This window comes from Streptomyces sp. NPDC046335 (assembly GCF_055587985.1).
This window is the reverse complement of the sequence record NZ_JBVJFF010000004.1, coordinates 464537-519813: the sequence shown is the minus strand read 5'-3', so window position 1 is coordinate 519813 and position 55277 is coordinate 464537. Positions and strand designations below refer to the sequence as shown.

Sequence of the window (55277 nt, the reverse complement as noted above, 5' to 3'; positions counted from 1 at the left end):
GTTCGTGGCTGCGGTCCCTGCCGCCGCTGACACTCAGGTGCGCCTGGTGGGTCTGCTCGACGTGCGCGCCGCCTCGGCGCTGCTGCTCGGAGCCCTGCCGGTCATCGCGGTGCTGCGACGCCGCCCGCCGCCGATCCCCGACCGTGTCCACGCCCGCGCCTACGTCGGACTGCTCGCCTTGGTCGTGACGGCGATGCTGCTTTTGCCCTGAGGGCGTCGCGGTCCTGCTCTCAGGGTTTGGTCCGGCGCCCGTGGTGAACTCCGCCTCGCAGGCCAGCGGGTCGGGCGAGCGTCGCCAGTACCACATGTCCAGACCGTTGGAGTCACCCGACCCGATGTTCGGACAGCTCACGGCGCCTGAAGCTGCCGGACCGAAACACCGGAATCCGAAGCGGCCACGGCCGGTGCCGGAGTCCCGGAGAGCACCAGACCGCAGACTGGATCGGCGGACACCAGCCACGCCTTCTTGGACCTCCACCAGCGCGCGCCCCCACCCCTCCCGTCGACGCGTTAGGTTGCCGTCATGACCAAGGACTGGCGCGGGGACCGGATCGGAAGCGCGCTGCGCGGCGAGAACCCCACCGTATTGCGACGGTTGAGGGCCGGGTTCGCGGCGATCGGCGACGTTCAGTTCCTGCCGGGATACTCGGTCCTGCTCGTCGACGATCCGCTCGTGCAGCGTCTCTCCGAACTGCCGAAGGCCAAGAGGCTGTCGTTCCTGTCGGACATGGACGTACTCGGCGAAGCGGTCGAGCGTGCCTGTCGGCGGCTCGATCCGGCCTTCCGCAGAGTGAACCTGGAGATCCTCGGCAACACCGACGGGTTCCTGCACGCCCATGTGTGGCCACGGTTCGAGTGGGAGCCTCCGGAGCTGGTCCACTTGCCGGTCTGGCTCTACGCGCGCGAGCACTGGCAGGACGAGCGCCACGCCCTGGCCGCGCGGCACGACGCGTTGCGGAGCGCGATCGGGGAGGAACTGGACCGGCTGACCGCGGCCTGAGCCGGGGCTACGGGACTCGGGCGACGCCGACGTAGAAGCCGCTCAGCTCCTCGGTGGGTGCCGGTGTGTCCTTGTACCAGCGGGTCGCCGTGACCAGGCCCGGAGACAGGAGTTCCAGGCCTTCGAAGAAGGGCTCCACCTCGGCGCGCGTCCGCATGCGCAACGGGATCTCGCCCTCGCGGTAGGTCTTCGTCACCGACTTCACCAGGTGCGGGTGCTCATCCGTGGTGCCGTGGGAGAACATGAGGTAACTGCCGGACGGGAGCGCGTCGAGAAGCGTCCGCGTCAGACCGTAGGGGTCCTCCTCGTCGGTGACGAAGTGCATCAACGCGATCATGGACAGCGCGATGGGCCTCGTGAAGTCCAGGAACGTACGGGCGTGCCCGATGATGGCTTCGGGCCGCCGTACGTCGGCCTCGATGTAGTCGGTGGCTCCTTCGGGGCTGCTGACCAGCAGCGCCTCGGCGTGCCGCAGCACGATGGGGTCGTTGTCGGCGTACGCGACCCGCGCCGAGGGCACGATGCCCTGCGCGATCTGGTGCAGGTTCGGCTCGGTCGGAATGCCCGTACCGATGTCGAGGAACTGGTCGATGCCCGCGCCCGCGAGCCAGGCCGCCGCGCGGTGCATGAACGCCCGGTTGCGCAGGGCGTTGAGCCGCGCCTCCGGCGGCAGCTTCTCCGCCACGTCCTGGTCGACCGGATAGTTGTCCTTGCCGCCCAGCAGCCAGTCGTAGACACGCGCCGGGTGGGCCCTGCTCGTGTCGATGCGGCTTGCGGAGGACTGTGACGTCATGCGTTGCTCCAGCATGTGCGAAATCGCTGACCTGGCAGGTGGTGGGTGGTAGGTGATCCGGTGATTATGCCACCGGGCTTGCTGTCCCGCCGAGTTGTCAGTCCGAGGGGTCCTGCTTGGCCTGCAAGGCCTCCCCCATGTTCTCCTCGCGCCAGCGGCGCAGGAGGTCGTGGAAGGCGACGGCACCGTGCGGATACGCCGTGGGACCGTTGGGGCGGCCCCGGCCCTCGCGGTTGTAGTAGCCGGGGGTGCACTCGGCGTGGAACCAGGCGTGGTCGGGGGCGCCCTCCGCGCACACCGCGACCCAGGCGTCCTCGGCCTCGGGGGTGGGTTCCACGAGGGCGCCCTTGTCCTCCGCGGCGGCGACCAGGGCCGCGGCGTGCACGGCTTGCTCGTCCAGGATGTGGGTGTAGTTCACGCTGCTGGCGTTCTGCAGCGCGCCCATCCGGATCAGGTTCGGGAAGCCGTTGCTGGTGAAGCCGTGCAGGGTCCGCGGGCCCCGCCGCGCCAGTACGTCGAGGAGCCGGACGCCGTCGCGCCCGGTCACCGGGAGCTGGTCCGAGGTGATGCCGGAGACGCCCACGGAGAACCCGGTGGCGAACACCAGGCAGTCGACCTCGTACTCCACCCCGCCCACGACGACGCCACGCTCGGTCATGCGCTCAATGCCGTGGGTCTCGGCCGTGTCCACGAGGGTGACGTTGGAGCGGTTGAACGCGGGCAGGTACTTGTCGGAGAACGTGGGGCGCTTGCACGCGTACCGGTACCAGGGCTTGAGGGCCTCGGCGGTGGCGCGGTCGGTGACCTCGGCGGCCACGCGGGCGCGGATGGTGTTCATCGTGGCGTGGTCGGCGACCTCGTAGGCGGCCTCGAAGTCCGGTTCACCGTGACGGCGGAAGCTGGGCAAGAGCTTCTCCAGCAGGCCGGCCGACTCCGTCCAGCGATCGGCGACCATGTCCTGCTCGGCGGACTCTCCCGAGCAGATGCGCAGGAAGTTCTCGCGGCGCTCGGCGGCCCAGCCCGGCCGGTCGGCGCCGACCTGGCTCGGCGTCATGCGCCGCTGGCCCCGCACGTCCACGGCGGAGGGGGTGCGCTGGAAGACGTACAGGTGTCCGGCGTCCTCGGCCAGCATCGGGATGACCTGCACTCCGGTGGCGCCGGTGCCGACCACGCCGACCCGTCTGCCGGCCAGGCCGGTCATGCCGCCCTCCGGGCTGCCGCCGGTGTAGGCGTAGTCCCAGCGGGAGGTGTGGAAGGTGTGGCCGCGGTAGTCCTCGATGCCGGGGATGCCGGGCAGTTTGGGCTCCGAGAGCGTGCCGGTGGCGGTGATGACGTACGTGGCCCGGAACTCGTCGCCCCGGTCGGTCCGGACCACCCACTGCTGGGCCGTCTCGTCCCAGGTCAGAGAGGTGACGGCGGTGGAGAACAGGGCGTGCTCGTACAGCCGGAACTGTTCGGCGATGCGCACCGCGTGGCGGCGGATCTCCTCGCCCGGGGAGTACTTCCACTCGGGCACGAATCCGGTCTCGTCGAGGAGCGGCAGGTAGACGTGCGACTCGATGTCGCAGTGGATGCCCGGGTAGCGGTTCCAGTACCAGGTGCCGCCGAAGTCACCGCCCTTGTCGATGACACGGACCTTGGCGACACCCTGCCGGCGCAGACGCGCGCCCGCCAGGATGCCGCCGAACCCGCCACCGACGACGGCGACGTCCACCACGTCGCTCAGCGGCTCGCGCTCCGCCACCTCACCGGCGTACGGGTCCGTGGCGAAGTAGCCGAACTCGGCCTCCGTGGGGCGGTACTGGCGCGGGCCGTCGGGTCGTACGCGGCGTTCCCGCTCAAGGCGGTAGCGCTCGCGCAGGACCGCGATCTCCTGCGGGGTGGGCGGGGTGGCGCACTGCGGCAGAGGCACGGTGCGAAGTCCTCTCGTGGGGGAGGTCATCGGACTCCGCGCAGGCGTGAACCGTGCCCCTGGGCGGGGCGTCCCGCGCGGTCCCAGGTACCGTAACCCACCAACCGGACACTGTTGTCCGGTTGGGTGCGGCCGGCACCCCGGCTTCGCCTCCGTACCCCGACACGAAAGGCCTCCGATGTCGAACCTCACCCCCGGGTCCCCGCTGCGCGACTGGCTCAAGGAGCCCACCGCCGGGCAGGTCCTGCGCGGTCTGCTGGCCTCCCGGGGCGAGAGCGAGGAGGCGCTGGCCCCCGCCCTCGGCCTGCCGCTGGAGCAGCTCGTGACGATGTCCGGCGGGAAGTTCCCGCCGGAACTCGTGGCCGCGCTGGTCACCGCCGCCGAGACCGGGCAGCTCCCCGATGGCCTGCCGACCGCTCCCCCGGACGGTGCCGTCACGGCCGTGGAACCTTCCCTGGGCGTCGAGATCGGCACCCCCGAGCCGTGGGCCGAGCAGATCACGCCCGGCCGCTTCGGCGGCCAGACCGTCGTCGTCACGGGAGCCGCCTCCGGCATCGGCAAGGCCGTCGCCTCCCGCGTCGTGCGCGAGGGCGGCCGCGTGGTCGCCGTCGACGTCTCCGCCGACGGACTCGCGGCCCTGGCCGCCGAACTGGGGGCCGCGGTGGAGCCCGTCGCCGCGGACGTCACCGAGCCCGCGTCCGCCGACGCGGTCCTGGCCGCCGCGGGCGGCCGCGTGCACGCCCTGGCCAACGTCGCGGGCGTGATGGACGACGACGCCGCCGTGCACGAGGTCGACGACAGGACCTGGGAACGCGTCATGCGCGTCAACGTTGACGGCCCCATGCGGCTGATGCGCGCCGTGACGCCCGGCATGCTCGCAGCGGGCGGCGGCCGGATCGTCAACATCGTCTCCGAGGCGGCCCTGCGGGGCTCCGCGGCCGGCGCCGCCTACACGACCTCCAAGCACGCACTGGTCGGCCTGACGATGTCGTCGGCCTACCAGTACGCGGGCACGGGCGTACAGGTCAACGCCGTCGCCCCGGGCGCGGTGGCCACCGGTATCCCGAGGCCCGTCGCCGCCCCGTACGGCTCGGTCCGCACCGCGAAGATGCGCGTGGCGATCCCGGGCCTGGCCAGGGCGGAGGAACTGGCCGCCTCGATCACCTTCCTGCTCAGCGAGGACGCGGTGAACATCAACGGCGCGATCCTGCCCTCCGACGGCGGCTGGTCGACCGCCTGAGAGACGACGCGCCCCGGGACACCACCCACACCAACAACACGCCAGGGCCACGCCTGGCACCCCTGATCAGCCCACCGGGACCACCCCGTTAACGCTCACGCTCCCCGAGGCCACCCCCCTCGCCGCTCATCAGCAACTCCACGCCGCCGTCCGGACGCCCAGAACGGAGCACCCCCCATGCCCACGGACCGCACACACCACCCGTACCCCCGCGCCGCCCTCGCGGGGCTGGCCGTCGTCGGGCTGCTGGCCCTGATCGGATGCGGCACTCAGACCGCCGCCCCTGCTGCCCCCGCCGCCTCGCATTCCGTGTCGTCAGGTGAGGGCAGGACCATCCGGGCCAGCCAGGTCGCGCACGTGACCGAACCTCATGAGGCCACCGGCAGAACGCTGCTCGAGGGACCGGTCCTCGACGAGGACGGCGGCCTGTACGTCGTGGACGTCACCGCGCCCCCCGGTGAACCCAAGGTCATCTCCGTCGACCTGGCCACCGGTGAGCACAAGGGCGTCCACACCGACAAGACCGGCGCCTACACCTCCGCGCAGCGCAGCCCGTACGACGGCCGTCTCTATCTGACCGACTACAACGGGTCCGTCGTCAGCATCGAGCCGGACGGCTCCGACCCGCGCACGTTCTTCTCCGGTGACGTCGACGGCTCCCCCACCAACCTCGACGACATCGCCTTCGACGACGAGGGCAACCTGTACGCCAGCGATCTGCACGGCATGAAGCCGGGCGAGGCCACGGGCCGCATCATCCGCATCGACCGCGACGGCGGGAAGACCACCGTCCTGGCCGACGGACTCGCCCACCCCAACGGCGTCACGTTCGACCGCGGACTCCGCGGGCTGTGGATCAGTGAACTCGCCGAGAACACCGTCTCCTACCTGCTGCTCGACGCCGACAAGACCGCCGTGACCTCCCAGCACGAGGCCATCCACGTGAACGCCGGCGTGGCCCAGACCGACTCCATCGCCGTGGACGCCGACGGCAACCTCTACCAGGCGCTGCACGGCCGCCCGGCCATGGCCGTCTACAGCCCGGACGGGGAGCGTCTGGCCACCGTCGAGATCCCCGCCAAGGCCGCCAAGGGCCTGGAGTCGGCGACCAATGTCGCCATCTCGCCGGGCGGCAAGAAGGCGTACATGACCGTCAGCGGCCCCGCCGGCGGGTACGTCTTCACGTTCACCGCACTGGCCAACGGCATCCGGCAGTCCAACGGCGGCTGACGGTCACTCGTCGACGGCGGTCTCGACCGGCCGCAGCGGCCCCACCTCGACGCCGAGCAGGCTCCAGGCGGCCAGGGCGCGGCGTTCGCGTTCCGCCACGGTGGGGCCGGTGACGGCTCCCGAGACCATCGCGATGGCGAGCATGAGGTCATCGGCGGACAGGCGGTGGCCCGCGGACAGGCACCGGGAGAGAACGCCGCGGACGCGCCCGGCCAGCGCCTGGGGGAGCTCGTCGTCACCTCGTATCCGCAGCATGTCGCCCCGTATGCGCAACATGTCGACGAACGCCGTCGAGCGGGTCAGATGCCAGGTGATCACGCCGAGGACGCTCTCCAGACTCGCGGCGGGCTCGGCGGCGGCCTCCTCGATGTGCTGGACGTTCTCCTCCAGGACGGCGGAGGCCAGGGCGACGCGGTCGGCGAAGTGCCGGTAGAGACTGCCCTGCCCGACCCCGGCACGCCGGGCGACCGCCGACAGCGGGGCTTCCAGGCCCTGTTCGGCGAAGACCTCGCGGGCGGCGGCGATGAGGGCGGCGCGGTTACGGGCGGCGACCCGCCGCCCCTGATTGGCCGGACGCACGGGGGCCGAGCCCTGGTCGGCCGACTGCGGGCCCTGGGGCTCGGTGGGGTTGATCACGCCGCAAGGGTAGTACGTCCCCTCTGTCCGGTGCGGGAGCAACCGGGCCAGGGGGCCGGAGGCGGTGACCCGGGACCAGGAGTCACGCGTCGCCCGTGCCCGCGGTGGCGCTTCGGACGCAGTCGCGGAGCAGGGCGCGGCGCTGGTCGTGTACGGCATCGGGTTCCTGGCCGCTGGCCGCGTAGACGTTGCTGACCGGCGACCAGGCCATGGACATGGCGATGACCATGGCCATGATGTCGAAGGGGTCACCCGCGCGCACCCGCCCTGCGGCCTGGGCCTCGGCGATGGCCGTGAGCTTGCGGTCGTCGTAGTGCTGGTGGGTCTCGACGAGGTGCCCGGTGGGCCGGCGCTCCAGCCGTGTCCAGGTCGCCAGCCGGATGAGGTCGGGGCGGCGCAGATATTCGTCGTAGAGACGGACGGCCCACTCCGCGAGATCCTCGGCGTCGATGGGCACGACGTTGGTGATGCGCTCCAGCGAGCTGAGGAAGATCGCGTCGAAGAGCCGCTCCTTGTCGCCGAAGTAGGCGTAGAGCTGCGCTTTGTTGGTACGCGCCGCCGTCACGATGCGTTCGATGCGCGCCCCGGCGATGCCGTGCTGGGCGAACTCTTCGGTGGCGGCGTCCAGGATGCGCTGGTAGGTCGCGGCGCCTCGCGAGGTCTGGGGCTGTTCCGGCATGCTCGCATCCTACCAAACAGAATAGTTGGTTTACTTTGCCGCGCCGCCGTGCCTAAACTCGGCAGACCGAACAGTCTGTTTAAGGGGTAAGCATGCGAACGACCACCGGATGGCAGGCGGCCGCGGACGGCCCGACGGCGCTGCGGCGCACATCGCTGGAGCGCCGTGAACTGCGCCCGGACGACATCGCGGTGCGGGTCGACTACTGCGGGGTGTGCCACAGCGACCTGCACGCCCTGCACGCCTATGACCAGCACGCGAAAGCCCCCTTGGTGCCCGGCCACGAATTCACCGGCGTGGTGGCCGCGATCGGCCGGGAGGTCACCGCCTTCTCGGTCGGCGACGGTGTCGCGGTGGGCAACATCGTCGACTCCTGCGGCGCGTGCGCCATGTGCGAAGCCGGACAGGAGAACTTCTGCCACTCCTTCCCGACCCTGACCTACGGCGGCGCCGACCGGCAGGACGGGGCGACCACCCTGGGCGGCTACTCCCGCGAGTACGTCGTGCGCGACACCTTCGCCTACCCGCTGCCCTCCGGTCTCGACCCGGCCGCGGCCGCCCCGCTGATGTGCGCCGGCGTCACCGTCTGGGAACCCCTGCGCCACCTCGGCGTGGGACCCGGCAGTCGCGTCGCCGTGGCCGGGCTCGGCGGCCTCGGCCACCTCGCGGTCAAGATGGCCGTGGCACTCGGCGCCACCACGACCGTCGTCAGCCGCACCCAGGACAAGCGCGACGACGCCCGCGAGCTCGGCGCTCACGACCTCATCGACTCCACCGACACCCGGCAGATGGCCGCGGCGCGCGACACCTTCGACGTCGTCATCGACACCATCTCCGCCCCGCACGACCTCGCCCCTTATCTGAAGCTGGTGGCGATGGACGGCACCCTCAGCCTCCTCGGATACCTGGGCCCCGTCACCGTCGAGGCCATGGACCTGCTCATCGGCCGCAAGAAGCTCAGTTCCGCGGGCAGCGGAGGCCGCCGGGCGACAGCTGAGATGCTCCAGTTCTGCGCCGACAACGGCGTCGCCGCCGACGTCGAAGTACTGCCGTCGTCACAGGTGGACACGGCGCTCGACCGTCTCGGGCGAAACGACGTCCGCTACCGCTTCGTGCTCGACATGTCCGACCTGGACTGAGGCGAGAGGCACAGCCCGTACGCGCCGAAATGGTCCCGGCGATGCCGTCTCGTGTCAGTCGGACCGTCGCCCAGGCCGTCGCCCTACGACGATGACGACGACGGCGGCGGCGGCTCGGCGAAGGCGCCCGCGGCCGCGGCGAGAGCGGCGGTTCTGGCCGCGTGGCCCGGCAGATGCGGGTCGGGGGGCGTGTGCAGGAGCACGAGCTGGTGGTACAGCGGCGCGGTGGCGGCGATGAGCAGGCGGCGGGCGTCCGTGTGCGGCGGGAGTTCGCCGCGCCGGACGGCTCGGGCGACGGTGATCTCGCTGCGCGCGTACCGGTCCTCCCACAGCCGCCGCTGGGCGTCGGCGGCCTTCTCGGAGCGGAACGAGGCGGCGATCAGGGCCGCGACGATCGGCGGCTCCGCCAGCAGGGCGTCCTGGATCTCCTGGTTCAGCGCCGCCAGGTCGCCTTCCAGTGAGCCGGTGTCCCGCGGCTGCCAGTCATCGGCGCTCGCCGAGTCGAACACGTCGGCGAGCAGGCCGCCGACGTCCCCCCAGCGCCGGTACACCGTGGTGCGGTGGACGTCCGCGCGGGCGGCGACGGACTCCATGGTGAGCCCGTCGTAACCGCGCTCGCCGAGCTCCGCGAGAACCGCGTCGAGCACCTGCTTCCGGATACGGGCGGTACGCCCCCCAGGTCGGCGTCGAGTCGGTCCGGGCGTCGGCGTGGATGTCATCGCGGTAATCCGTTGCTCAGGGGGCGGCGGTGTGGCAACATCTTAATGCATCAGTTGTCGCACTAGTGGAGTGATCAATGTTCTTCCGAAGTGTTCGCCCGGCCCTGCGGCCCGTGACCGCCGCCTCGTCCTCGAATGCTTTGGAGTTCCCGTATGCCCACTCAGATCACCGCGCTCGCCGTCAGCAAGTCCTTCGACGGCAGGACCGTCCTTGACTCGGTGACGTGCTCGCTCGCCGCGGGCGAGCGCACCGGCATCATCGGTGAGAACGGCTCCGGCAAGACGACCCTGCTGCGTCTGCTCGCCGGCCGTGAGCGGCCCGACCAGGGCGAGGTCATCGTCCAGTCCACCGGCGGCGTCGGCTATCTCGCCCAGGACGAGCGACTGTCACCGGGGGCGACCGTCCAGCAGGTCATCGACCGGGCCCTGAGCGATCTGCGCGCCGTCGAGCACCGCATGCGCCGCCTGGAGGCCACCATGGCCGAGGGCGACGAGTCGGTCATGGCCGAGTACGGCGAACTGCTGACGGTCTTCGAACTGCGCGGTGGCTACGACGCCGACGCAAGGGTGGAACGCGCCCTGCACGGCCTCGGCCTGGGCCTGGTGAGCCGCGACCGTACCGTGGGCACGCTGTCCGGCGGAGAACAGGTCCGCCTGCGGCTGGCGGCCGTCCTGGCGGCGGCGCCGGAGGTGCTGCTGCTCGACGAGCCGACCAACCACCTCGACGACACCGCCCTGAACTGGCTGGAGGAACACCTGCGCACCCGGCGGGGCACCACGGTGACGGTCTCCCACGACCGCGTCTTCCTCGAACGGGTCGCCACCAGCCTGCTGGAGGTCGACGCCGACCGCCGCCAGGTCGTCCGCTACGGCAACGGCTACGCCGGCTACCTCGCCGAGAAGGCCGCCGCCAGGCAGCGCTGGGCCCAGGCGTACGACCAGTGGCGGACCGACGTCGACCGGGTCCGCGAGGCCGCCGCGACCACCGCACGCCAAGTGGCCCCCGGCCGGGCGATGAAGGACGGCAACAAGATGGCGTACGACCGGGCAGGCGGGCGGGTGCAGCAGTCACTGGCCGGCCGGGTGCGCAACGCCGAGGAGCGCCTGCGCCGCCTGCTCGCCGACCCGGTCCCACCGCCGCCGGAGCCGCTGCGCTTCACTCCCGTACTGCGCTCCGGTGGCCTGCGAGGCGTCGTGCTCGACGCCACGGACATCGCCGTCAACGACCGGCTCGACCGTACGAGCCTCACCGTCAAGGCGGGTGAACGCCTGCTGATCACGGGGCCGAACGGAGCGGGCAAGAGCACCCTGCTCGGCGTACTGGCCGCGCAAGTCGCCCCCGACAGCGGGAGCGTCATCCGCCGCGGCCGGATCGGCCACCTCCCGCAGGAGCCGCGCCCGGGGGAACCCCACGAGACCGTGCTGGCCGCCTTCGCCCGTGGCCGGGCGGGAGACGCCGACGGGCACGCGGAACGGCTGCTGTCACTCGGCCTGTTCGACCGCGACCAGTTCACGGTGCCGGTCGGCCGGCTGTCCACGGGGCAGTCGCAACGCCTCGCCCTGGCCCGACTGCTCAGCGAGCCGTCCGACGTCCTGCTGCTCGACGAACCCACCAACCACCTGTCACCCGCCCTCGTCGAGGAACTGGAAACCGCGCTGGCCGGCTACCACGGCACCCTCGTCATCGTCAGCCACGACCGCCGACTGCGCCGGCGCTGGCGGGGCACCCAACTGGCCCTGCGGCCGACGTCGATGTCGGTCGGCACGTACTGAGCCCCCGCGGACCCGCAAACACCCCCTGTCTCTGGCAACAACCCCTGAAAGGGCAGCACTTCGTCATGCCACCTGTCCCCGCCGACCCGACCGTGCTCCACCCCATGCCCGAGCAGCCGCGAGTGGTGCTGCTGAAACCACTGGTCACCTCGCCACTGATCGAGGTCGGGGAGTTCTCGTACTACGACGACCCGGACGACGCGACCGCGTTCGAGACACGCAACGTGCTGTACCACTACGGACCCGAGAAGCTGGTCATCGGCAAGTTCTGTGCGCTGGGCACGGGCGTGCGGTTCATCATGAACGGCGCCAACCACCGCATGGACGGCCCCTCGACCTTCCCCTTCCCCACCATGGGCGGCTCCTGGTCCGAACACTTCGACCTGCTCACCGGCCTGCCCAGCCGAGGCGACACCGTCGTCGGCAACGACGTCTGGTTCGGCCACGGCACGACCGTCATGCCGGGCGTACGGATCGGGCACGGCGCGATCATCGCCTCCGGCGCCGTGGTCACCGGTGACGTACCCGATTACGGCATCGTCGGCGGCAACCCCGCCCGCCTCATCCGTACGCGGTACGAGGCCGATGGCGTCGACCGGCTGCTGACGCTGGCCTGGTGGGACTGGCCCGCCGAGCACATCACCGAGCATGTGCGGACGATCATGTCGGGCAGCATCGCGGACCTTGAGGCCATCGCGCCGGACACGGAGGTGAGTTGACAGCGCGCGACGCCGTACGCTGGGCATGAGGAACGCAGCACTCTGCCGTGCCTTGCTCACCGCGGTTCCCCGGGCGGGGGGTTGGGCGAAAATATGTACGACTTCGGACCGTCCTTCGCCCACCCGTCATCACTCGTCAGCTTCCGCGGCGTGAACTTGACTCCGCTTCGGTGACACTCGGGCATGCGCTGACCAGCGTTCCGACGCCGGAGGCGCGGCGTGGCCTTCTTCCATTGCGCGACTCGTGGCCGCCGGTGGCAGATGATGATGGCCAGCGGATCCGGGCCCTCGGTGAAGCGGGAAGGGGCAGTTCATGGCAGAGGCACATGTGGCGGGCGAGCACGTGACGGCACGGGTGTGGACGGTCCGCCTGGACGCCGCGGGGCGCGGCGTGGCGGCGGTGAAGGTCGACTGCAGCCGAGCGGCTTGCACGCCGCAGCGCCTTGACTCGGCCGCTCAGGGGCGGGCTTTCGCCGCCGCGCACCTCAAGGCGCACCTGCGGGCGGCTGGCGGCCCACGACCTGACGCGGCGTGCGCGTGCCGCGCCGACGGGTGCCAGGGCCACGCCGAGAGTGCCGGCCGGGGCTCCGCGGGACCGGCCTGGAGGTGCGGGGGCGCGGTCGTGCTCGCCGTGATCACCGACCCCATGGGGCGCTGGTGGCGGGCCTGGGAGTGCTGCGCGCGCTGCGCGGCGGTCCATCCCGCCGCCCGCGTGGTGGCCACCGCCCCTGACGCGCCGCAGGCCGGCGTCGCCGACGAGGCTCCCGCGCCCGCCGGCGCCTCGGGGGCCGGGGTCCCGCTGTTCTCCGCGCCCTTGCCGAACACCACCTCCGGCACTGCTTCGGCCGGCGGCGACCTGCTGCCCGCGCCGCGCGCGGCCGTGGCGAAGCCCCGCAGGGCGAAGCGGTCGGGGAAGATCGCCCAACGCCACGTCCCCCATGATCTGCAACCGACGGTTCTACGGGATGAGCTCATCGAGCTCGGCGACGCCTTCCGGGCCTACCAGAAGGCCGCCGAGCCGGACCTGACTCAACTGGCGGGCCTGCACGAACGCAAGGCGCTCGCCTTCACCACCTGGGCCGACGTGACGGGTGACGAGAGCCTGCGGGCCGAGGCGCGGCGTGCCGAACAGGCCGCGGCCGCCGCCCGCGCCCAGCATGTGCAGCGCACCGGCGAGGACGTCGAGGGTGCCGTCGCGCGTCTGCTGACCGGGCCCAACCACTGGGAGCGCGCGCGTGCCGTCCTGTCCCACGTCCGGGATCACGCGCCGGTGCCGGGCCCGGAGGCGCGTCTGGTGGTGCTGATGCTGACTCTGCGTTCCGCGTGCGGCGGCACCGGCAACGTCACCGGCCTTGATCTGAAGAGCTGGCCGCTTGGCGACGCCGAGCAGGTCCTTCAGAGCCTCGTGGACGCGGACTGGCTGCGGTTGCCCGGAACCGTGACCGACCTGCTGGCCTCCGGCTCCGACAACCCCACCCAGGTCTCCGTGCCCTCACTCCTCGCCCCCGACGGCGTCAACGGAGTGCTCGGGCTGGGCAAGACGGCACGGGCCAAGCTGTCCGGGTGGGCGCAGAAGACCGTGGGCGAGCGCAAGCTGCGCAAGAAGAAGCTGCCCGCCGCCGCGCGACTGCTCGCGCTGGCCTGCGCCGCCCACAGCAGCTCCGAGGGCCGCCTCGGCGCCCGCGGTGAGGGCCTGGAGATCGAGGCCCTTGCCGCGCTGTGCGCCGTCGACGCGAGTGAACTCGGCGCTGTGGTCGAGCAGTTGACGTCCGTCGAGTGGCTCACGGACGTCTCAGTGACCGACACGCACGTCATGGGCAGCCTGGGTGAGCGGGTCCTTCCCCTCGGCTGCCCCATCCCGGCCGAGGCCGTGGCTGGGACCGAGGCCGGGACTGGGACCGGCACTGTGGCCGGGGCCGGTCCCGCCGGTGTGTGACGTGCCGGATCCGCTGCTCGACCGCGTAGACGCGCCGGCTCTCCGCCACCCCCGTGGGCGAAGAACCGGCGCGTCGGGTCGGTGCGGGCCTCGTCCGTGACCAATCTGCCGTACTCGTCCTGTGACGACCTTGCTATTTTCTTGCAAGGGCAGAATCCGCGGGCAGCAGCCCGAGCGGCGAAGCAGTGCAGCACGAAGGAGCCGCATGAGTATCCGGTTCGCGCTCCTGGGCGATGTGGTCATCCGTTCCGGCGGTTCCGACATCGTCCCCGGATCCCCTCGCCAGCGCTGTGTCCTCGCGCTGCTGATGATCGACGTCAACCGGCCGCTGTCCCTGGACACCTTGATCGACCGGGTGTGGGGCGCGGCGCCCCCGCCGCGGGCCCCGGCCACGCTCTACAGCCACATCTCCCGCCTACGGGCCCTGCGGGCCACCTCCGCCGGCCAGGAGGAATGGGACATCGTGCGTTCGTCCGCCGGGTACACACTGCGGGCCGACGCAGCCCTCGTAGATCTGGCTCGGTTCCGTACTCTGGCCGGTCAGGCGCGTGGCGCGACCGCCGGGGAGGCGAAGCGGCGGTACGAGGAGGCGCTCGCCCTGTGGCGGGGCCGGCCGTTCGCGGGGCTCACATCCGACTGGCTGGACGCGTACAGGGTCTCCCTGGAGGCCGAGCACCTGCGTGTGCGGCTCGAACACCATGAGCTCCTGCTCGACGAGGGCCGACATGCCGATCTCGTCCCCGCGCTGACGGCGCTCGCCGCCGAACAGCCCCTGGACGAGCGTGTGGCCCACCAGCACATCCTGGCCCTGTACCGCGGTGGGCAGCACGCCGCCGCCCTCGCCGCGTACGAGCGACTGCGCAGGGAGCTCGCCGACGCCCTGGGCGTCGACCCCGGCCCCCGGCTCCAGGAACTGCACCAGCGCATGCTGGTCTCGTCCGACGACCTGCTGCTCACCCCCGCCGAACCACCCTCCCGAGCGACACCCACCTCCACCCGGCCGCCCAACCGCACCCCGCGCCAACTGCCCGCGCGCCCCACGGGTTTCCTGGGACGCGACGACACGCTGGCGCTCCTCGACCGGCACACCGGCGCGAGCACCGGCCACGACGCACCCGCCGTCTCCGTCATCGGCGGCATGGGCGGGGTGGGCAAGACGTGGCTCGCCCTCCAGTGGTCCCACGCACATCTCGGGGACTTTCCCGACGGCCAGCTCTACGCTCAACTGCACGGATTCAGCCCTGGCACCCCGCCCACACCACCCGGCGACATCCTGCACGCGTTCCTCGTGGCACTGGGCGCCGTCGACCGCGAGATGCCGCCGGACACCGAGGGGCGCGCCGCCCTCTACCGCACCCTCATGGCCGAGCGCCGGATGCTCGTACTGCTCGACAACGCCAGGGACAGCGACCAGGTCATGCCGCTGCTGCCCGCGACTCCCGGCTGTCTGACGCTGGTCACCAGCAGGAACAGACTGAGCGCCCTGAAGGTGCGGTGGGGCGCCGGTTCGGTGGACCTTGCGGTGCTGCCCGACGCGGAGTCGGCGCGGCTCTTCGCGCGGCGCGTCGGCAGTGCTCGTACCGAGACGGAACCCGCGCTGCGCGACATCGTCCGCTCATGTGCCGGGCTTCCCCTCGCCCTCGACATCGCGGCCGCGCACGCGGTCGGCCTTCCGGCGCCCGCGCTGCGCCAGCTCGCCCAGGAGCTGCGGGACCCCCACACCCGCCTCGACGCTCTGGACGCCGGTGAGGTCTCCACCAACCTGCGCATACTGTTCGCCTCGTCCCACCAGGCGCTGGAACCCGAAGCCGCACAGGCCTTCCGCCTGCTGGGGCTGACACCGCACCTGGACCTGGACCTCCTGGCGCTCGCCCATCTCCTCGACCGCACGCCGGTCCAGGCGCGCCGGGTCCTGCGCGTCCTTGAGGAGGCCTGCCTCGTACGTCAGCACCGCCCCGGCCGGTACCACATGCACGACCTGGTCAGGCTGTACGCCGAGGAGCAGGCGGCGGCGCTGCCCGCCGAGTCCCGCGACCAACTGGCGCACCGCCTGGCCGACTTCTACGTCAGCAACGCCCACGCGGCACACCAGGCCCTCGACCCCCACCGCACCGCGGACGACCCCCTCCCGGCACACCGGCCGAGGACCGAACCCCTGGAATTCGACGACGCGGAGAGCGCCCTTGCCTGGTTCGAGGCGGAGTACGCGTGCCTGAGGGAGATCACCGCGCTCGCACGGCGCCGGCGATGGCACTCCGAGGTGTGCCGGCTGACATGGTCCCTGCACACGTTCCGCTGGCGGCGCGGGCTGTTCACGGAGAGCATCGAGGCCTGGTTCGCGGCGCTGGACGCGGCGGCGGCGCTTGACGATCCGCGCCTCGCGGCCCACACCAGCCTGCGTCTCGCGGTGGCACTGGCCCAGGCCGGCCGGTACGAGGACGCACTGCCGCACCTGGAAGGAGCCCTGTCGAGTTTCGCCGCCCAGGGTGACACCGCGGGCCTCACGCGCACCCACCACGCGCTCGCCGAGGTGCACGTCCGCATGGACGCCCACGAGAGCGCCCTCCCCCACTTCGCGGAGGCACTCGACGGCTACCGGCGCCTCGGCGACCAGGTCGGCGAGGCCAACACCCTCAACGGCACGGGCTGGGCGCTGGCCCGCCTGGGACGCTACGCGAGCGGCGAGGAGCACTGCCTCAAGGCGCTGCCGCTGCTCAAGCACCACCGGGACGGGGAGGGCCAGGCCGCCACCTGGGACACCCTGGCCCACATCATGTGGCGCACCGGCAGAACCCAACGCGCCCTGCACGCCTACGAACAGGCACTCGGGCACTTCCGCGCCATCGGCAACGCCAACCGCGAGGCCGACACCTGGGCGAAGCTCGGGGACGTCCGCGCCGCGCGCGAGGACCGGGACGGCGCCCGCGAGGCGTGGACGAACGCGCGCGACCTCTACCGTGAGCAACGGCGGGCGGCGGAGGAGCAGCGCGTGACGGCCCAACTGCGGGCCCCGGCCGGGCCCACCGACCCGTCGCACTGAGCCTGCCGCCCGGACGCCTGCGGCGTGGCCCGCGTCACGACAGGATCTCGACGTACCCGTCCGATCCGTGCACGCGGATCCGCTGCCCGTCCTGGATCCGGCGGGTGGCCTGCTCCACGCCCACCACGGCCGGCAGGCCGTACTCCCGGGCGATCACCGCGCCGTGGGTCATCAGGCCGCCCACCTCCGTCACCAGCCCCTTGATCGCCACGAACAGCGGCGACCAGCTCGGGTCCGTGAAGGCCGTGACCAGGATGTCGCCCGCCTCCAGATCGGCCTCCGCCATGTCATGGATGACACGGGCCCGCCCCTCGACGGTCCCCGCGGAGACCGCAAGACCGACCAGGGCGCCGTCCGGCACGTCCTCGCGCCGGTACGACCCCGAGATGGCCTCGCCGTCGGAGGTGAGCACCCGGGGCGGTGTCAGCGCCTCGTACGAGCGGAAGGCTTCCTTACGCTCCCGGATGAGCTGCTCATCCGCCTGTTTCGAGCGGACGACCTCGTGCAGTTCCGGGAAGGTGAGGTAGAAGATGTCCTCCCTCTCCGCGAGCACACCGGCCTCCACGAGGCGGTCGGCCTCCGCCAGCAGGGCCTGCTTGTAGACGAAGGAACGGCTGACGATGTTGTACTTCGGGTACTCCCGGTACCCGACGAAGGTGCGGACCCGGTCGATCATCCACTTGGTCTCGTCGGCCTTCCGCTCGCCGTCCGGCAGGGCCCGCAGGCGTGACAGCACCTCCTGTTCCTTCTTCTCTGCCTCCTGCCGCCCCTGCTCGAAGCGCCGTTCGGCTGCGCCCGGCTCGAAGTTCCTGACGTTGTCGAGGATCACGGGCACGAGCGCGGTGGGGCGCTCGCGCCACCGCGGCCTCGTGATGTCGATCTCGCCGACGCAGCGCATGCCGTACCGGTCGAGGTAGGCCTCGATGGCGTCGCGCGCCTCGGTCCCGCCCGGGAGCTTCGGCAGTTCGTCCAGGTAGTCCTCGCCCAAGTAGTCCTCGCCCTGGACGCCGTGCAGGAAGGCGACCACCTCCGGGTGCGGCCGGATCGCGTCGGCGACGTCGAGCAGTGCGAGGCCCATCTCCGAGGTGATGTTGTCGGGGGCGGACAGCGTGAGCGTGTCAGCCGCGTTCTTCTCCCCCAGCCACTCGAGGAGGTTGTCGTTGAGCCACCAGGTGGCCTCCATGCCCGCCATGATCGCCTGCATGCTCAGCGGATCGCCGAGGACCCGCTTGTGCTCGTCGAAGGCCTCCAGCAGGTAGTCGAACAGCGCGGGTCCGGTCTTCGTCCGGATGTCGCGCCGCAGGGCGGCCAGGGACGTCCGGCTGCGCTCGATCAGTGCGGTGACGACGGCGGGATCGTTCGCGATCGGGGCGGGCGCGTTGCCGGGGGGCGCGTGGCTGGCGGGCGCGTTGCCGGCCGGTGCCTCGCCGGGACTCGGGTCCGGAAGCGACGGGATGAAGTCGCCGCGGTCGAGGACGGTCTCCAGCGCGTCCCTGATCAGCGGATCACCCTTCTCCATGAGGTCGAGGAGACCGGGGCGGCTCGCGGGCGAGGCCAGGCGCGGGGTGACGTCGACGAACAGTCTTCCGCCCGCCGCGTGCATCGGCACCATCGCCGTCAACTGCCACAGGGAGAGCCCCAGGGGCTTCATGGGGTCGGTCATCATCTGCTGGTGGCCGACGGAGACGTAGACGTGGTTCTCCTCGTCGTCGGCTTCGGGGACGGGGAACAGCGTCGTGATCGGCCGGGCCTGCACGATCCGGAAACCGCCATCGCCATCGCCATCGGCATCGACACCGGCATCGGCCAGGCACCATTCGATGTCCTGCGGGCCGCCGAAGTGCGCCTCGATCCGCCGCCCGAGCCGCATGAGCTCGACGACCTGTTGGTCCGTCAGCGCCGGCTCCTCCTGCCGCCGCGTGTCGATGGCCACCTCCCGGGTGCCACCGGACGGCAGGGCGTACAGGGCACGCTGCTTGGCGGCGATCGTCTTGGAGACGATCTCGCCGTCCCGCACCTTGAAGACGTCCGGGTTCACCAGCCCGGAGACCAGGGCCTCGCCGAGGCCGAACCCGGCGTCCACGGTGGAGACCTTCCGGTCGCCCGTGACGGGGTCGGCCGTGAAGAGGATGCCGGCGGCGTGCGGGATCACCATCCGCTGCACGACCACGGCCATGTCGACCGTGCGGTGGTCGATGCCGTTGTGCCGGCGGTAGGTCACGGCCCGCTCGGTGAAGAGCGAGGCCCAGCACCGGCTGACGTGCCGGAGGATCGCCGTCGGCCCGATGACGTTCAGGTACGTGTCCTGCTGGCCGGCGAAGGACGCCGTCGGCAGGTCCTCCGCGGTCGCGCTGGACCGGACGGCGTAGGCCGCCCGTTCGCCGAGCCGCGCGAGCTCATCGGTGATCGCCGACGCGATATCACCCGGGATCGCGGTCTCTTCGATGACCCGGCGGATGTCCGCGCTGACCGCGCGGATCGCGTCCCGGTCGTCCGGGCTCAGGCGTGACAACTGCTCCAGCCGCTCGTCGAGCGACGGCGCGTCCGCCATGACGCGCCGGAAGGCGTCCGTGGTCACGCAGAAGCCGTCCGGCACACGGACACCCTCGATCCGCGACAGCTCTCCCAGGTGCGCACCCTTGCCGCCGACAACCGCGATCTGCGTATCGTCGATGTCCTGGAGACCCACCACGTACTGCTCGATCACTGCCACACTCCCGACGCGTCCGTGTTCCGTCTCGCTCGCACTGCCCTGTCCGATCGAATCACCGGCGCCTCCGGCTCTGTCGGCAACACTCACGTCGTGCCCTCATTTCCCCAGGTAGTGGCCTCGGCCGAGGATTCTGCGCCATACCGGGGGCCTTGCCGCAAGCCCCCCGGTGCGCTATAAATTAAGAACGGCAAGGAGAGCGAGTGATCTCCTTGCCTTTGTTTTTGCCCGTCTGTCCGCCCGGGCGCCCGGGCCTGACGCGGAAGTTCAGTCCGCGAACGCGGCCACGTACGACGCCACGCACGGCTCCGGAGTGGCCAGTGAAGTGACGACGTGGCCGTCGATGGTCGCCGGCGGGTCGAGCGGTATCTGGAGCAGCCGCTCGGAACGGGACCCGTCGAGCTGTTCGGCCGCCATCAGCGTCCAGCCATCGTTGTCCCGGCCCACCTCGAACAGCACGTTGAGCATGTCCCCTGCGGGCGGCCGCGGCGGGGCCACGGGCAGGGCGGCGAGGATCGCGTCATGCATCGGCGGGTCGGTGTCGCGGGCGGGCAGCCGCAGGCCGTGCGGATCGAGGTCGTGCAGGCTGACCGCGGGCTTGCGGGCGGCGGGGTGTTCACGCGCGAGCACCGCGTACAGCGGCTCGGACCAGGCGCGTGCCACCGTCACCGCCGCGGAGGTGAGCGCGCCCCGCACCAGCGCCAGGTCCAGCTCGCCGTCGCGGACGGCGTCGAGTCGCGCGGCCACCGGAAGGTCGACCAGTTTCGGCTCGGCGGGGCGCTCGCTGTCGCTCAGGCGGCCCACCGCCCGGTCGAGCCGTCGGGTGACGCAGGACGCCACCCCGATCCGTAGGACGGCCGCCGGTTCGCCGGCGACCACCCGCACCCGGGCCGCCGCGGCGAGGGTCTTGCGGGCCGCGGCGAGCACTCGTTCACCGGCCGGGGTGAGCCACACCCGGCGCGACGTGCGGTCGAGCAGGCGGACCCGGCCGAAGCGGCAAGCGCCGGTGGTCCGGTCATCGCGTCGGTGCCGCTGGCCGCCTACGAGCAACTGCCCCGGGCGGAACTCGCCGGCAAGACCGTGATCGACCCGATGAACTACGCGCCACATTCCGGCTTCGAAGTGCCGGAACTCGACAGCGACGAGCTGACCTCCAGCGAACTGGTGCAGCGCCACCTCGCCGATGCCCGGGTGGTGAAGGCGTTGCACAACATCGGCCCCAAGCAGTTGATGGAGCTGTTCCGCCCGGCCGGAGCCCCCGACCGCACCGCGCTGCCACTTTCCGGCGACGACCCGGACGCCAAGAACGAGGTGGCCGAGCTGCTGGACGTCCTCGGCTTCGACACGGTGGACCTCGGCACACTGGCCGAAAGTTGGCGCAGCGGGCCCAACACCCCATTGTACGCCCTCCCGTACGTGGGGCAGCCGCCGTCCGGCCTCACCGTCAAGGAGTTCGTGGCCTGGGTCCAGCAGGCGCCCGGTGTGCCCGTGCCCGTCGCCCGGGTCGGTGAACTCGCCGCCGCAGCGGTGCGAGGACCCGCGGGTTTCCGGATGGAGTAGCGGCGTCGTCACGCCCGCCCGGCCGGCCGACTCGCTGATCGGCGCACCCAGTCGTCGACGGTGATGACATCCGCCCACTGCGGGAACAGCCGCTGGACGAGGACCCGGTGCACCTCTGGATCGGTGTCCAGACAGGCGTCGGAGAGGACGGTGAGGCCGAAGTCCAGGTCGTTCGCCCGGCAGAGGGTGGACAGCACCACAGCGCTGGTGGCGATGCCGGTGAGTACGAGGCTGTCGACGCCGCGGGCCCGCAGCACCACGTCGAGGTCGCTGCCCGAGAACGCGCTCGCCCGCCTCTTGGTGACCACCACCTCGCCCGGCAGGGGCGCGACCTCGGGGTGGATCTCGGTGCCCGGGGCGCCCTCGACGTAGAGACCGGCCCGTGCGACGGCGGCCAGCGGCTTGTTGCGCGTGCCGACTTCGGGGAAGCCCGGCCGCAGCGCGATGACCACGTAGATCACGGGGATGCCGGCCGTCCGGGCCGCGTCGATCGCCCTGCGCAGGCGTGGCAGGTATTCGGAGCCGTCATCGGCGATGTCCAGGACGGTGTCCACGATGGCCCGCTGGACGTCCATCACGAGAAGTGCGCTGCTCACGCTCTGGAGCAACGATGCCGCTCCGGCGCCGTAACGGGCTGGGTGGTGCGCAGGGGCGAGACCAGGAAGTGGGCGCGGGATTCGGACCGGCCCGGTACGAGCCTGCCGTCGACCCCGAACACCTCCCGCACCAGGTCCTCGGTCAGTACCCGGTCGGGCTGTCCCGCGGCCTCCACCCTGCCATGGCGCAGCACGATGATGTGCCGGGCGTACTGCAAGGCGAGGTCCAGGGAGTGCAGAGCGGCGATGACGGTGTGGTCGCCGCTGGTCGCGAGGTCGAGGACGTCGAATTGGTGGGCGAGGTCGAGGTGGTTCGTCGGCTCGTCCAGGACGAGGATCTCGGGGTCGGCGACCAATGCCCGTGCCAGCAGGACCCGTTGGCGTTCACCGCCCGAAAGGGTGTGCACCATGCGTTCGGCCAGCGGCAGGGCACCGGAGCGGTGCAGAGCCCGGTCGACGGTGTCTCGTACCTCCTGGCGGGCGTCCAGGGCCCAGCGTCGGTGCCGGGTCGCGGTGAGGCCGAGCTCCACCAGCTCGGCGGCGGTGAGTTCCGGCGCGAGGTCGGCTTCCTGAGGGAGCACCCCGATACGGCGGGCACGGTCGCGCGGCCGCATGCGCAGGAGGTCGTCGTCGCCGATGCGGACCTGTCCGGTGCGCCGGGCGACGGCGCCGGTGAATGAGCCGAGCAGCGTGGACTTTCCGCTGCCGTTGGGGCCCACGAGCGCGGTGAGCCCGCCGGCGGGTATGTCGGCGTCGATTCCGTGCAGCACCGGGGTCCGGCCGAGGTGGACGGTGAGACCACGGACGGTGAGGGCGGTCAGGGCTGCCGGGGCGGTCGGGGCGGTCATCGGGTCCTCCCCGTACGGCGCACCACGAGGACGAACGCCGGTACGCCGATCACGGCAGTCAGGATGCCCACCGGCAGTTCGGTGGGAGAGAGCAGCATGCGGGCCCCGGTGTCCGCGAGCAGCATCAACAGGGCGCCCAGGAGCAGCGCGACGGGCAGGATTCTGCGGTGCAGTCCGCCGACCAGCATGCGGGCGAGGTTGGGTACGACGAGTCCGACGAAGCCGATGGTGCCGGAGATCGCGACGACGGTGCCCGTGAGGACGGCGGCCACCATGAAGACGCCGATACGGGTGCGGCCGGGGTGGATGCCGAGCGCCGCCGCCGTGGTGTCGCCGAGCGCGAGCAGGTCGAGGCGGCGTACGAGGAACGGCAGCAGCGCGAGAGTGGCGATGACGGGCACGGTGGCGATGCGCAGGAGTTCCCAGTTCGCGCCGGACAGGCTGCCGAGCAGCCAGTACATGACCTGCTGGGTGGCCTCACCGTCCCCGGTGCGCAGGATGAGGAAGGAGGTGATGCCGGAGAGCAGATGGCCGACCGCGATGCCCACCATCACGAGCCGGGAGGCGGAGAGGCCGGCCAGGGACGTGGCGCACAGGAACACCGCAGTGCCGGCCGCGGCGGCGCCCGTGAAGGCGCCGAGGGGCAGCGTCAGCCCGGCGGCGGTGCCGATGCCGAGCGTGGTGATGACGGTGACGGCGCCGAGCGACGCTCCCGAGGAGAGTCCCAGGGTGAACGGATCCGCGATCGGGTTGCCGACCAGCACTTGTACGAGTACTCCCGCCACCGCGAGGCCCGCGCCCACGAGCAGTGCCTCCAGGACCCGGGGCACGCGTAGCTGCCAGATGATGAAGTCGTTGCCGGTGGTGCCGGCGCCGTCAACACCTCGTCCGACCGCCGAGAGGACCTGGTCCGGTGGGATGACGACGGCTCCGACACCGACCGCGAGCACCGCGGCCACCGCGATCACTGCCAGCAGCGCGATGACCACCACGGCGGTCGGTACGGCTCCGAGCAGCCCGGAGGCCCGTCGGCGGGTCTCCGGCCGGCCGGGCGGTGCGAGCGGGCCGTTGCCGGGGACTTCAGCGGGGTGTTTCAGCAGGGCCGGTGGCTGGTCGGGTGCGCGTACACCTGCCTGTTGGGTCTGCCGCGTCATGAGGCGTCCTCGACGGCCTCGGCCACGGTCCGCACCGCTCGTATGCCGAGGACGCTCGGAGACAGAAGGATGCTCTGCGGAATGGCGATCACGTGGTCGTTCTTGACCGCGTCCGTGTCCGCGAGCAGCGGGCTGGATTTGATCGCCTCGACGAGTTGGCGGCCGGACTGCTGGGAGAACCCCGTCACGGCGAGGATGACCTTCGGGTTGCTCCTGGTCACCTCCTCCGCCGACAGCGTGGCGAAATCGCCGAGAGTCGATGCCGCGATGTTCCGCCCACCGGCCAGAGTGATGACGCCGTTCGCGTGACTCGACCCGCCGCTGGTGTTGATGCCCGCCCCGCCGGTCGGCGCCGCGGACAGGCTCAGCACCGGAGTTCCGTCCGTGCCGTTCCGCACCGACGCCGTCCTGGCCGCGACCTCGCGCTTCATCCCGGCGATGAGCGCCTTGCCCTTGGCCTGTACGTGGAACACCTCGGCGAGGTGGGTGATGTAGCGGTAGGTGGCGTCGATGTCCGTGGAGAGACCCTTGGCCGTGTCGCAGGCGACCATCGCCGCGATGCCGTTCTCCTTCAGCTGCTGCTGCGTGGGGGTGCCGTCGAAGGAGCCGAGTTCGTACCGGGAGATGCCGGTCACCAGATCCGGCTTCGCCGCGATCACCGACTCCTTGTTGGCCACCTTGCTGAGCACCGGGATGGCATCGAGCTTCTTCCGCGTCGCGCCGGAGAAGTCGTCCTTGAACTCGGGCCCGGCCGTTCCCACGATCCTGTCCTCAAGGCCGAGCGCGGTCAGGAACGCCGCGGCTCCCGCGTCCAGGGTGACGACTCTTTTCGGGGCTTCGGCGAGGTCGGCCGTGGCGGGGCAGGCCGCTGCGCTACCGCTGCCCGCGTTGTCGCTGCCCGCCTCGGTGCCCGGGCGGTCCGAGGCGGATGAGGCAGACGCGCCGGGCGAGGAGGAGCAGCCGGTCAGGCCGCCGATGAGGACGAGGAGGGCTGCGGGGAGCACGGCGGCAGCGGATCGGGGACGCACCGTTTCACGTACCTTTCGGGCGACGGAGGCTGACAGGCGGTGGCTTTGCGGAAGTGCCTGACAACGCAGTAGTCGTCCCGTGTGCGCGTCGAGTTCCGAGCACTTTCCGCGCCGTGCGCCGAGCGTGCGCCAGGCCGCGGTGGCTCACCGGGTGAGGGCTAGGCTGCGGCGCATGGACATCGTGATCCCGCTCTTCGACCACTTCGAGCCACTTGACGCAATCGGGCCGTACGAGATCCTCGCGTACGTACCCGGTGCGACCGTACGTTTCGTCACGGCCGAACCCGGCCTGGTACAGGACGTGTTGGGTTCCCTGCCGGTGCACGTCCCGACCGCGTACCGCGAGGTGGAACGCTGCGATGTCCTGCTGGTCCCGGGCGGGGGAAGTTTCCTGACCATGGTGGACGACGCCGACTTCCTCGACTGGGTACGCCGGATGCACGCGGGCTCGCGGTTCACCACCTCCGTCTGCACCGGCTCGCTGGTGCTCGGCGCGGCCGGCCTGCTGGACGGCCTGACCGCCACCACCCACTGGAACGCCGTGGCCCAGTTGGAGTCGTACGGCGCCGTCTACACCCCCGAGCGGGTGGTACGGAACCAGAGGGTGATCACCTCGGCCGGGGTCTCCTCAGGCATCGACATGGCCATCCAGTTGGCCGCCCTGCTCACCGACGAGGTGACCGCCCAGGCGATCCAGCTCTACACCGAGTACGACCCGCAACCCCCTTTCGACACCGGTTCGGTGGCCAAGGCCCCGGCCGAGGTACTGCGACGGGCCCGCACACTGGGCTGAACCGGGCCGAACGGCTGCCCTCACCGGGCATCCAAGGCGTGCGAGAGCGCGCTCACGCTGATGTCGACGACCGTGCGGAGCTGCTTCTGGGTCGCCCTGGTCCTGCTCATCACGGCCAGCGACTGGTTGACCGCCGCCAGGTGAACCGCGAAGTCGTCGGCATCGCCTTCGACCAACTCCGCGGCATGCAAGGCGGTCCGCAGTCGCGCACGCTGAAGGCCCAGAGCTTCGATCGCGCGTGCGCCGATGGCGGGGCTGAGCACCGGTGCCGCCATCGCGGTCTGGGCGATCAGGCATCCGTCCGGTACGTCAGGGTCGGCGATGCGCTTCAGGGTGACCTCGAAGAACGCCCGTACCGCCTGGAGCGGTTCCTCGGACGCCCGTGACAGCGCCTGGTCGTACCTGTCTCCGTACCGCGCGGCGTACCGGTCCAGACAGCGCAGGTAGAGCGAGTCCTTGTCGCCGAACGAGGAGTAGAGGGAACTGCGGTTCAACCCGGTCGCCCCGGAGAGGTCGTCGAGAGACGTGTCGGCGTATCCGGCCCGCCAGAACTGGACCATCGCCGCGTCGAGCGCGAAGCCCACGTCGAACTGCTTCTTCCCGGCCATCACGCATGCACCTCGTTCTTGGACCAGCCGTTGTGGCCCTGCCCATTCTATCTTGAACTGACCAGTACAAGATGCAGTAGGGTCAGGACATGATCGACGACGCCATCACCCAGAACCGCTCCTGCGACCAGAACCCTCTCCTCGGGTTGCCGCTGCACGGCCTCGCGGGTTTCACCCACCGCTGGGTCGACGCGGACGGAATCCGACTTCACGCGATGGAAGGCGGCCGGCCGGCCGGTCCAACCGTCGTCCTGCTCGCCGGATTTCCGCAGACATGGTGGGCCTGGCGAAAGGTGATGCCGGGCCTTGCCGAGCGATTCCGTGTGATCGCGATCGACCTGCCGGGGCAGGGCCACTCCGACCGCCCTCAAGGGGACTACGACACGCACACCGTCGCTTCGCGCGTCCAGGCCGCGCTGACCGCGCTCAACGTGCCGAAGTACTGGCTCGTCGCCCACGACATCGGGGCCTGGGTCGCCTTCTCGCTGGCCCTGAAGTACGAAGAGCGCCTGCATGGTGTCGCTCTGCTCGACGCCGGCATTCCCGGAATCACCCTCCCGGACTCCATCCCGATGGATCCCGAGCGGGCCTGGAAAACCTGGCACTTCGCCTTCCACCTGGTGCCCGAACTGCCCGAGACTCTGCTCACCGGCCGCGAACATGACTACGTCGGCTGGTTCTTGAAGGTCAAAGCCCTGTCCCCGGACACCTTCGACGACGTCGAGATCGACCATTACGCCGCCGCCATCGCGGCCGAGGGCGGCCTTTCGGCGTCTCTCGCCTACTACCGCGAGGCCGCGGAATCGGCGCGCAAAAACCATGACGCCCTCGAACAAGGGCACTTGACCGTCCCGGTCCTGGGAATCTCCAGCTCCCATGGCTCGATCCCCGACATGGCCGCCTCCCTCAGCCCGTGGGCGGAGAACGCGACCGGCGTCTGCATCCCGCAGGCCGGACACTTCATTCCCGAAGAGCAGCCCGACGCAACCGTGGACGCGTTGACCGCCTTCATCGATCGCGAGCGCGTCATGGGCGTTATGACCCCTTTCACGAAGTAAGCGACCGCCGCAGTATGTCCCGTTTCAGTACGAGGCGGGCAGGTTCGTCACACTCGCACTGAATAGGAAACCTGCCCGCATTACAGCGCGTTCGGGCCACGCTCAACGCCGTTCCTCATTCAGTGAAATGAGTCACGCCGACAATCTCGCCCGCCGGCCTCTCCGAACGCGCTTCCCGTTCTGCGCAAAGAAAGTTGGAATTATCGATCAAGAAAGACCCTGGTTTCTGATCATCAGAAACGGACCACGGGCTTTCGGTATGCGAATTCGAGACTTGTTCCGCCCGGGCTTTCTCGCCTAACGTCACCGTCAATCCGGGCGGAACGCCTAATCCTGCCGCTGCCCGGAAACCCATCCACCCACTGACGCACGGCAGGAGCGGGGGACCCAGGTAAGCCGCCGATCCGGATTCCGGAAAGGCTAGGGGTGAAGTCGTATTCACAGTGCGACCGGACATCTCCCGTCCGAACCCGACAGCTCACCTCGCAGGCGACGGAGAGGATTTCGTCATGCCCGCAAAGGGAAAGCACCGCCGCCCCAAGTCCAGCTCGCTCAACCGAGGCATCGCCGTCGCGGGAACGGGCGGGGCCGTGCTCATTCTCCCGGTGCTCGGTGCCACCGCTGCCAACGCGGCGCCGGCCGGCACGGTCGCCAAGCCCGCCGCGGCCTCGACGACCTACGTCGTCGTGTCGGGTGACTCCCTCTCCACGATCGCCGAGGAGCAGTCAGTGAGCGGCGGCTGGGAGAGCCTGTACAAGAACAACCGGGGCGTCCTCGGTGACGACCCCGGCCTGATCAAGCCCGGGCTCAAGCTCAACCTCGGCAAGGCGGGCACGGCCGAGCCCAGGCCGGCCGCCGACCGGGCGGACCGCTCCGAGCGCGACAACGCGTCCGCCGCCGAGCCCGCGGCCGCCACCCCGGCGAAGAAGACCTACACGAACAACCTCGACGGCTGGATCAAGGAGTCGCTCGACATACTGGCCCAGCACGGCATCCCCGGCACCTACGAGGGCATCCACCGCAACGTCATGCGTGAGTCCTCCGGCAACCCGCTGGCCATCAACAACTGGGACTCCAACGCTGCCGCCGGCACCCCGTCCAAGGGTCTGCTCCAGGTCATCGCGCCCACGTTCACCGCGTACCACGTGCCCGGCACGTCGCTGGACAGCTACGACCCGGTCGCCAACATCACCGCCGCCTGCAACTACGCGGCCGACCGGTACGGCTCGATCGACAACGTGAACGGCCCGTACTGATCCACACCCCCCATCTCGTCCCCTCTGAGCCCCGGCGCGCCATGTGTCCGGGGCTCAGCCCTGCCCCTCGACGGCGAAGGGGCCGTCCTCGCCGAACACGAGCCGCGCGAAGTTCTCTCCGATGCGGCGGTGCCCCGCGGCGTCGGGGTGGATCGCGTCGGGCAGCGGGAACTCGGCGTAGTCGCTCTCGCCGTAGAGGTCGCGGCCGCTGAGGTAGTGGAGGTGGGGGTCGTCGGCCGTCCGCTGTTCGACGATCCGGGCGAGTTCGTCGCGGATGACGTTGAGTGTCAGGCGCCCGGCGGCCCGCTCGGCCGGATCACCCGTGGCCTTGAACCGCAGGGTCCCGCCGTCGAAGTCGGGCATGAGGGGGCCGGGAGTGTCTTCCTGGACCGGGCACAGGATGGGTGACACGACCAGCAGTGGTGCCGTCGGATGCCCTTCGCGGATGGTGTCGAGGAAGCCGTGGACGGCAGGGCCGAAGGCGCGCAGGCGCATCACATCGGCGTTCACGACATTGATGCCGATCTTGAGGCTGATCAGGTCCGCCGGAGCGTCCCGCATGGCACGTGCGGTGAACGGGTCGAGCAGCGCGCTGCCGCCGAACCCCAGATTGACCAGCTCCACGTCACCCCTGGCCGCGGCCAGGGCCGGCCAGATGGCCGTCGGGTTGGCGGCGTTCGAACCATGGCTGATCGAGCTGCCGTGGTGCAGCCACACCCTGCGCCCCCTGTCCGGTGCCGCCTCGACCGGGGCGTCGGTGCGCAGGGCGATCAGCTCGGTGACCTCCGTGTGCGGGAGCCAGATCTCGATGTCCTTGTCACCCGTCGGCAGACCTGCGAACCGGGCGGTGCCGGGAGGCCCCTCGGTCAGTTCGGCGGACTGGGTGACCATGTCGGTGATCGTACGGAGGTTGCCGCCGGCCACCGTGGCCTGCGCGGTGAGACGGCCGTCCACCAGCAGGTCGTAGACGCCGTCCGCCGGGGGCGGGAATCCGCGGTAGGCCCGCTTGGTGGGCAGCGCGTCCAGTTCGATGGCCGTGGCCCGGGTGCGGAATGCCAGGCGTACGCCGGAGGGCTGCGCCTCGGCCACGGCCAGTTGTTCGTCGGGGATCTGGCGGCGCGCTCGCGCGGGGAGGCGGTGCGGGAGCAGGCCGTGCGCGGTCGCTTCCACGTCGAGGAATCCGCGCAGGAGGTCCGTGGTGACCGGTGTGGTGATCCAGTCGTGGTCAGTGTTCATCGCCCTGCCTTGCCTTGCGGTTGTGGAGCAGTGTGTCGAGGGAGTCCAGGACCCACGTCCACGATTCCTGGGAGTCGACGGCGGTGTGGCTGAAGCCGCCGGCCATCTCCAGGCTGACGTAGCCGTGGAAGACGGCGCCCAGCATCCGGACCGCGTGTGTCTGGTCCGGCTCCGTCAGGTCATAGCCGCGCAGGATCGCCCGCGTCATCTGGGCGTGTCGCACCCCGGCGCTTGCCGCGGCCGTCTCGGGGTCGAGTCTGAGGCGGGCCGCGTCATAGCGGCCGGGATGCTCCCGTGCGTAGTCGCGGTAGGCGTCCGCGAAGGCGGCCAGCGCGTCCTTGGCGGCACGCCCGGCCACGGCGGCGGCGACCCGGTCGGCCAGTTCCTCCAGCGCGAACAAGGCGATCCTGGTCCTGAGGTCCTGGGAGCTCTTCAGGTGCGAGTACAGACTCGCGACCTTGACGTCGAACCGCCGGGCGAGCGCCGAGACGGTCACCTGGTCGAAGCCGACCTCGTCGGCCAGCTCCGCCGCCGCCCGGGTCAGACGCTCCGGGGTCAGCCCCGCTCTAGCCATAACGTTCGCCCCATCCAGCGACAAGCATTAAGCGTTTGCCTAGTGCTTTTAGGCAACTTAGCCTACCGCTCATGAGACCGTTGACCGAGCAAGAGATCCGTACCGCGTTCGTGAACTGCACCAAGGGCGAGGCGAAGCGCCTGTCCGTCCCGCGCGACCTGTCCGAGCGGCCCTGGGACGACCTGGACTTCCTGGGCTGGCGGGACCCCCAGGCGCCCGGCAGGGCCTACCTCGCCACCGAGCTGGACGGCCGGCCCCTGGCGCTCGCGCTGCGCTGCCCCAACGGCGGGCCCTCTCAGATGCGGCGCAGCATGTGCTCGCTGTGCATGACCACCCACTCCGGTGGCGTGTCACTGATGGTCGCCGCGAAGGCGGGCAAGGCCGGGCAGCAGGGCAACTCAGTGGGCGCCTACATATGCAGCGACCTCGCCTGCTCTCTGTACGTGCGGGGCATGAAGGACGCGGGCGTCGGCGGACGGTTCCACGAGTCGCTCACCGTGGAGGAGCAGAACCAGCGGACCATGGCGAACCTCTCCGCGTTCATCGCCACGGTCACCGCGTGACGCCTCGCCGCACCTGCGCGGTCCGGGCCCCCTGCGGCCCCCGGACCGGCGCCGGCTCCGGCTCCGGTCCGGGCTCCGGACGGCACCCGCAGGCTCAGGCGTTCGCCTGATACAGCCTAGTTCCAGGGGTCCGTGAAAGAGCGGCCGGGAACGGGCTTGGCGATGAGGGCGACGGCGATGAAGAAGTTGACCTGGCCGATGGCGAACATCAAGGTGGCGAGTGCCTTGGCGTCGTAATGCTCGGCCGCCTCGGCGTACAGCTCGTCCGACACCCGCTCACCGTGCGGTGACGCCTGTAGTACGGCCTCCACCAGGGCCAGCGCGGCGCGCTCCGCACCGGTGAAGTAGGGCGAGGTCTGCCAGGAGTTCACCGAGGTGATGCGCTCCTCCGACTCCCCGCCCTTGCGCAGGAATCCGGTGTGCAGAACGGTCAGGTAGGTGCTGCCGACGATCTGCCCCGCGCGAAGCTGCACCAGACTGATCGTGGAACGCGGCACCGAACCGTTGCCCACCACCTTGAACAACGCCGCCGACACATCCGCCAGCTCCGGCACCAGCCGCGCGGGGTCCTCCGGCATCCGCGGAACCATCGGGACCTCGGCCGTGATCGTACGAGTACTCATGCTCAACACTCCTCAGCGCTTCAGCGTTACTGTCACTGCGATGACGAAGCGCGGCAGCACGATGTGACAGGCCGATGAGTGGCCGGTGAGAAATGGTTCTCGCGGAAGCGCCTTGCGCTACGTCATGTCCAGGTCGGTGTGCAGCATGTGGTGGTCCGAGTACTCGGTGCGTTGTACGCGGTGTTCGAGCGGGGTGATGCCCCGCAGGAAGACGTAGTCGAATTTGCTCTGCCAGTCGGTGGTCGGCTCGCAGGTGACGGCGGACGGACCGCACCGGGAGTCCGTATCCGTGGCGAGTTCCCACATCGGGGTGAGTTCGGGGGCGTCCGGCACGGCGTTGAAGTCGCCGAGGACGATCGCGTGGTCGTGCCGGGCGATCTCCTTGGCGAGTACGTCGGTCTGGGCCGCTCGGACCTCCTCCTGGCGCCGCTGGGCCAGGTGTGTGTTGAAGACCCGGACGGGCTTGCCTCCCACCTCTGTGGTGACCGCCATGTACCCCCGGTCCTCTGATCCTCCGTCGGGGTACTCCGCGGCAACGCGGTCGGTGAGCGGGGCCGCCGAGAGGATCGCCTGACCGAAGGCTCCCGGGCTCCACGGCGCTCCCCCGCAGCGGCCCCAATTCCGCAGCACCGTCCCGTACTCGACGTGGTAGGTCAGCCCGTAGAAGCCTTCCAGGTAGTCGCGGATCCTCTCCACGTCACGTACGCAGGCTTCTTGCAGACCGATGACCTGTGGCGCGTACGTGGCGATCTCCGCTGCCCTGTCGGCATTGCTCACATCACAGGGGTTGCAGATGTTCCACGTCATGACCCGGTTGGGTACGACGTCTTCGGCGGCGTCGACGGGCAGAGTCCTGATGAAGAGGGCGCCGCTGGGTGCACTGGGGCCTACGAGCACCAGGCAGACCGCGGTCATGGCGACCGCGAACAACCGCGTGCCTCTTCCGAGCACCATCGCTCTCCTCCGTGACGTGCGTGGCTTCCGCCTTCTCCGTGGTCAGGTTATGCGACGGGCTCGTCGGCCGGCCGGCCGACTTCTACGCGTACGGCGAACCGGCCTCTGCACCGCCCCCGTTCTCGGAGCATGGTGTTGAGAGAGCTCGGCCCGGTCCCGCAAGCGCTGTGGGACCGAGGAGCACGCGTGCCGGCACCATCCGTCGCAGAGGAGGCCGACGTCACATGACAGCTCACTCCGTCGAGTACATCCGCTACCGCATACCGCCCGAGCGCTCCGCGGAATTCCTCTCCGCGTACACCCGGGCCGCCGTCCCCCTGGCCGCGGCACCGCAGTGCGTCGACTACGAACTCACGCGCTGCGAGGAGGACTTCGAGCACTTCATTCTGCGCATCACCTGGACATCGACGAAGGATCACCTGGAGGGATTCCGCACGTCGGAGCAGTTCCGCGACTTCTTCGCGGAGATCCGTCCCTACGTCGAGGGCATCGAGGAGATGCGTCATTACGCGCCCACCGTGGTGCGCGGCACGGGCGCGTCGACGCCCAGCCTGTACGCGTGGGCGGGCGGCGCGGAGAGCTTCGAGCGCCTCACCGAGACGTTCTACGAGAAGGTCCTCAAGGACGATCTTCTCGCCCCGCTCTTCGCGGATCTGCCCACCGAGCACGCCCGGCACGTCGCCCAGTGGCTGGGCGAGGTCTTCGGCGGCCCCACGGTCTACTCGCAGGAGCACGGCGGCCATGCCCGGATGGTGGGCAAGCATCTCGGCAAGGGCATCACCGAGCCGCAGCGGCGCCGCTGGGTCGATCTGATGCAGGACGCGGCGGACGACGCGGGGCTGCCGACGGACGCCGAGTTCCGGTCCGGGTTCCTCGCCTACATCGAGTGGGGCACGCGGCTCGCCCTCTACTTCTCGGGCCCGGCAGCGAACCGGCCCACCGACCAGCCGGTGCCGCTGTGGAACTGGGGGGCGGCGCCGCCCTACCAGCCGTGAGGACGCTCGACGGCGCGTGCCGGGCGAGCCCGGGAACCACCGCGGACGGCCCCGGTGGCATGATCGGGCTGGCGGCGAGTGCCCTCATCGCCTCCCCTCGACCCGAAAGTCAGTCCATCCGGCACGACGGCTAACCTGTGCGACAACAACAACCAACAAATCGGTCGAACAATTGATATCCAAAGAATCGCGGGCGTTTTCACGAATAGGCCGCATGATCACGTCTGTCGAGTGGCGCCGGCCGCGGGTGATCCTTTGGGTCACGGCAAGTGTGGTGGCCCTCGGGTTCCTCATCGCGCTGGAGTTCGTCGCGCGTCGATACGCCGGCCAGCCGGGGCCGATCACCGTCCAGGCGCGAGAGGTGATCTTTCCTCCCAAGCCAGGTCCGCTGTACGGCGGCATGGCGCTGATGATGGTGGTGCTCACCTGGCGGCAGCGGTTCGTCGCGGCCGGTGCCGCGATCGGTATCGACGTCGTCTTCGTGCTGGTGCGGTGGGCGCTCGACGTCGACACACCCGAGGGCCAGTTCTTCGGCAACGGCGCCTTGTGGGTGATCCTGGGCGTCGCGGTCATCGCGGTCACGCGCCGCACCGGCCCGGAACGGGTCCTGCTCCTCAAGGGCGTCGGCCTCGGTCTGCTCCTCGTGGCCGGCCGCAAGACGGGTGACACCTGGCTGCTCATCACGTCGAAGACCCGCCCGACCGTGCTCGACCCATATGTGGCGATGGCCGATCACGCGCTCGGCAATCCGTCGTGGCTGGCGGGCCGGATGCTGGAGGCCACCGGCCCGATCGGCACGAACATCCTCGACCTGGTCTACGCGCAACTCGCGGTGGCCGCGATCGTCGTCGCGCTCTACCAACTGCGCGACGTGGCCGCCGAGCGTCGCTTCCCTGGCCACCACCTGGTGCGCACGTTCCTGGTCATCGGCCTGATCGGCCCCGCGTTCTACATGCTCTTCCCCGTGGTCGGACCGATCTTCGCCTACGGCCCGGGCACCTCAGGAACCGGCGGCGTGGAGTGGGCGGTGACCAATCTGTGGCCGCACACTCTGCCGCCGGTCACCGCGCCGCACCCGGTGCCGTACGACGGGATCACCCCGCGCAACTGCATGCCGAGCCTGCACACGGCGTGGGCCGTCACGATCTTCATCCACTCCCGCAAGGGCCCGCGGCTGCTGAGATACGCGGGGACGTTCTGGCTGACCGCCACACTCGCCGCGACGCTGGGCTTCGGCTACCACTACGGAGTGGACCTCGTCGCCGGCGTGGTCTTCGCCCTCACGATCGAAGCGGCCCTGCGCGCGCTCGACCGCGGCTGGGACCGCTCAGCAACCCAGCTGACCGCCTACGGCACGACGGTCTTCGCGGCGCTCCTGCTGTCATACCGCTACCTGCCGATGGACATGGCCGAGCACCCGTGGGTGTTCGGACCGCTGGTCCTGCTGTCGATGGCCTCAGTGATCTACGGCTACGTACGGACCACCAAGTTGTGGGAGCCCCCAACGGCCACACCGACCCAACAACCGGAACCGCAGCCGGCACTGGCGTGAACCCTCGGTCGGTCGCCGGCGTGACCGCTCGGTCGGTCGCTGGGGCGCGGTTGGCTGTCTCGGGCCGTTGTCAGTGCCTCCCCATAGAGTGAAGACATCACTCGGAGGCACCGAAGGGGGAGCACAGACGTGTCCGCAAACAGGATTCAGCACAAGGTCAACCACGTCGCGCTGGTAGTCGACTGTTCGGGTTCCATGCGTCCGCACCAGGACCAACTCATCCGCGTCGTCGATGAGTTCGTGTCCGGGCTGAAGTCCGAATCGGACAGCCTCGGCCACGAGACACGGATCAGCCTCTACTCCTTCGACCACAAGGTGGAGAACCTGGTCTGGGACATGGACGTGAAGCACCTGCCGTCCATGCGAGGCCTGTACCGGGTCAACAACGGCGCCACCGCCCTCATAGAGGCCTCCTTGAAGTCCCTCGACGACCTCGGCCACATCTGGGAGGAGTACGGCGAGCACAGCTTCCTCCAGATCGTGGTGACCGACGGCGAGGAGAACGCGTCAGGAGGCGACAGGCGCCACGACGGTGACATGGCCATCCTCGGCCCCTGGCTCGACAGGATCACGGCGAAGATGGGCGGGCTCCCGGGCCACTGGACCTCCGCGATCCTCGTTCCGAACTCCCTGGCCAAGCGGACCGCGCAGAACTACGGCTTCCCGGCCGGCAACATCGCCATATGGGACGCCGATTCCCACAAGGGCGTCGAGGAAGCGATCGGCACCGTGCGCGCCGCGGCCACCAGCTTCCTGCGGGGACGAGAGCAGGGAGTGCGCGGCACCAAGAACCTGTTCGCCGTGGGCCAGGACATATCGGTGGACGAGGTGCGGGCCAACCTCGAACCGATCCCGGCCGACAAGTACCGGCTGCTGAAGGTCGACAAGGAGGTCGAGATCCGCCCCTTCGTGGACTCCCACCCGGGCGTGGCCTACGAACGCGGCTCCTGCTACTACCAGTTGGGCGCCCGGGCCCAGGTCCAGCCGAACAAGGAAGTCATCGTGGTCGAGAAGAGCACCGACCGCGCCTACACCGGTGACGCGGCCCGCAGCCTCCTGTTCGGTACGGGCATCCAGGGCACCGTCTCGGTGAAGGCGGGCAACAACCCCGAGCTGGAGGTCTACGTGCAGAGCCGTTCGGTGAACAGGAAGCTCAAGCCGAAGACACGGCTGCTCATCATGCTCTGAGGTCAGAGGGTCAGACAGTCAGAGGGGCAAAGGGGCCAGAGAGCGGAGCCACCCCCTTGAGGCACATGACGCCGCCGCCCGGGCAGCCGGTGCGGCGGCGCCAGTGGGTGACCGGTTGCGGGAGTTGGCCTGGTGCACGTCAGGCGGTCGGCCATGCCCGGTCGTCCACCGTCAGGAAGGGCTCGCTCACGACGGTCGCCGGCGTCGCGCCGGTGAAGGCCATGACGTCCCGATGCAGATGGGACTGATCGCAGTAGCCGCTGTCCGCCGCGACCCGGGCCGCGCCCGCACCCTCGACCAGGCGGTGCACGGCCTCGTCGAAGCGGACCAGCTTCGCGGCCCGTTTGGGCGGCATACCGGTCTGTGCAAGGAACCGGGACCACAGACGCTTGCGGCTCCATTCGAGTTCGGCGGCCAACCGGTCGATCCGGACCAGCCCTCCGCCCGCGACGATCCGGTCCCAGGCCCAGGCCACCGCCGGGTCCGCCTGCCACCGCTCCTCATATCGACGGGCCAGCAGCGCGTCCGTGAAGGCGAAGCGTCCCTCCCAGGAGGGGATCTCTCTCAGTTGCTCACCGATCCGTGCCGCTTCCCGGCCCCACAGCTCGTCGAGCGAGACCATGGCACCGGCCAGATCGGCTGGTGAGACGCCCAGAACCGGACCGGCGATCACCGGGGACAGGCGCACCTGCACGCACTCCACATGCTCGCCCCAAGCCCGGACCCCGCCTCCCGAGCCGAAACCCGGCCCGGCGACGAGACTCCCCCGATGCCGCCGCCCTGCGCCGTCGTCAACGGTGGACGGACTGGGCCCGAACTCCAGAATCAGCATCACAGCCGGATGCGCGACCAACCGCAGGGCGTCCACGGGCGCGCCCGGTACGCGGAACCCGGCCATGTCTGCTCCGGCCAGCCGGCTGGGCCGCATCGGGCGTGCGACGTGCCAGGCAGCGGGATCGCCGCCACCACTCATCACACTGCCGGTGGCCCCCGTCTCCCCATGCATCTCCCCATGCTAGTTGGGCGGCGGGGTGGGGAACATTTGTCCAAGCCGCCGCCATGCGCCGACGGCGACAGTGGGGTCATGACACCTTCCGACAGGCAGCCACACAGCAACGTCAAAGCCAACGACAACGACAACGCCGCATCCGCCGAGGAGCAGCTCTACGTACGCCAAGACGGCCCCGCCGATGCCCCCGTGCTGCTCCTCATCCATGGGTCCGCAGCCTCCAGCCGCTCTTGGGACGCAATGGTCCCGCTGCTGACGTCCCGTCGCGTGATACGGATCGACCTCCCGGGGCACGGCCGCTCGGCCGAACCCGCCGACCGGGACTACTCACTCCCGCGACAGGGGCAGAGGATCGCCGCCACGCTGGACCGGCTCGGCGTCCGGCAGGCCACTGTCGTCGGCCACTCCAGCGGTGGCTACGCCGCCACCGCTCTCGCCGAGCAACGCCCCGACCTCGTGAGCGCACTCGTTCTCATCAACACCGGCCCCAGCATGGACGCCTTCATCGCGTCGCCGGAGCAGACCGCCATCGACCCCACCCAGTGGCCGCCGAGCGACGAGCAGATCCGCCGGTTCGCGAGCACGGGATTCCGTCCCGGCCACCAGATCCCTCAGGGACTCATCGACGAGCTGCGCGGCATGTCCATCCAGGCGGTGATCGCAGCGATGCAGGCGTCCACCGCGTATCTGAGCCAACGGGCTTTGCCGGATCGGCTGGTGGCCGTCGGCAAGCCCCTGCGCGTCATCTTTGGTGACCAGGACCGCCGATGGCGTCCCTCGTCGGCGGCGGACTACCGCGTCGTTCCTGACGCGGTGATCGAGATGCTGCCCGGAGCCGGACACACACCCATCCTTGAGGAGCCGTCCCGGACGGCCGCGCTCCTGCTCGCCCTTGGCGGGCCTTCTCGACACCGGTAAGTTCACCGCGGTGAACTTGATGGAGACGCACGGCCTGGCCGCGATGAGTGACGAGGTGCGGCTGCGGTGGTCGGCGCTCGGGGATACCGCCCGGCGGCCGGCTGTCGTACTGCTCCATGGTGGTCCGGGACTGCCCGATTACCTCGGCGATGTCGCGCGGATGGTCGCGGACCTCGCGCCCGTGTACCGGTACGACCAGCGTGGTACGGGTCGGTCGCCGTGGCAGGGTCGTCATACCCTCGCCCGGCATGTCGACGATCTCGCCGAATTGCTCGACACCTGGGAGGTGCCCGAGGCCGTGCTGATCGGGCACTCCTACGGGGCCGATCTGGCGAGCCGGTTCTGCCTGCGGCGCCCTGACCGCGTTGCCGCGATGCTGATGATGTGCGGGCCCTTCGTCGGTGACTGGCGTACGGGAGAGCGGGCGGAGCGCGGTCGCCGCATGTCGGCCGGGCAGCAGGAGCGGCTTCGCGAGCTGCGGGAGTTGGCGGACCGCACCGAGGAGCAGGAGGTCGAGCTGCTCACGCTGGCCTGGTTCACCGACCATGCCGAACCTGAGCGCGGGTGGCGCTGGGCCGCGCGGGAGGCCCGGCGGCGCCGGCCCGTCAGCTGGCGCATGAACGCCGAGCTCGGGGCGGAAGGACGCGCCGACCCGCTCGACGCGCACCTCGCCGAGCTGCGTGCCTGCCTGCCGGAGCGGGCGGAGATCCTGGGCGGGGTCTGCGATCCTCGCCCTCTGTCGGCACTTGAGTCGCTCGCGCTGCGGCTCGGTGTTCCGCTGGCCCGGATCGAAGGCGCGGGGCACGAGCCCTGGTTGGAGCAGCCCGACGCCGTGCGTGCGCGTCTGCGGCGCTTCGTGCGAGGCGCTCCGGGCGGCAGATCGCGCTGATCACGCGTGGGAGTGGGTCCCCGGGTGCAGGACCTCGTCGAGCACCGCGCGGATCGACTGGAACGCGCGCGCTTCGATGCTCGCGCTCAGGGCCTCGGCCTCCTGGCCGTCGCTCTGGAGGGTTTCGGAGAGGGCGAAGATCCGGTCTGCCTCGCTCGACGCCCAGTCTCGGGCTCCACGAATGCGCGTCAACAGTTCGTCCGCGTCCACAGGGTGCGTCATGCGCGATATCTACCCCGGGGAGCCGCCCACCATCCGAGCCTCCTCCCGCCCTCCCCCGAACGGGCGTCCGCCGCGCTCGAACGCCCTCCCGCCATGTCCCGGCCTCATGTGCCTTCGTTGCCCCGCAGTTCCTCCACCGCGGTGCGCGCCGCCGTGCCGATCACGGCGTCGGCGCGCGGGAGTTTGGTGTCCGCGCGGGCCGCCTGGGTGAAGACCACGGCGGTGTAGACACCACCGTCGGGGAGTTCCACCACGCCCGCCTCGTGGCGCATCGTGCCGAAGGTTCCGGTCTTGCCCGACACCGTCACGTCGTCGTAGGGGAACCCGGAGGCGAGGCGGTGCGACCATGCCTGGCGGCCCATCGTCTCCCGCATGAAGGCGCAGCTCTCGGCGGAGGCCGCGCCGTCGGTCCAGATGGCCCGCAGCAGCCGGGCCATGTCGGAAGGCGTGGAGGACGCCTTGGACAGGGGGTTGTAGACCACGGCGGGCACCGTGGTGTCGTTGTCGGCCAGGCGTTCCATCGCGGCGCTGAGCGACTCGGCGCCGGTCTCCGAGACCATCCGCTCGAAGGTCGTGGCCGCGCCGCCGAGGATATGGGTGTCCGGCAGGCCGACGTCCTGGCACAGTTCCTCGACGGCCGCCGGGCCCACGCGGCGCAGCACCGCGTCCGCCGACGTGTTGTCGGAGACGCTCATCATGAGGACGACCAGGTCGCGCAGTGAGACGGTGACCGGGTCCCGCAGGATGGAGAGGCCGGTCCGGCCGGGCATCCGTTCGTCGGGGCCGAGTGTCACCCGCTGCCGGGGGTCCAGTGCGCCGGCGTCCGTCAGCCGGCAGAAGGCGGCCATCAGCGGCACCTTGTAGACCGATCCCACGGGCACCGGCTCGTCGGGGTCCACCGTCACGCATGCCGTCGGCCGGTGCAGCTCCGCCACGTGCAGCCAGCCGCGCACACCGGCGTCCGCGAACATGCCGCGGATGGCGCGTTGGGCGTCGCTCTCCCGCCTCGCCGCGCTCACCGCGCCGCCTGCCGGGCCAGGGCGTCCACCAGCAGGCGGGCCGTGAGCGCCGTTCCCTCGGAGTCCGGGCGGCGGGCGTCCCACACCACCCGCAGGCGCAGCGGCAGTGGCGGGTCGGTGGCCGGGGTGCGCTCGACGCCCTCGGCCGAGAGCCCGGCGTCGGCCGTCACCAGCACGGCCTGGCCCGCCGCCACCAGGGCGAGCCCGGCGCGTTCGTCGGGGACCACCACCGTCTCCACCCGTCGGCCGCGGCTGGCGAGGGTGTCGATGAACAGGTCGTACGCAGCCGGCGCCTCCTCCCGCGGCCGCACCGCGACGGGCAGCCGTCTGCCGCCCCCGGCCGCATCGGTCTCCGTCCGGGCAGGGGTCAGGCGCCAGGTCGGAAGGAGCACCACCCCGCCGGAGGCGAGTCCCGGCAGCACCGCGGGGTGCCGGATCACGGCGAGGTCCAGCCGGCCCGCGGCGGTCTCGGACAGCAGCGTGGCGGTCGGAGCCGTCGAGACGGCGAGCCGGGTGCGTTCCCCCGCACGGCCGGGCGCGGCGGCCACGGCTGCCGCGACCCGGGCGGGTACCTCCGGCGCGAGTCCGAGGCGTAGCCGGCGGCCGTCGGCCCGCTCCCGCGCACCGGTCTCCCGCAGCTCCGTGAGCGCGGCGAGCGCCCGACGGGCGTGCGGCAGCAACAGCGCGCCCTCGTCGGTGAGGGTGACACCCCGGCTGCGTTCGAAGAGGCGGACTCCCAGCAGCGCTTCGAGTCGGCGCAGTCCCTGCGACAGGGGTGGCTGGGTGATGCCCACGCGCTGCGCGGCGGCTCCGAAGTGTTCCTCGTCCGCCAGCGCGACGAAGATTTCCAGATGGCGTTCGGTGAGCAAGATGCGCCCCTGACGTGCGCGGATACGGAAGTCGAATCGGACCGACGTCGAGAGTGTATTCGACATGGCGGTGGGCTGCGGCTTGGCTGATGGCTGCCGCGCCGACGCGACAGAGATCAGCGGCAGCGAACTGCGAACAGCTGACAGCGAACAGCGACAGAGAAAGAGGACGACCGTGCGTCTCACCACCTCCACCCAAGCTCTGCCCTCCCGCCGCAAGCTACTGACCCTCGGCGCCGGTACCGCCCTGGCCGCCCTGGTGCCCACCCTGCCCGCCGTTCAGGGCACGGCGTACGCCGCCACGCCCGGCCGGAGACTCACCGGACAACTGCGCGCGCTGGAGAAGGAGTACGCCGCCCGCCTCGGTGTCTTCGCCCTCGACACCGCTTCGGGCGCGACGGTGTCCCACCGCGCCGACGAGCGCTTCCCGATGTGCTCGGTGTTCAAGGGCCTCGCCGCGGCGGCCGTCCTGCGGGACCTGGACGAGCACGGTGAGTTCCTCGGCCGCCGCATCCACTACACCGCGGAGTTCGTGGAGGCCGCGGGGTACCGTCCGGTCACGGGGAAGCCGGAGAACATCGCCCATGGCTTGACCGGCGCCCAGTTGTGCGCCGCGGCTGTCAGTGAGAGCGACAACGGTGCCGGAAACCTGCTGCTGCGCGAGCTGGGCGGACCCACCGCCATCACCCGGTTCTGCCGCAGCCTCGGGGACACGACCACCCGCCTGGACCGCTGGGAGCCGGAGTTGAACAGCGCCGAGCCCTGGCGGACCGAGGACACCACGAGCCCGCGGGCCGTCGGCATGACGTACGGCCGTCTCCTTCTGGGCCGCGCGCTGGCGTCGCGGGACCGGGAGCGGCTGTGGGACTGGCTGGTCGCGAACGTCACCAACACCGAGCGCTTCCGCAAGGGTCTGCCCTCGGACTGGATCCTGGCGGACAAGACGGGTGGCGGCACATCGTACGGCGTCGCCAACGACGTGGGCGTCGTCCGGCCGCCCGGGCGCTCCCCGCTGGTGCTGTCCATCCTCTCGACGAAGTACGACCCGCAGGGGCCCACGGACAACCCGTTGGTGGCCAGGGCCGCCGCACTCGTGGCCGCCGAACTCAGCTGAGCGTATCCGGCTCCCAGTCCAGGAGCCGGACCTTCGCGACGGTCTGGACATGCCGTCGCATGGCCGTCGCGGCGGCCTTGCCGCGTCCTTCCTCGATGGCGTCGAGGATCGCCTGGTGCTGCGCCAGGGAGCGGCTCGGCCGGCGCGGCTGGCGCAGGGATTCGCGCCTGCTCTCGGCGATGTCATCGGCGATGGAGCGCATGAACTCGGCCAGCAGTGTGCTGTGGGCCGCGGCGGTCACCGCGGCGTGAAAGCGACGGTCGCCCTCGGCGCCGTGCCCGCCTTCGGCGATCTCCGCGGCCATGTGCGCGAGCGAGGCGCGCAGCGCGGCCAGGTCCTCGTCGGTGCGCCGCTCAGCGGCGAGTTCGGCGAGCTTCGTCTCCATCGCCTCGCGCGCCTCAAGGACGTCCGGCAGCCTGCGCCGGCGCTCGACGAGCCGCTCGACGGGTTCGGCGTCCAGGCTGTCGCCGACGAGATAAGTGCCGCCGCCCTGCCGTACCTCGACGAGTCCCTGCACCTCCAGGACGACGATGGCCTGCTTCACCGAGGCACGGGAGACACCGAGCCGCCGGGCGAGTTCGCGCTCCGGCAGGAGCCGGTCGCCCGCCTTCAGGCCGCTCTCCGCGGCGTAGCTGCGCAGGCGGTCGAGCACCTGCTCGTACAGCCGCGTACGCCCCATGGGACGCAGTGCGTCGGACATCTCCTGCCCCCTGTTCCGGAGGCCCCCGCCCCCGTGGCCTTGGCAGCCTAGCAGCGCCATGCGGTCCAGTGGCTGAACCAATTTCCGCCTACCCCTTGACGGCTGAAACCGTTCCCCCTGACTCTGAGTGCCGTCAATAGGCCAATTGGTTCAGCCACTTGACCACTCAGGGACGGCCCCAGGACGGGAGCCCACATGTCCGCGGAACTCATCTCCATCCTTGTACTCGTGGTGGTCTTCGTGATCGCCACCACTCGCTCGATCAACATGGGCGCGCTCGCCTTCGCCGCCGCGTTCGCGGTGGGCGAGCTGGCCGCCGACCTGGACGCGGACGGCATCTTCGCCGGTTTCCCCGGTGACCTGTTCGTCGTCCTGGTCGGCGTCACCTATCTGTTCGCGATCGCCCGCTCCAACGGCACGACGGACTGGCTGGTGCACGCGTCCATACGGCTGGTCGGCGGGCGCATCGCGCTGATTCCCTGGGTGATGTTCGTGATCGCCGGCGCGCTCACGGCGATCGGAGCGGTCAGCCCGGCCGCGGTGGCGATCGTCGCACCGATCGCGCTGAGCTTCGCCGCACGTCATGGCATCAGTCCGCTCCTCATGGGCGCCATGGTGGTGCACGGCGCGCAGGGCGGCGGGTTCTCGCCGATCAGCATCTACGGGTCCATCGTGAACGGCATCGTGGAGCGCGAGGACCTGCCGGGCAACGAGGTCGCCCTGTTCCTCGCCTCGCTGTTCGCCAACGTACTGATCGCCGGCGTGGTGTTCGTACTCTTCGGCGGTCTCAAGCTCGGCCGGAAGCGGGCCGCGGCGAGTGACGCCGGCTCCCCCGCCGACGAGGAGACGCGGCTCACCGCGCCCCGCGTGGCCACCCTCGTGTCGCTCGTCGTGCTGGTCGTCGCCGTGCTCGCCTTCGACCTGGACGCGGGGCTGACCGCCATCACCCTCGCCGTGCTGCTGAGCGCGGTGTGGCCGGACACGAGCCGCAAGGCGGTCGGCGAGATCGCCTGGCCCACGGTGCTGCTGATCTGCGGTGTCCTGACCTATGTCGGTGTGCTGGAGGAGATGGGCACCATCAAGTGGGCCGGCGAGGGTGTCGGCGGCATCGGTGTCCCGCTGCTCGCGGCCCTGCTGTTGTGCTACATCGGCGCCCTGGTCTCCGCGTTCGCCTCGTCCGTCGGCATCATGGGCGCGCTGATACCGCTGGCCGTGCCGTTCCTCGCCCAAGGGGAGATCGGGGCGGTCGGGATGATCGCGGCGCTCGCGGTGTCGGCGACCGTGGTGGACGTCAGCCCCTTCTCGACCAACGGCGCCCTCGTCCTGGCGGCGGCGCCGGACGTCGACCGGGAGTACTTCTTCAAGCAGCTGATGGTGTATGGAGGGGTCGTGGTCGCCGTGGTACCCGCCGCGGCGTGGCTGGTGCTCGTGGTCCCGGGATGGGGGTGAGGGTGGATGCCGACACGCATCGCCCGCCGAGAGGCCCAGGCCCCGCCGATCCACCGTCGCCCGGCAGCAACACCCCACACCACCTGGAATGGAGTCAACACATGAGTGCCCGACCGCAGATGATGTTCCCCGCCCTGGCCGAGGGCGGCCCGCGGCCCGCACTGCGCTTCGGGGAACGCTCACTGACGTACGCCCAGCTCTCCGCGGCGGCCGCCTCCCTCGCCTCGTCCCTGGGTTCGGCGCGGCGCGTCGCCGTATGGGCGACACCCACCCTGGAGACCTCGGTCGCCGTGGTGGCCGCCCTGCTCGCGGGGGTGCCCGCGGTGCCGCTCAACCCCCGGCTCGGCGACCGCGAGTTGACGCACATCGTGGCGGACAGCGAGCCGTCGCTGATCCTGGCCGCGCCGGGCGACGAACTGCCCCCCGCGCTGGCCGGAGTGCCCCGCAGGGACATCGAGACCGACGTCACGGCGCCGGCTCCGCCGCTGTCCCCCGAGCCGGGCCCCGAGCACCCGGCGCTGATCGTCTACACCTCCGGCACCACCGGCCCGCCCAAGGGCGCCGTCCTGCCGCGCCGGGCCGTGACCAGCACGCTCGACGCGCTGGAGGACGCCTGGCAGTGGCACGCGGACGACGTACTGGTGCACGCGCTGCCGCTCTTCCATGTGCACGGGCTCATCCTCGGCATGCTCGGGCCGCTGCGGCGCGGCGGATCGGTGCGCCACCTGGGCCGGTTCAGCACCGAAGGCGTGGCGCGCGAGCTGAACTCCGGGGCCACGATGCTGTTCGGGGTGCCGACCATGTACCACCGCATCGCGGAGGCCCTGGCTTCCGGGTCCGGTGACGCCGTACTCGCCGAGGCGCTGTCCGGTGCGCGCCTGCTCGTGTCGGGCTCCGCCGCACTCGCCGCACGCGACCACGAGCGGATCGCCGCGGCGACCGGCCGGACCGTCATCGAGCGGTACGGCATGTCGGAGACCCTGATGAACACCAGTGTGCGTGCGGACGGACAGGCGCGCGCGGGAACCGTCGGAGTGCCGCTGCGCGGCGTCGAACTGCGGCTGGTGGACGAGGCGGGGGCGCCGGTCGGAGCCGGTCCTGACGCCGTGGGCGAGATCCAGGTGCGCGGCCCGAACCTGTTCACCGAGTACCTCAACCGGCCCGATGCCACCGCCGACGCGTTCACCGAGGACGGCTGGTTCCGCACCGGGGACGTGGCCGTGCGTGACGCCGACGGCTATGTGCGGATCGTCGGGCGCAAGGCGACCGACCTCATCAAGAGCGGCGGCTACAAGATCGGCGCGGGTGAGATCGAGAACGCGCTCATGGAGCACTCCGGTGTGCGGGACGCGGCCGTGACGGGTGAGCCGGACGACGACCTCGGCGAGCGCGTCGTGGCGTGGATCGTGCCCGCGGACTCCGAGCGCGTACCGACCCTTGAGGTGCTGGCCGACCATGTGGCGGCGCAGCTCGCCCCGCACAAGCGGCCGCGGACCGTCCACTACCTCCCCGAGCTGCCACGCAACGACCTTGGCAAGATCATGAAGCGGGCTCTCCGTGCGTGAGGGAGAGCCGCGGCGAACGGACGCGGGCCCAGAAGCTCCGGCGCGCATGAGCGCGCGCGCCGTACTCGCGGCCGTCGCCGAGACGTACACGGAACTGCCCGCACCCGAGAGAGCGCAGGGGGGCGGCGAGCCGGCCGACGGCCCGCTCGGCTGGCGGGGGTACGGCGCGGCCAGGCGGGGCGCGGCCGAGCGGACCGGCGAGAGCGAGTCCGTCGTCTGTGCCACCGCCGACATCGGTGGCGTGTCCGTGGTCGCGCTGTCCTTCGAGTTCGGTTTTCTCGGCGGGTCGATCGGTCGGCGCACCGGTGACCGGATCGAGGCGGCCCACAGCCACGCCCGGGAGCGGCGGCTGCCCGTGGTCACCTTCGTCGCCACGGGCGGCAGCCGGATGCAGGAGGGCATGCTCGCCCTGTCCCAGCTCCAGCGGGTGGCGCGCCAGAGCGCTCTCACCCGGGCGGCGGGATTGCCCCAACTCGCCGTGCTGCGCGATCCGACGACGGGCGGCGGGTGGGCGACGCTCGGCGCCGGGGCCGACATGGTGGTGGCGCTGCCCGGGGCTCAGGTGGCCTTCGCCGGATCGCGGGTACGGCCACCCGACGCGGACCCGGCCGCCTACACGGCCGAGGCGCAGTTCGCGGCCGGTCACATCGACGCCGTCGTACCTCCGGGAGAGCTGCCCGGCGCGCTCGCGCTGCGGCTGCGGCTGCTGACGTCCCCGCGCGCCACTGCCCCCGTCGCTCCTCCCGACGCCCTCGGCGTGACGGACCTGCCCCGCACCGGCTGGGACGCGGTGACCCGGGCCCGCGCGCCCGGCCGACCGCGCGCGGACGCCTACCTCGACGCCTTCTTCACGGCACGCGCCGAGGTGTCAGGGGACCGCTGCGGCGGCCGCGACCCCGGGATGAGCTGCGGCTTCGGCCTTCACGACGGCCGTACGGTGGCGTACGCGGCCCAGCGGGGCACCGCGACGCGGCCGGCCGGTTACCGCACCGCGGCCCGGCTGATCCGGCTCGCGGACCGGCTCGGTGTCCCCGTGCTGACCCTGGTCGACACCCCCGGCGCCGCCAATGACGCGGCGGCCGAGCGGGCGGGGGCAGGGGCGGCGATCGCCGACCTGTTCGCGGCGGTGGCCTCGGCGAGCGTCCCGCTGACCACGCTCGTCATCGGTGAGGGCGGTTCGGGCGGGGCGCTCGCGCTCGCCGCGCCCGGCAACACCTGGGCCACGCCGGACAGTTACTTTTCGGTGATCGCGCCGGAACTGGCCGCCGCGATCCTGAAGCGTCCGCCGTCCGCGGCACGCTCCACGGCGGACGAGCTGCGGGTACGGCCGCAGGATCTGGTCGACCTCGGTGTGCTGCGGGGTGTGGTGCCGGGGCGGGGTTGAGGGTCCGCCACGTTTTCCGGCCGAGTGAGGGCTGTTCGGCCGGCTCGGCCGGTCGTCGGCCATTTACTCGGAGGGAAGTTCGGTGATGCTGAGGGCGAAGTCCAGGTTTCCCACCCCGTGGTTGGCGAGGCCCACCGTGACCACGCCCGCTCCTTCCAGCCAGTGCGCCATCCTCAGGCCGCCGACGTCCAGCGGGCGCAGCCCGAGGCTCTCGACGAACGCTCCCACACGTGCCTTGGCCTGCGCGTCGTCGCCGGCGATGAAGACGTCGGGCCGGCCCTTCTCCAGGACATGGCGGAAGACGGTGTTGAACGCCTTCACCACATTGGCGTCGGCCGGGGCCGCCTTGGCGACTTCCTGCGCGATCGAGGTCTCCTCGCGGTGGGCCAGCCCGTCGAACGTGGAGTTGAAGGGGTTACTGATGTCGACGATGACCTTGCCCGCGAGAGCGTCTCCGTACTGGGCGACGGCCGGCACGACGCCGTCGTGCAACAAGGCCACGATGACGATGTCCCCGGCCGGGGCGGTGCCCCATTCTCCCGTCGTGGCGCCGCCGCCGAGAGCCTTGGCCAGGCCTGCGGCCTTGGACTGATCGCGGCCCATGATCTCGACGGTGTTGCCGCCCGCCATCGCCCGCGCGCCGATGGTGCGGGCCATGTTCCCGGTGCCGATGATGCTGATGTCACTCATGAGATGTCCTGTCCTGGTGGTGTGTCGTCCGGTTCAGATGGCGGTGGTGCCGCCGTCGGCGACGAGTTCCATGCCGTTGACGTAGCTGGAGTCGTCGGAGGCGAGGAAGAGGGCGGCGTTGGCGATTTCGTCGGGGCTGCCCATCCGGCCGCGGGGGATGAGGGACTCGAACTGGCGCTTGGTGGCCTCGTCGAAGAGTTCTGCCTGCTTGGCGGTGGCGACCTGGCCGGGGGTCAGGACGTTGACGCGGATGCGGCGGTCCTTGAGCTCGTTGAGCCAGACGCGCGCCCAGGCCTGCTGGACGGCCTTGCTGCCGGCGTAGACGCTCCAGCCGGGGAAGGCGCCGAGGGAGGCGTTGGAGCCGGTCATGAGGATGGAGCCGCCGTCGTTGAAGAGCGGGAGGGCCTTCTGGACGGTGAACAGGGTGCCGCGGGCGTTGAGCCCGAACCAGGTGTCGAACTGGGCCTCGGTGATCTCGCCGAGCGGGGCGGGCTCGCCGCCGCCGGCGCTGGCCCACAGCACGTCGAGGCTCCCCTTCTCCCGCTTGACGGTGTCGTACAGGCGGTCCAGGTCGTCCAGGTCGGCGGCGTCGCCCTGGACGCCGGTGACGTTGCGGCCGATCTGCTTCACGGCCTCGTCCAGGGCGTCTTGGCGGCGGCCGGTGATGAAGACGTGCGCCCCCTCGTCGACGAACAGTTTGGCGCCGGCCAGCGCCATGCCGGTGGTGCCGCCGGTGATGACCGCGACCTTGCCGTCGAGCTTTCCCATGGTCGTTCCCTTGGGTCGGTGGTGCCGTGTGTACCTGGGGCGACGGCGTTAAGCACACCGTGCTGTGTGCTTAAGGTACGGGGCAGACGGCCGGGGCGCAACTATGTACACCGGTCGTTACCAAGCCGCGGTACGATGGACCCATGACGGAGTTGGAGAAGGGCCCCACGGGCCGGCGTCGCGGCCGGGGCGCCCGCGAGCGCATCCTCAGCGCGGCCCAGCAGTTGTTCCGCGAGCGGGGCATCAGTCGCACCGGCATGGACCAGCTCTGCGCGGCGGCCGAGGTGTCCAAGCGCACGGCCTACCAGCACTTCGGCGGCAAGGACGAACTCGTCGCCGAATACCTGCGCCGGTTCGACCCCTCTGTTCTGTCAGGCGTGTTCGACCGCACCGACCTCACGCCCCGCGAACGGCTCCTCGCGGTCTTCGACATCCCCCCCACCAACCCCCTGTGCCCCTACATCGCCGCCGCCGTCGAACTCCACGACCCCGAGCACCCCGCGTCCCAGTACGCACGCGACTACAAGAAAGCCGTCGCCGCGCGGCTCGCCGACACCGCCCGCGAAGCCGGCGCCGCCGACCCCGAACAGCTCGGCGACCAGCTCGCGCTGCTCATCGACGGCGCCGCGGCCCGCACCCGGGTCCTCGACGCGGACGCCTTCCCCACCGCCGCCGCCATCGCCGCCGTCCTCATCGACAACGCCATCCCGCCGCGGCCGGCGAGGGCCTGACGTGACGCCAGACCCCTTTCACACCCTCGCCCGCAGCTTCCGTACATGGCGCTCCACGCTGTGCTGCACCGCCGCCGCGTGGTCGAAGAGGTGGAAGTGGCCGGCCGGGAACTGGGTCGTGCCGAGGAAGTCCGTGGTGTGGTCCGCCCAGACGGACATGGCGTCGGGCGGGACTATCGGGTCGCTCGCGCCGCCGTAGGCCGCCACCGGGCAGGGCGCGGGTTCGCCGTCCTCGTGGAGGCTGCCCGCGGCCAGGAAGTCGGCGCGGATCGCGGGCATGATCGAGGCCAGGGTGGCCGGGTCGAGTGCCGTGCCCTCCGTCAGCAGCCCCAGTTGGCCGACGCGGGCGAGGAGTTCGTCGTCCGACATGGTGGCGACCTGGGCGAGTTCGGCGGCCCACCCCAGTCCCGGCGCCCAGGAGGAGACGGCCAGGAGTGCGGGCGCTGGCAGGCCGTTCCACGCGGCGGCCACGGAGAGGCGGTAGGCGAGCATGCCCCCGAAGCTGTGGCCGAACAGGACGTAGGGGCGGCCGTCGAGTTCGGCCTCGAACGCCTCCTGGAGTGCGTCCAGGAGCGGTTCGACGTCGGTGAAGGGCTCCTCGTCGAACCGCTCCTGGCGTCCGGGCAGTTGCAGGGTGCGCACCTCCATGGTGGAGGGCAGGGTGGCGCCCCAGGCCTGGTAGGCCGGGGCCGTGCCGCCTGCGTGCGGGAACAGGAACACCTGGTGCCCGGCGTTCGGATCGGCTCCGGACGTGGTGAACCAACGGGCCCGTCGGGTGCTGCCGGTGGTCGTCATGCGCTCTCCTGATCCGTCTGGCGGGCCTTGGACATGAGGACGTCCGCTATCTCCCGCAGGTGTGTCTCCGGTCGCAGTGATCCGATGCGGAGCACGATGTGGCGGGCGCCCGCCCGTACGTAGTCGGCGAGGCGCTGCGCGCAGCGCTCGCTCGGGCCCCAGGCGTAGGCCTGGATGGCCGACATCTGCTCCAGGGTGCGGCCGTAGCAGTGCTCCAGGTAGTCGTCCAGCTCGACCCTGGCCCGCTGCTCGTCCGTGCCGACCGTGACCGTGAGGTACAGGGCGGGGATCACCGCGTCGGCCCTGCGCCCCGCGCGGCGGCAGAGGTCTTCCAGGCGTACGCGCGCGCGGGCGTAGGCGTCCGCCGAGGCGAGGAAGGGCAGCCAGCCGTCGTAGCGGCAGGCCGCCCGTTCGAGTACGCGGGCGGTGTCGTCGGCGACGAGCCACAGCGGCGGTCCGTCGGGCGCGGCGGGGCAGATGAGCCGGTCAAGGCCCTCCGCCTGCCAGTGTTCGCCCATGAAGCGGTTCGGCGCGCCGGGCCGGGTGCTGCACCAGGCGGTCCGCCACAGCGCGGTGATCTCGTCGAGCCGGTCGGCCCGGTCGCCCGACGAGGCGCCGACGGCGGCCAGTTCCTCGGTGGTCTCCGGCGAGGGGAATCCCGACCCCACCCCCAGGACGAGCCGCCCCGAGCTGACGTGGTCCAGGCTGCTTGCCATGTTGGCGGCCACGAGCGGGTGGCGCAGCGCGGGTGTCAGGGTCGCGGTGCCCAGGTGCACCCGGCGGGTCACCGCGCCCACGGCGGACAGCACCACCAGGGGGTCGAGCCGGGGGCGTGCGGTGAGGGAGTCACCCGTCCACAGCGAGTCGAAGCCGAGTTCCTCGGCCCGTCGCGCGAAGTCCAGCAGGGGGGAGACGCTGTACTCGCCGAGGATCGCCTGCTCCCTGGTCGGCAGCAGGACTCCCACACGCAGTGGCTGACGGGCAGCCCCCATCGCACACCTCTTTCTCGGATCGTCGTGGTCAGTGGTTCCTGCGACCCAAGCAGCCGCGCCTGACAGATGCCTGATCGCCCGGTGAAAGCGGGCGGCCCATCCGCACCCGTCGAGCCCGTCCATTACCTCGCACGTAATTGCCCCGGCGTCCTGCCGCGTTCGAACAAGCCAGGAGTGAGGGCCGAAGAGGCGCGTACATCGATGGAAAACGCGCAATAGCTGTCCGAGATGCCCCCGTCCGCCCCGACATCAACCGCGCGAAATCAGCTTTGCTTCAATGAATATGCACTGGCGTGGAAACGACGCCTGCCACTTGTTGGCACTTGCGGCCACGAAGGGCGCCGGAGTCAATTGAAGTAACCGTGCACGGCAGGAGGAGAAAAGTGATGGCTTATTCGCAGTTCGACGACGCGGGCCGCGGTACCGGCGCGCCGCTGCCCTCCGGACCCCAGGCGCAGGACGCCTCGGGGACCGGTCAGGTCTTCGCTTTCCTGGGCCCGCTGGAGGTGCGCGCGGGCGTCCGTACACAGGGTGTCAGCGGCAACCGGCAGCGCACCCTGCTGGCGGCGCTGCTCGTGAGCCCCGGCCGTCAGCTGTCCGCCGAGCAGCTCTACACCGAACTGTGGGGGGAGAACCCGCCGCCCACCTTCGAGAACTCGCTCCAGGCCCACGTCTACCGCTTACGCAGGACCTTGCAGCAGACGGCGGGCCAGGACGGCCCCGCGCCCGAGCTGCTCACCCGCCCCTCGGGGTACGTCCTGGAGCTTGGCGGGGCGCGGACCGACGCGGCGGCCTTCCGCCGGCTGACCGGCCAGGCCCGCGCCTGCACGCGGGAGAGCCCCGCCGAGGCGCACCGGCTGCTCGGCGAGGCGCTGGACCTCTGGCGCGGCGAGCCCTTCCAGGACGTCGTCCAGGGGCCGATCGCGCAGAGCGTGGCGCTGGCCCTGGAGGAGGAGCAGTTGTGTGCCGTCGAGGACAGGCTCTGGCTGGAGATGCAGCTCATGGACCCGATGCACAGCATCAGCGAGCTGAAGCGCATGCGCACGATTCACCCGTGGCGGGAGCGTCTGACCGAGATGCTCATGCTGGCCCTGTACCGGACGGGACGGCAGGCCGAGGCGATGGAGACGTACGACAGCACGCGGCGCAGGCTGGCGAGCGAGCTGGGCGTGGAGCCCTCGCTGAAGCTGCGCGAGCGGCTGCGGGAGATCCTCAACCAGGCTCCCTCCCTGGACGTGGCCGTCCCCGCGTAGAGAGCGAGGGAGCAACGCCGCGAGGAGGCCGCGGCGGTACGCCCGGAACACCCCCGGGGGCGTACCGCCGCGGCCTTCTCGCTTGTCCGGCGCCGGGGCGTCAGCAGCGCGTCAGCGCACTCCGCCAGAATATCCCTTGAGCAAACTCAAATTCCCGGCGTTCTCTCTTTTCGTCCCGCCGAGATGCCGCATTTGCTGCTGCCTTTCCTGTGGCAATCCCACGGAAGAGGAAGGCGTTATTGCGGTTATTTGTTCGAGAGCGAACACTCTGGTGTATGACCTCACAGCTCATGCACCGAGAGAGTCCGAGTGTCGGATCCCTGTTGCGGGAATGGCGGAACCGGCGGGGCATCAGCCAGTTGGAGCTCGCCTCGCGCGCCCGCTGCTCCACCCGGCACATCAGCTTCATCGAGACCGGCCGCGCCCGCCCCAGCATGGACGTCCTGCTCCGCTTCGCCGCCGACCTCGACCTGCCGCTGCGGGACCGCAACGTCCTGCTGGTCGCCGCCGGGTTCGCTCCGTACTTCCAGGAGTCGAGCATGGACGGCCCCGCCCCGAACGTCGTACAGAAGCGATTACGTCGCCTGGTCACCGCCCACGAACCCCATCCGGTGCTGGTCTTCGACGCCCAGTACCGCGTCGTGGAGGCGAACCGCACGTTCGGTGTCCTGGTGGGTGACGTCTCCCCCGATCTCCTGCGCCCGCCCGTCAACTTCCTGCGGCTGCTCCTGCACCCGCGGGGTCTCGCGCCCCTGATGCCCGACCAGGGAGCGTGGCGCGAGCATCTCCTCGGCAGGCTGCGCCGGCACGTGACCAAGACCGGGTCGGCGCCGCTGAAGGCGCTGTACCAGGAGGTGAGCGGCTACCCCGCGCCGCCGCCCGACCGGCACGGTGGCCGCCGGCCCGCTGAGGCGGACGGCGTCTTCGACTTCCCCTACGCGCTGCCGCTGCGCCTGGTGCGAGGCGGCCGGACGCTCTCCTTCATCTCGACGGTCATGACGTTCAACGCCTTCGCCGACGTCGCCGTCTCCGAGCTGGCGGTCGCGACACTGCTGCCCGCCGACGCCGCCACCTCCGCCGGTCTGCGGTCCCTGCGGACGCGCCCGCGGGGACGTTCGACCGTGGGCGGACGGCCCGTCAGCGGCCTCTCAGGCGTCGATCAGGACCGCTGGCCAGGGTGGTCGCAGGAAGAGGCACTACGAAGGGGATGATATGGACGAGGACTTCGAGGTCGTCATCATCGGCGCCGGGATGTCGGGCCTCGGCATGGCCGCCCGCCTCAAGGAGGCCGGACGGCACGCGTTCACGGTTCTGGAGAAGGCCGGCTCGATCGGCGGGACCTGGCGCGACAACACCTACCCCGGTGCGGCCTGTGACGTGCAGTCCCACCTGTACTGGTACTCCTTCGGCGAGCAGCCCGACTGGAGCCGTACCTACGCCGGGCAGCCGGAGATCCTGCACAACCTCGAACGGTTCGCCGAGAGCCACGAGTTGGCGGAGCACATCCGGCTCGGCGTGGAGGTCACCCGGGCCACGTGGTCCGACGACGACGGCCGCTGGCTGCTGAGCACCTCACGGGGTGAGCGGCTGCGGGCCCGCGTCCTGATCACGGCGTGGGGGCAGCTCGACCGTCCGGCGTGGGCGCGCGTCGAGGGCGTGGACAGCTTCGCCGGGCGTCAGGTGCACACGGCCCGCTGGCCCGAGGAGCTGGATCTGACGGGCAAGCGCGTCGCCTGTATCGGCAGCGCGGCCAGCGCCGTGCAGCTCGTGCCCGCCATCGCGGAGGCCACCGAACGCCTCACGGTGTTCCAGCGCTCCCCCAACTACCTGCTCCCCCGGCAGGACCGGGCGCTCACGGACGACGAGCGTGCCGCGCTGCTCGCCGAACCGGACCGCTATGCCTCGCTGCGCGAGGAGCTGTACCAGGAGCGCGACGGCTGGGCCGTCGGCCTGCGCGACGACGGCAATCCGGTGCGGGAGGAGTTCCAGCGGGTGGCGGGCGAGCACCTGAACGCGCAGGTCACCGACGACCGGCTCCGCGACCGGCTCACCCCCGACTACGCGTTCGGCTGCAAGCGAGTGCTGATCAGCGACGACTACTACCCGGCCCTGTCCCGCGACAACGTCGACGTGGTGACGGAGCCCATCACCAGGATCGAGCCGGAGGGCGTCCGCACCGCCGACGGGCGGCGGCACGACGTCGACGTGATCGTGCACGCCACCGGCTTCCAGCCGCTCGACCGCACCGGTGGCGTGGAGATCGTCGGCCGGGACCTGCTGACGCTGCGCGAGGCGTGGAAGGAGGGGCCCGAGGCGTACCTCGGCGTCTCGGTCAGCGGCTTCCCCAACATGTTCATGCTGTACGGCCCCAACACCAACCTGGGCCACCACTCGATCCTCTTCATGGTGGAGAGCCAGATCGCCTACGTGCTCCAGGCCCTCGGCGCCCTCGACGCCGGCCGGGACCGCACCCTGGACGTCGCCCCCGAGGTGCAGCGGCGCTACAACGAAGAGCTGCGGCGGGACCTCGCGGGCACGGCCTTCGCCGCCGGCTGCGGAAGCTGGTACACCACGGGCGACGGCCGCGTGGTCAACAACTGGTCGTCCAGCATCGAGGCCTACCGGGAGCGCACCGCGGTCTTCGCGCCGCAGGACTACGTTTGAGCCCCTGGGTCCGCGTACGGCGGTTGAGCCCTCCCCCCCGGCGGCGGGGTCGGCGCCCCCCCCCCCCCCCCTACCCCCCCCCCTCCCCTCCCAGGGCCGTTCCTCCCCCCCATCCCCCCACATATAAACCCCGC

General features: G+C 70.9%; 52 protein-coding genes and 1 riboswitch (1 of these 53 cut by a window edge). Of the genes, 27 read left to right on the top strand and 25 right to left on the bottom strand.

Annotated elements, in window-relative coordinates:
* Both ACZ6JY_RS11830 and ACZ6JY_RS11825 read left to right on the top strand, forming a co-directional pair.
* A protein-coding gene (locus ACZ6JY_RS11830) for a sulfite exporter TauE/SafE family protein (protein ID WP_469194785.1) crosses the window boundary here: on the top strand, positions 1–211 show its 3' end. Its footprint begins 593 nt before the window's first position; 211 of the gene's 804 nt are visible here — the last part of the coding sequence; the start codon falls outside the window, past its left edge; the stop codon is at positions 209–211.
* A 312-nt stretch (positions 212–523) separates the two neighbouring features.
* Positions 524–1000, top strand: a complete 477-nt coding sequence (locus ACZ6JY_RS11825) for a diadenosine tetraphosphate hydrolase (protein ID WP_469194783.1) — start codon at positions 524–526, stop codon at positions 998–1000.
* A 7-nt stretch (positions 1001–1007) separates the two neighbouring features.
* Here ACZ6JY_RS11825 and ACZ6JY_RS11820 read toward each other — a convergent pair whose 3' ends face one another.
* Complete coding sequence (locus ACZ6JY_RS11820) at positions 1008–1793, bottom strand: SAM-dependent methyltransferase (RefSeq protein ID WP_469194781.1); 786 nt, start codon at positions 1791–1793, stop codon at positions 1008–1010.
* 97 nt (positions 1794–1890) lie between these two features.
* Positions 1891–3735 (bottom strand): flavin-containing monooxygenase, encoded by a 1845-nt coding sequence (locus ACZ6JY_RS11815; protein WP_469194779.1) that lies wholly within the window; start codon positions 3733–3735, stop codon positions 1891–1893.
* Between the two features lie 148 nt (positions 3736–3883).
* On the opposite strand from ACZ6JY_RS11815, the gene ACZ6JY_RS11810 reads away from it, so the two are divergent.
* Positions 3884–4945, top strand: coding sequence for an SDR family NAD(P)-dependent oxidoreductase (locus tag ACZ6JY_RS11810; protein ID WP_469194777.1), 1062 nt, complete (start codon positions 3884–3886; stop codon positions 4943–4945).
* Positions 4946–5122: 177 nt separating this feature from the next.
* Positions 5123–6175, top strand: a complete 1053-nt coding sequence (locus ACZ6JY_RS11805) for an SMP-30/gluconolactonase/LRE family protein (RefSeq protein ID WP_469194775.1) — start codon at positions 5123–5125, stop codon at positions 6173–6175.
* Between the two features lie 3 nt (positions 6176–6178).
* On the opposite strand, the gene ACZ6JY_RS11800 is transcribed toward ACZ6JY_RS11805, so the two are convergent.
* Positions 6179–6808 carry a TetR/AcrR family transcriptional regulator gene (locus ACZ6JY_RS11800; protein WP_469195045.1) on the bottom strand — a complete coding sequence of 210 codons (630 nt, stop codon included), beginning with the start codon at positions 6806–6808 and terminating at the stop codon, positions 6179–6181.
* 85 nt (positions 6809–6893) lie between these two features.
* Positions 6894–7490 (bottom strand): TetR/AcrR family transcriptional regulator, encoded by a 597-nt coding sequence (locus ACZ6JY_RS11795; RefSeq protein WP_469194773.1) that lies wholly within the window; start codon positions 7488–7490, stop codon positions 6894–6896.
* A gap of 92 nt (positions 7491–7582) precedes the next feature.
* Here ACZ6JY_RS11795 and ACZ6JY_RS11790 point away from each other — a divergent pair, with 92 nt between their 5' ends.
* On the top strand, positions 7583–8629 hold the full coding sequence (locus ACZ6JY_RS11790) for an NAD(P)-dependent alcohol dehydrogenase (protein ID WP_469194771.1): 1047 nt from the start codon (positions 7583–7585) through the stop codon (positions 8627–8629).
* Positions 8630–8712: 83 nt separating this feature from the next.
* On the opposite strand, the gene ACZ6JY_RS11785 is transcribed toward ACZ6JY_RS11790, so the two are convergent.
* Positions 8713–9348 (bottom strand): TetR/AcrR family transcriptional regulator, encoded by a 636-nt coding sequence (locus tag ACZ6JY_RS11785; protein WP_469194769.1) that lies wholly within the window; start codon positions 9346–9348, stop codon positions 8713–8715.
* Between the two features lie 153 nt (positions 9349–9501).
* On the opposite strand from ACZ6JY_RS11785, the gene abc-f reads away from it, so the two are divergent.
* The 4 genes from abc-f to ACZ6JY_RS11765 all read left to right on the top strand — a co-directional run bounded on the left by abc-f (position 9502) and on the right by ACZ6JY_RS11765 (position 16816).
* Positions 9502–11121, top strand: a complete 1620-nt coding sequence (abc-f, locus tag ACZ6JY_RS11780; protein WP_469194767.1) for a ribosomal protection-like ABC-F family protein — start codon at positions 9502–9504, stop codon at positions 11119–11121.
* Between the two features lie 65 nt (positions 11122–11186).
* On the top strand, positions 11187–11840 hold the full coding sequence (locus tag ACZ6JY_RS11775) for a CatB-related O-acetyltransferase (RefSeq protein ID WP_469194765.1): 654 nt from the start codon (positions 11187–11189) through the stop codon (positions 11838–11840).
* 313 nt (positions 11841–12153) lie between these two features.
* Positions 12154–13776 (top strand): hypothetical protein, encoded by a 1623-nt coding sequence (locus ACZ6JY_RS11770; RefSeq protein WP_469194763.1) that lies wholly within the window; start codon positions 12154–12156, stop codon positions 13774–13776.
* A 205-nt stretch (positions 13777–13981) separates the two neighbouring features.
* Positions 13982–16816: an AfsR/SARP family transcriptional regulator gene (locus ACZ6JY_RS11765; RefSeq protein WP_469194761.1), complete on the top strand. Its 2835-nt coding sequence runs from the start codon at positions 13982–13984 to the stop codon at positions 16814–16816.
* A gap of 34 nt (positions 16817–16850) precedes the next feature.
* On the opposite strand, the gene rph is transcribed toward ACZ6JY_RS11765, so the two are convergent.
* Together rph and ACZ6JY_RS11755 are read right to left on the bottom strand one after the other, a co-directional pair.
* Positions 16851–19523, bottom strand: a complete 2673-nt coding sequence (gene rph, locus ACZ6JY_RS11760) for a rifamycin-inactivating phosphotransferase (RefSeq protein WP_469194759.1) — start codon at positions 19521–19523, stop codon at positions 16851–16853.
* Positions 19524–19793: 270 nt separating this feature from the next.
* Positions 19794–20480: a LysR substrate-binding domain-containing protein gene (locus tag ACZ6JY_RS11755; RefSeq protein WP_469194757.1), complete on the bottom strand. Its 687-nt coding sequence runs from the start codon at positions 20478–20480 to the stop codon at positions 19794–19796.
* Between the two features lie 72 nt (positions 20481–20552).
* Between ACZ6JY_RS11755 and ACZ6JY_RS11750 the strand changes: the two genes are divergently transcribed.
* Positions 20553–21086, top strand: a complete 534-nt coding sequence (locus ACZ6JY_RS11750; RefSeq protein WP_469194755.1) for an NADPH-dependent F420 reductase — start codon at positions 20553–20555, stop codon at positions 21084–21086.
* A gap of 8 nt (positions 21087–21094) precedes the next feature.
* Here ACZ6JY_RS11750 and ACZ6JY_RS11745 read toward each other — a convergent pair whose 3' ends face one another.
* The 4 genes from ACZ6JY_RS11745 to ACZ6JY_RS11730 are packed head-to-tail and all read right to left on the bottom strand — an operon-like array spanning position 21095 to position 24688.
* Positions 21095–21682 (bottom strand): cysteine hydrolase family protein, encoded by a 588-nt coding sequence (locus tag ACZ6JY_RS11745; protein WP_469194753.1) that lies wholly within the window; start codon positions 21680–21682, stop codon positions 21095–21097.
* Positions 21679–22530, bottom strand: coding sequence for an ABC transporter ATP-binding protein (locus ACZ6JY_RS11740; protein WP_469194751.1), 852 nt, complete (start codon positions 22528–22530; stop codon positions 21679–21681). The genes ACZ6JY_RS11745 and ACZ6JY_RS11740 overlap by 4 nt, the downstream gene beginning before the upstream one ends.
* Positions 22527–23684, bottom strand: coding sequence for a FecCD family ABC transporter permease (locus ACZ6JY_RS11735; protein WP_469194749.1), 1158 nt, complete (start codon positions 23682–23684; stop codon positions 22527–22529). Before ACZ6JY_RS11735 ends, ACZ6JY_RS11740 begins: the two co-directional genes overlap by 4 nt.
* On the bottom strand, positions 23681–24688 hold the full coding sequence (locus tag ACZ6JY_RS11730; protein WP_469194747.1) for an ABC transporter substrate-binding protein: 1008 nt from the start codon (positions 24686–24688) through the stop codon (positions 23681–23683). Before ACZ6JY_RS11730 ends, ACZ6JY_RS11735 begins: the two co-directional genes overlap by 4 nt.
* Positions 24689–24884: 196 nt before the next feature.
* Here ACZ6JY_RS11730 and ACZ6JY_RS11725 point away from each other — a divergent pair, with 196 nt between their 5' ends.
* The gene (locus ACZ6JY_RS11725; protein ID WP_469194746.1) at positions 24885–25505 is read left to right on the top strand and encodes a DJ-1/PfpI family protein; all 621 of its coding nucleotides are present in this window, start codon (positions 24885–24887) and stop codon (positions 25503–25505) included.
* 20 nt (positions 25506–25525) lie between these two features.
* On the opposite strand, the gene ACZ6JY_RS11720 is transcribed toward ACZ6JY_RS11725, so the two are convergent.
* A complete protein-coding gene (locus tag ACZ6JY_RS11720; RefSeq protein WP_469194744.1) occupies positions 25526–26113 on the bottom strand; it encodes a TetR/AcrR family transcriptional regulator in 588 nt (195 codons plus the stop codon).
* Between the two features lie 89 nt (positions 26114–26202).
* On the opposite strand from ACZ6JY_RS11720, the gene ACZ6JY_RS11715 reads away from it, so the two are divergent.
* Both ACZ6JY_RS11715 and ACZ6JY_RS11710 read left to right on the top strand, forming a co-directional pair.
* Positions 26203–27171: an alpha/beta fold hydrolase gene (locus ACZ6JY_RS11715; RefSeq protein ID WP_469194742.1), complete on the top strand. Its 969-nt coding sequence runs from the start codon at positions 26203–26205 to the stop codon at positions 27169–27171.
* 350 nt (positions 27172–27521) lie between these two features.
* A riboswitch (cyclic di-AMP (ydaO/yuaA leader) is annotated at positions 27522–27676 on the top strand.
* Positions 27677–27680: 4 nt separating this feature from the next.
* A complete protein-coding gene (locus ACZ6JY_RS11710) occupies positions 27681–28427 on the top strand; it encodes a transglycosylase SLT domain-containing protein (RefSeq protein ID WP_469194740.1) in 747 nt (248 codons plus the stop codon).
* Positions 28428–28481: 54 nt separating this feature from the next.
* Here the strand turns inward: ACZ6JY_RS11710 and ACZ6JY_RS11705 are convergent, their stop codons facing one another.
* Both ACZ6JY_RS11705 and ACZ6JY_RS11700 read right to left on the bottom strand, forming a co-directional pair.
* Positions 28482–29663 carry a GDSL-type esterase/lipase family protein gene (locus ACZ6JY_RS11705; protein WP_469194738.1) on the bottom strand — a complete coding sequence of 394 codons (1182 nt, stop codon included), beginning with the start codon at positions 29661–29663 and terminating at the stop codon, positions 28482–28484.
* A complete protein-coding gene (locus tag ACZ6JY_RS11700; RefSeq protein ID WP_469194736.1) occupies positions 29653–30237 on the bottom strand; it encodes a TetR/AcrR family transcriptional regulator in 585 nt (194 codons plus the stop codon). The genes ACZ6JY_RS11705 and ACZ6JY_RS11700 overlap by 11 nt, the downstream gene beginning before the upstream one ends.
* Before the next feature lie 71 nt (positions 30238–30308).
* On the opposite strand from ACZ6JY_RS11700, the gene ACZ6JY_RS11695 reads away from it, so the two are divergent.
* A complete protein-coding gene (locus tag ACZ6JY_RS11695) occupies positions 30309–30800 on the top strand; it encodes an FBP domain-containing protein (RefSeq protein ID WP_469194735.1) in 492 nt (163 codons plus the stop codon).
* Between the two features lie 116 nt (positions 30801–30916).
* Here the strand turns inward: ACZ6JY_RS11695 and ACZ6JY_RS11690 are convergent, their stop codons facing one another.
* The gene (locus ACZ6JY_RS11690; RefSeq protein ID WP_469194733.1) at positions 30917–31423 is read right to left on the bottom strand and encodes a carboxymuconolactone decarboxylase family protein; all 507 of its coding nucleotides are present in this window, start codon (positions 31421–31423) and stop codon (positions 30917–30919) included.
* A gap of 117 nt (positions 31424–31540) precedes the next feature.
* On the bottom strand, positions 31541–32377 hold the full coding sequence (locus ACZ6JY_RS11685) for an endonuclease/exonuclease/phosphatase family protein (protein ID WP_469194731.1): 837 nt from the start codon (positions 32375–32377) through the stop codon (positions 31541–31543).
* Positions 32378–32601: 224 nt separating this feature from the next.
* Here ACZ6JY_RS11685 and ACZ6JY_RS11680 point away from each other — a divergent pair, with 224 nt between their 5' ends.
* From ACZ6JY_RS11680 to ACZ6JY_RS11670, 3 genes are all read left to right on the top strand, one after another.
* Positions 32602–33372, top strand: coding sequence for a globin domain-containing protein (locus tag ACZ6JY_RS11680; RefSeq protein ID WP_469194729.1), 771 nt, complete (start codon positions 32602–32604; stop codon positions 33370–33372).
* A gap of 214 nt (positions 33373–33586) precedes the next feature.
* The gene (locus tag ACZ6JY_RS11675; protein ID WP_469194727.1) at positions 33587–34924 is read left to right on the top strand and encodes a phosphatase PAP2 family protein; all 1338 of its coding nucleotides are present in this window, start codon (positions 33587–33589) and stop codon (positions 34922–34924) included.
* 129 nt (positions 34925–35053) lie between these two features.
* The gene (locus tag ACZ6JY_RS11670) at positions 35054–36112 is read left to right on the top strand and encodes a vWA domain-containing protein (RefSeq protein ID WP_469194725.1); all 1059 of its coding nucleotides are present in this window, start codon (positions 35054–35056) and stop codon (positions 36110–36112) included.
* Between the two features lie 139 nt (positions 36113–36251).
* Here ACZ6JY_RS11670 and ACZ6JY_RS11665 read toward each other — a convergent pair whose 3' ends face one another.
* Positions 36252–37010 carry an AraC family transcriptional regulator gene (locus tag ACZ6JY_RS11665; protein ID WP_469195043.1) on the bottom strand — a complete coding sequence of 253 codons (759 nt, stop codon included), beginning with the start codon at positions 37008–37010 and terminating at the stop codon, positions 36252–36254.
* A 186-nt stretch (positions 37011–37196) separates the two neighbouring features.
* On the opposite strand from ACZ6JY_RS11665, the gene ACZ6JY_RS11660 reads away from it, so the two are divergent.
* Both ACZ6JY_RS11660 and ACZ6JY_RS11655 read left to right on the top strand, forming a co-directional pair.
* Positions 37197–38039, top strand: a complete 843-nt coding sequence (locus ACZ6JY_RS11660) for an alpha/beta fold hydrolase (protein WP_469194724.1) — start codon at positions 37197–37199, stop codon at positions 38037–38039.
* 19 nt (positions 38040–38058) lie between these two features.
* Positions 38059–38928 (top strand): alpha/beta fold hydrolase, encoded by an 870-nt coding sequence (locus tag ACZ6JY_RS11655; protein ID WP_469195041.1) that lies wholly within the window; start codon positions 38059–38061, stop codon positions 38926–38928.
* Here ACZ6JY_RS11655 and ACZ6JY_RS11650 read toward each other — a convergent pair whose 3' ends face one another.
* From ACZ6JY_RS11650 to ACZ6JY_RS11640, 3 genes are all read right to left on the bottom strand, one after another.
* On the bottom strand, positions 38929–39150 hold the full coding sequence (locus ACZ6JY_RS11650) for a hypothetical protein (RefSeq protein ID WP_469194723.1): 222 nt from the start codon (positions 39148–39150) through the stop codon (positions 38929–38931).
* Between the two features lie 104 nt (positions 39151–39254).
* Entirely contained in the window at positions 39255–40169 is a 915-nt protein-coding gene (locus ACZ6JY_RS11645; protein ID WP_469194721.1) for a serine hydrolase, read from the bottom strand.
* A complete protein-coding gene (locus ACZ6JY_RS11640) occupies positions 40166–41104 on the bottom strand; it encodes a LysR family transcriptional regulator (RefSeq protein ID WP_469194719.1) in 939 nt (312 codons plus the stop codon). Before ACZ6JY_RS11640 ends, ACZ6JY_RS11645 begins: the two co-directional genes overlap by 4 nt.
* 109 nt (positions 41105–41213) lie before the next feature.
* Here ACZ6JY_RS11640 and bla point away from each other — a divergent pair, with 109 nt between their 5' ends.
* Positions 41214–42152, top strand: coding sequence for a class A beta-lactamase (bla, locus tag ACZ6JY_RS11635; protein ID WP_469194718.1), 939 nt, complete (start codon positions 41214–41216; stop codon positions 42150–42152).
* Here bla and ACZ6JY_RS11630 read toward each other — a convergent pair.
* The gene (locus tag ACZ6JY_RS11630; RefSeq protein WP_469194716.1) at positions 42145–42852 is read right to left on the bottom strand and encodes a FadR/GntR family transcriptional regulator; all 708 of its coding nucleotides are present in this window, start codon (positions 42850–42852) and stop codon (positions 42145–42147) included. The genes bla and ACZ6JY_RS11630 overlap by 8 nt on opposite strands.
* Before the next feature lie 195 nt (positions 42853–43047).
* Between ACZ6JY_RS11630 and ACZ6JY_RS11625 the strand changes: the two genes are divergently transcribed.
* From ACZ6JY_RS11625 to ACZ6JY_RS11615, 3 genes are all read left to right on the top strand, one after another.
* The gene (locus ACZ6JY_RS11625) at positions 43048–44301 is read left to right on the top strand and encodes an SLC13 family permease (RefSeq protein ID WP_469194715.1); all 1254 of its coding nucleotides are present in this window, start codon (positions 43048–43050) and stop codon (positions 44299–44301) included.
* A 101-nt stretch (positions 44302–44402) separates the two neighbouring features.
* The gene (locus tag ACZ6JY_RS11620) at positions 44403–45866 is read left to right on the top strand and encodes an acyl-CoA synthetase (RefSeq protein ID WP_469194713.1); all 1464 of its coding nucleotides are present in this window, start codon (positions 44403–44405) and stop codon (positions 45864–45866) included.
* A 46-nt stretch (positions 45867–45912) separates the two neighbouring features.
* Positions 45913–47250 carry a carboxyl transferase domain-containing protein gene (locus ACZ6JY_RS11615; RefSeq protein WP_469194711.1) on the top strand — a complete coding sequence of 446 codons (1338 nt, stop codon included), beginning with the start codon at positions 45913–45915 and terminating at the stop codon, positions 47248–47250.
* A 63-nt stretch (positions 47251–47313) separates the two neighbouring features.
* On the opposite strand, the gene ACZ6JY_RS11610 is transcribed toward ACZ6JY_RS11615, so the two are convergent.
* Together ACZ6JY_RS11610 and ACZ6JY_RS11605 are read right to left on the bottom strand one after the other, a co-directional pair.
* Positions 47314–47940, bottom strand: coding sequence for an NADPH-dependent F420 reductase (locus tag ACZ6JY_RS11610; RefSeq protein WP_469194709.1), 627 nt, complete (start codon positions 47938–47940; stop codon positions 47314–47316).
* Between the two features lie 33 nt (positions 47941–47973).
* Positions 47974–48708 carry an SDR family NAD(P)-dependent oxidoreductase gene (locus tag ACZ6JY_RS11605; protein WP_469194707.1) on the bottom strand — a complete coding sequence of 245 codons (735 nt, stop codon included), beginning with the start codon at positions 48706–48708 and terminating at the stop codon, positions 47974–47976.
* 143 nt (positions 48709–48851) lie between these two features.
* Here ACZ6JY_RS11605 and ACZ6JY_RS11600 point away from each other — a divergent pair, with 143 nt between their 5' ends.
* The gene (locus ACZ6JY_RS11600) at positions 48852–49439 is read left to right on the top strand and encodes a TetR/AcrR family transcriptional regulator (RefSeq protein WP_469194705.1); all 588 of its coding nucleotides are present in this window, start codon (positions 48852–48854) and stop codon (positions 49437–49439) included.
* Between the two features lie 18 nt (positions 49440–49457).
* Here ACZ6JY_RS11600 and ACZ6JY_RS11595 read toward each other — a convergent pair whose 3' ends face one another.
* Positions 49458–50234: a thioesterase II family protein gene (locus tag ACZ6JY_RS11595; protein ID WP_469194703.1), complete on the bottom strand. Its 777-nt coding sequence runs from the start codon at positions 50232–50234 to the stop codon at positions 49458–49460.
* Positions 50231–51226 (bottom strand): LLM class flavin-dependent oxidoreductase, encoded by a 996-nt coding sequence (locus ACZ6JY_RS11590; RefSeq protein WP_469194701.1) that lies wholly within the window; start codon positions 51224–51226, stop codon positions 50231–50233. The genes ACZ6JY_RS11595 and ACZ6JY_RS11590 overlap by 4 nt, the downstream gene beginning before the upstream one ends.
* Positions 51227–51612: 386 nt before the next feature.
* On the opposite strand from ACZ6JY_RS11590, the gene ACZ6JY_RS11585 reads away from it, so the two are divergent.
* The 3 genes from ACZ6JY_RS11585 (at position 51613) to ACZ6JY_RS11575 (ending at position 55143) form a co-directional block, all read left to right on the top strand.
* Positions 51613–52479 (top strand): AfsR/SARP family transcriptional regulator, encoded by an 867-nt coding sequence (locus tag ACZ6JY_RS11585; protein ID WP_469194699.1) that lies wholly within the window; start codon positions 51613–51615, stop codon positions 52477–52479.
* Positions 52480–52754: 275 nt separating this feature from the next.
* A complete protein-coding gene (locus ACZ6JY_RS11580) occupies positions 52755–53690 on the top strand; it encodes a helix-turn-helix domain-containing protein (protein ID WP_469194698.1) in 936 nt (311 codons plus the stop codon).
* Position 53691: 1 nt separating this feature from the next.
* Positions 53692–55143, top strand: a complete 1452-nt coding sequence (locus ACZ6JY_RS11575; RefSeq protein ID WP_469194696.1) for a flavin-containing monooxygenase — start codon at positions 53692–53694, stop codon at positions 55141–55143.
* Positions 55144–55277 lie beyond the last annotated feature (134 nt).

Excerpts from the sequence above, each read along its gene's own strand:
- ACZ6JY_RS11825 (WP_469194783.1), top strand. The coding sequence starts at position 524 with ATGACCAAGGACTGGCGCGGGGACCGGATCGGAAGCGCGCTGCGCGGC.
- ACZ6JY_RS11820 (WP_469194781.1), bottom strand. The coding sequence starts at position 1,793 with ATGACGTCACAGTCCTCCGCAAGCCGCATCGACACGAGCAGGGCCCAC.
- ACZ6JY_RS11815 (WP_469194779.1), bottom strand. The coding sequence starts at position 3,735 with ATGACCTCCCCCACGAGAGGACTTCGCACCGTGCCTCTGCCGCAGTGC.
- ACZ6JY_RS11810 (WP_469194777.1), top strand. The coding sequence starts at position 3,884 with ATGTCGAACCTCACCCCCGGGTCCCCGCTGCGCGACTGGCTCAAGGAG.
- ACZ6JY_RS11805 (WP_469194775.1), top strand. The coding sequence starts at position 5,123 with ATGCCCACGGACCGCACACACCACCCGTACCCCCGCGCCGCCCTCGCG.
- ACZ6JY_RS11795 (WP_469194773.1), bottom strand. The coding sequence starts at position 7,490 with ATGCCGGAACAGCCCCAGACCTCGCGAGGCGCCGCGACCTACCAGCGC.
- ACZ6JY_RS11790 (WP_469194771.1), top strand. The coding sequence starts at position 7,583 with ATGCGAACGACCACCGGATGGCAGGCGGCCGCGGACGGCCCGACGGCG.
- ACZ6JY_RS11785 (WP_469194769.1), bottom strand. The coding sequence starts at position 9,348 with ATGACATCCACGCCGACGCCCGGACCGACTCGACGCCGACCTGGGGGG.
- abc-f (WP_469194767.1), top strand. The coding sequence starts at position 9,502 with ATGCCCACTCAGATCACCGCGCTCGCCGTCAGCAAGTCCTTCGACGGC.
- ACZ6JY_RS11775 (WP_469194765.1), top strand. The coding sequence starts at position 11,187 with ATGCCACCTGTCCCCGCCGACCCGACCGTGCTCCACCCCATGCCCGAG.
- ACZ6JY_RS11770 (WP_469194763.1), top strand. The coding sequence starts at position 12,154 with ATGGCAGAGGCACATGTGGCGGGCGAGCACGTGACGGCACGGGTGTGG.
- ACZ6JY_RS11765 (WP_469194761.1), top strand. The coding sequence starts at position 13,982 with ATGAGTATCCGGTTCGCGCTCCTGGGCGATGTGGTCATCCGTTCCGGC.
- ACZ6JY_RS11740 (WP_469194751.1), bottom strand. The coding sequence starts at position 22,530 with ATGACCGCCCCGACCGCCCCGGCAGCCCTGACCGCCCTCACCGTCCGT.
- ACZ6JY_RS11735 (WP_469194749.1), bottom strand. The coding sequence starts at position 23,684 with ATGACGCGGCAGACCCAACAGGCAGGTGTACGCGCACCCGACCAGCCA.
- ACZ6JY_RS11725 (WP_469194746.1), top strand. The coding sequence starts at position 24,885 with ATGGACATCGTGATCCCGCTCTTCGACCACTTCGAGCCACTTGACGCA.
- ACZ6JY_RS11720 (WP_469194744.1), bottom strand. The coding sequence starts at position 26,113 with ATGGCCGGGAAGAAGCAGTTCGACGTGGGCTTCGCGCTCGACGCGGCG.
- ACZ6JY_RS11715 (WP_469194742.1), top strand. The coding sequence starts at position 26,203 with ATGATCGACGACGCCATCACCCAGAACCGCTCCTGCGACCAGAACCCT.
- ACZ6JY_RS11710 (WP_469194740.1), top strand. The coding sequence starts at position 27,681 with ATGCCCGCAAAGGGAAAGCACCGCCGCCCCAAGTCCAGCTCGCTCAAC.
- ACZ6JY_RS11705 (WP_469194738.1), bottom strand. The coding sequence starts at position 29,663 with ATGAACACTGACCACGACTGGATCACCACACCGGTCACCACGGACCTC.
- ACZ6JY_RS11700 (WP_469194736.1), bottom strand. The coding sequence starts at position 30,237 with ATGGCTAGAGCGGGGCTGACCCCGGAGCGTCTGACCCGGGCGGCGGCG.
- ACZ6JY_RS11695 (WP_469194735.1), top strand. The coding sequence starts at position 30,309 with ATGAGACCGTTGACCGAGCAAGAGATCCGTACCGCGTTCGTGAACTGC.
- ACZ6JY_RS11690 (WP_469194733.1), bottom strand. The coding sequence starts at position 31,423 with ATGAGTACTCGTACGATCACGGCCGAGGTCCCGATGGTTCCGCGGATG.
- ACZ6JY_RS11685 (WP_469194731.1), bottom strand. The coding sequence starts at position 32,377 with ATGGTGCTCGGAAGAGGCACGCGGTTGTTCGCGGTCGCCATGACCGCG.
- ACZ6JY_RS11680 (WP_469194729.1), top strand. The coding sequence starts at position 32,602 with ATGACAGCTCACTCCGTCGAGTACATCCGCTACCGCATACCGCCCGAG.
- ACZ6JY_RS11675 (WP_469194727.1), top strand. The coding sequence starts at position 33,587 with ATGATCACGTCTGTCGAGTGGCGCCGGCCGCGGGTGATCCTTTGGGTC.
- ACZ6JY_RS11665 (WP_469195043.1), bottom strand. The coding sequence starts at position 37,010 with ATGGCCGGGTTCCGCGTACCGGGCGCGCCCGTGGACGCCCTGCGGTTG.
- ACZ6JY_RS11660 (WP_469194724.1), top strand. The coding sequence starts at position 37,197 with ATGACACCTTCCGACAGGCAGCCACACAGCAACGTCAAAGCCAACGAC.
- ACZ6JY_RS11655 (WP_469195041.1), top strand. The coding sequence starts at position 38,059 with ATGGAGACGCACGGCCTGGCCGCGATGAGTGACGAGGTGCGGCTGCGG.
- ACZ6JY_RS11650 (WP_469194723.1), bottom strand. The coding sequence starts at position 39,150 with ATGACGCACCCTGTGGACGCGGACGAACTGTTGACGCGCATTCGTGGA.
- ACZ6JY_RS11640 (WP_469194719.1), bottom strand. The coding sequence starts at position 41,104 with ATGTCGAATACACTCTCGACGTCGGTCCGATTCGACTTCCGTATCCGC.
- ACZ6JY_RS11630 (WP_469194716.1), bottom strand. The coding sequence starts at position 42,852 with ATGTCCGACGCACTGCGTCCCATGGGGCGTACGCGGCTGTACGAGCAG.
- ACZ6JY_RS11625 (WP_469194715.1), top strand. The coding sequence starts at position 43,048 with ATGTCCGCGGAACTCATCTCCATCCTTGTACTCGTGGTGGTCTTCGTG.
- ACZ6JY_RS11620 (WP_469194713.1), top strand. The coding sequence starts at position 44,403 with ATGAGTGCCCGACCGCAGATGATGTTCCCCGCCCTGGCCGAGGGCGGC.
- ACZ6JY_RS11615 (WP_469194711.1), top strand. The coding sequence starts at position 45,913 with ATGAGCGCGCGCGCCGTACTCGCGGCCGTCGCCGAGACGTACACGGAA.
- ACZ6JY_RS11610 (WP_469194709.1), bottom strand. The coding sequence starts at position 47,940 with ATGAGTGACATCAGCATCATCGGCACCGGGAACATGGCCCGCACCATC.
- ACZ6JY_RS11605 (WP_469194707.1), bottom strand. The coding sequence starts at position 48,708 with ATGGGAAAGCTCGACGGCAAGGTCGCGGTCATCACCGGCGGCACCACC.
- ACZ6JY_RS11600 (WP_469194705.1), top strand. The coding sequence starts at position 48,852 with ATGACGGAGTTGGAGAAGGGCCCCACGGGCCGGCGTCGCGGCCGGGGC.
- ACZ6JY_RS11595 (WP_469194703.1), bottom strand. The coding sequence starts at position 50,234 with ATGACGACCACCGGCAGCACCCGACGGGCCCGTTGGTTCACCACGTCC.
- ACZ6JY_RS11590 (WP_469194701.1), bottom strand. The coding sequence starts at position 51,226 with ATGGGGGCTGCCCGTCAGCCACTGCGTGTGGGAGTCCTGCTGCCGACC.
- ACZ6JY_RS11585 (WP_469194699.1), top strand. The coding sequence starts at position 51,613 with ATGGCTTATTCGCAGTTCGACGACGCGGGCCGCGGTACCGGCGCGCCG.
- ACZ6JY_RS11580 (WP_469194698.1), top strand. The coding sequence starts at position 52,755 with ATGACCTCACAGCTCATGCACCGAGAGAGTCCGAGTGTCGGATCCCTG.
- ACZ6JY_RS11575 (WP_469194696.1), top strand. The coding sequence starts at position 53,692 with ATGGACGAGGACTTCGAGGTCGTCATCATCGGCGCCGGGATGTCGGGC.